Source organism: Streptomyces sp. HSS9-12 (genome assembly GCF_054963655.1).
This window is the reverse complement of sequence record NZ_JBUEGC010000019.1, coordinates 1-56,693: the sequence shown is the minus strand read 5'-3', so window position 1 is coordinate 56,693 and position 56,693 is coordinate 1. Positions and strand designations below refer to the sequence as shown.

Below are 56,693 nucleotides of genomic sequence, written 5' to 3'. Positions count from 1 at the left end.
AGCCACGCCAGCCGGTCGCCGAGCATCGCGCCGATCGCCGCCGCGATGAACACCAGCCACTCACCACCGACCAGCATGCTCGCCGCACCGGCGAGCGCGCCGTCCGCGACGGTCAGAGCCCAGCCGGGGTATGGGTGGCGGTTTCGACGGATCTCGGCGAGCCGCCGGTACGCCTCTTCGAGCGTGACCTCGACATCGTCCGATGTGATGTCGTCCACCAGCCGGAAGACGGCCGACAGCCGGGTGTAGTCGGTGCCCCGACGCCGTACGGTCCGGCTGGCCGTCACCGGATCGTCGACCAGCGACGGTTGGTAGGTCACCGACAGCAGAGTGAAGGTGACGTTCGGCTCGCAGCGCTCGAGCCCGTACGCGTGCGCCACGCCGAACATCGCGGTCTCGACGTCCTCGGCGCCCTCGCCCCCGGCGAGCAGCAGTTCGCCGATACGCAGGGTCAGGTCGAGTACGCGCGGGACAGCGGGACCGGTCTCGTCCTCGTGCCGCTCCGCCCGCTCCGGCAGCGGACGCTCGGCGAGCGGCAGGCGCAGCATCGTGCGCATCCGGTCCTGCCACGGCGCCTCTTTGGCCAGCAGTACCTGCGGGATCCCGTGCGGCGGGGTGAAGGCCGTATAGCTCTGCGGCTGGCCGTTCGGCGGCGCCTGCCCTTTGGGCAGAGTGAAGGCCGAACCCTCCGGTTCCGTCGGCGGCTCGGGCACGACTCCGCTGGGGATGGCGAACTCGGAGGTCGGATGGTCGTCCTCGGGGGGAGGCGGCAGAGGTACGCCCAGCGGCGGTGTGAAGGCGCTGTGCGCCTCGTCCGACTGGGGCTTGCGGTCGTCCGACGGCTCGGTTTCCGGCCCACCGCCGTTCCGCCCCGAGCTACTTCCCCCGGGCGTCACCTGGGAGCGTGCCCCCATTGGGTTCGCGACCACGCTGCTGCGCTCCTCCTCCTGTCTGTCGAGCTCTGCCCGCCCCTTCGTTGTCACCGGGCCACGATGCCGGATGTCCACCCGGCTGCCCACCATGCCCGCCTGCATGCTCCGCGGCCGCCTCCGCGCCGTGCTCAGCGACGGGCGGGCGGCCCACCCGCGAAGGGTGTGCCGCCCGCCCGCACAGCCGGAGGAGAGCCGCAGCTCAGTGCTGGTGGCCGCCCGCGGCCTCAAGCCGCTTGATCGAGGCCTCGACCTCGGCCTCGGCCTCGGCGCGCCCCACCCAGCTGGCACCCTCGACGGACTTGCCGGGCTCCAGGTCCTTGTAGACCTCGAAGAAGTGCTGGATCTCCAGGCGGTCGAACTCCGACACGTGGTGAATGTCGCGCAGGTGCTCCACGCGCGGGTCGGACGCCGGCACACAGAGCAGCTTGTCGTCGCCGCCGGCCTCGTCCGTCATCCGGAACATGCCGATCGCGCGGCACTTGATCAGGCAGCCCGGGAAGGTCGGCTCATCCAGAATGACCAGGGCGTCCAGCGGGTCGCCGTCCTCACCCAGGGTCCCTTCGACGAAGCCGTAGTCGGCCGGGTAGCTGGTCGAAGTGAAGAGACGACGGTCCAGGCGGATACGACCGGTCTCGTGATCCACCTCGTACTTGTTCCGCGAACCCTTCGGGATCTCGATGGTGACGTCGAACTCCACGGGTGGCTCCTCCATGATCAGCACATACTTTGGGTGATTAAGTGTCCCTCACGCACGTGTGTGGTGGCGAAAGGGGCTGGTCCGAGGTGCCCGAGGCCAGATCGTGGCAGTTCAGGATGCCTGTCGAGCAGTGGCGGGCGCGGTCGTCGACGTTCCGGCTGACCGCCGTGTCCGCCCTGGTCGGACTCGCCGTGGCGGCCGTGGCGGTGTCCGCGGCCGGCCCATGGGACTCCGGTCAGCGTACGGCCGAGCGGGCGCTGGCGGCGGCCGAGGACCGCGGGGGTGGCGAGCATCACGACGGGCCTGGCGGCGGGCGCGCCGGGAAGGCCGTCACGCCCGCCGTCAGCGCGCCGGCCGTGCTCGCCGCGCTGGGCACCGTGGGCGGAGCGACGCAGTCCCCTGACCCGGTCCCTCCGCCCACCGGGCCCGGTCTCGCGGACGCCCTCGCGCCGCTGCTGAAGGACCAGCAGCTCGGTCCGCTGCGCACCGCGTCCGTCGTGGACGTCGCCACCGCCCGGCAGGTGTACGGCTCGAAGGCAGACGAGGCGGCCCTGCCGGCCTCGACGATCAAGCTGGCCACCGCCGTGGCCGCGCTGGACGCTCTTGGGCCGGACCACCGCATCGAGACGGCCGCTGTCGCGGGGGATGGCGGCAAGGAGGTCGTCCTGGTCGGCGGCGGAGATCCCACCCTCACCGCACGCGAGAGCAAGAGCGCGGACGGCCCCGCGAGCCTGCGCAAGCTGGCCGACCGTACGGCCCGCGCATTGCAGCACCGCGGCGTGAAGAAGGTCGCCGTGGGGTACGACACGTCGCGCTACGCCGGGCCGGAGCGTCATCCCATCGGCCTCAATCCCAACATCGCCCCGGTCAGCCCGTTGATGGTCGATGAGGGGCGCCTCGACAACAGCGACAGCGGCCCGGCACCCCGGACGGCGGACCCGGCGGGGGACGCGGCGAAGAAGTTCGCCGAGCTGCTCCATGACCGGGGGATCGACACCGACGGCGCGCCGCGCCGTACCACCGCCGATCCCAAGGCCGACCGCCTCGCCTCCGTCAGCTCCGTTCCGCTGTCCGCGCTGGTCGAGCGCATGCTCACCAACAGCGACAACGACATCGCCGAGGCCCTTGCCCGGCAGACCGCGATCGCCGGCGGGCAGCCGGCGAGTTTCGCGGGCGCGGGGCGGGCCGTGACCGCCCGGCTCGGGAAGCTGGACCTGCCGCTGAAGGGCGCGCGCCTGGCGGACGGCAGTGGGCTGAACCGCGACGACAGAGCCTCCGCGGCCCTGCTGGCCCAGCTGCTCGTACGCGCCGCGGACCCGCAGCGTCCCGGCCTCCGGCCGGTGCTCAGCGGGCTGCCGGTGGCCGGCTTCAGCGGGACCCTGCGCAGCCGGTACGCCGACGCCTCGGCCGGTACCGGGATGGTGCGTGCCAAGACCGGCACGCTGACCGGCGTGAACACGCTCGCGGGCACGGTCGTCGACGCGGACGGCAGGCTCCTCGCCTTCGCCTTCATGACGGAGAACGCACCGAATCCCCACGGTGCCCAGGCTGCCCTGGACCGCCTGGCCTCGGCTCTGGCCAACTGCGGCTGCCGCTGACCTGCCGGGCGGCCCCCTCCGCACCGGGCCCGGCCCCCCGCCGGCGGGCCCTTGAGGCCCCGTCCCTGTGCACTCCGACGCGGCTTGCGCCGCCGGAGCGAGCCGGCGGAGGAACCCTGCACCGCAAGGGGGGCGCAGCACGTACGGTGAAGCCATGACGAGCATCGGTGGTGCCGAGATGGTCGACTGGAACCTCGCGGTGGCGACCGCGACCCGGCTCGTGCGACCCGGGCCGGAGGTGACCCGGGACGAGGCGCGAGCCGTCGTTGCCGAACTGCGGCGCCACGCCAAGTCCTCCGAGGAACACGTACGCGCCTTCACCCGGATGGGGGAGCCGGGGGCCGAGGGCCGCGATCGCCAGGACTCCCCGCCGCCGGTGGGCGGACCCCCGGTCCTCGTCGTCGACCGGCCGGGCTGGATCAGGGCCAACGTCGCCGGCTTCCGCGAGATCCTCAAGCCGCTGCTGGGGAAGATGCAGGAGCGCCGCGGCAGCACACCCGGCGGGGCCGTTCTCGGTGCTGTCGGCGGAAAGGTGACCGGCGTCGAGCTCGGGATGCTGCTGTCCTTCCTCGCCTCCCGCGTTCTCGGCCAGTACGAGACCTTCGCGCCCGCCACGTACGACCTTCCGGCCGGAGCCGACGGCTCGGGCCGGCTCCTGCTGGTCGCGCCCAACATCGTCCACGTCGAGCGCGAACTGGACGTCCAGCCGCACGACTTCCGGCTCTGGGTGTGCCTGCACGAGGAGACCCACCGCACCCAGTTCGCCGCCGTGCCCTGGCTGCGCGCCCACCTCGAGGGCGAGATCCAGTCCTTCCTCGGCGAGACCGAGATCGACCCGATGACCCTCCTCGAGCGCTTCCGCGAGGCCGCCCAGTCACTGGCCGGCAGCCGCTCCGAGAGCGGAGAGGACGGCGGCGGCCACAGCATCGTCGAGCTCGTCCAGACCCCCGCCCAGCGGGAGATCCTGGCCCGCCTCACCGCCGTGATGTCCCTGCTGGAGGGGCACGCGGACTTTGTGATGGACGGCGTGGGGCCCGAGGTCGTGCCGTCGGTGACGGAGATCCGCGAGAAGTTCCAAAAGCGCCGGGCCAGCGGCGCGGGCCGCCTCGACCAGGCGCTGCGCAAACTGTTGGGCCTCGACGCCAAGCTGCGGCAGTACCGCGACGGTGAGCGGTTCGTACGAGCCGTGGTCGAGGAAGTCGGCATGGACGGTTTCAACCGGGTCTGGACGTCGCCCAACACGCTCCCCACCAAGGCGGAGATCGCCAAACCGGCGGACTGGATCGCGCGGGTGCACCGAAGGTCCGACGGACCACCGTAGAGCGGGGTCGCGAAAACGGCGCATCCTGAGGCAAAAGGACGCCCCCGTATTCACCCGTCCGAGGGACCGTGAGCCACGGGTAGGCGTGCGATGCTCGGGTAATCGCTCGTCTCTGTCACCATATACATACTCAGAGTGATGAGCGCCAGTGACGGAACGCCGTCCGACGACAAGCCCGTACGGCCCCGGCCCAGAGGAAGTGAACCGGACATGGGTCCCCATCCAGCGGTCGCAGCGATACGCCTGGCGGTCCGCCGCGTACTCCACGACGTCCTGACCGACGCCCTCATCGATCGGGCGGACCGGCCCGATCGCAACGAAGCTTCCGTACCTGCCATCCCCGTGCCCTCGGTGGGTGGCGGCATCCCCGGCCCGCTCGTACTCGTCGCCTGCAGCGGTGGCGCCGATTCCATGGCGCTCGCCTCCGCGCTCGCCTTCGAGGCCCCCAAGCTGGGCATCCGGGCCGGTGGCATCACCGTCGACCACGGTCTTCAGCCCGGCTCCGCCCAGCGTGCGGCCGAGGTTGCCGAACGCCTGCGTGCCATGACGCTCGACCCCGTCGAGACCATCAGCGTTGCCGTGGGCCGGCAGGGTGGCCCCGAGGCGGCCGCCCGCGACGCCCGCTACGCCGCCCTCGACGCGGCGGCCGAGCACCACGGCGCCGCGGCGGTGCTGCTCGGCCACACCAGGGATGACCAGGCCGAAACCGTTCTCCTCGGGCTCGCCCGAGGCTCCGGCACCCGTTCGCTGTCCGGCATGGCGGCGGTCTCCGGCGTACGCGGCCGCTACCGCCGCCCCTTCCTGCACCTCGACCGGCAGACCGCCCGCAAGGCCTGCCTCGTCCAGTCGCTGCCCGTCTGGGACGATCCACACAATGCCGACCCGGCCTTCACCCGCTCCCGGCTCCGGCACGAGGGCCTGCCCGCCCTGGAGAAGTCCCTCGGCAAGGGAGTGATCGAGGCCCTTGCCCGTACGGCCCAGCTCTCCCGCGACGATGCCGACGCACTTGACGCCTGGGCCGCCGACGCCGAGATGTCCGTACGGACCCGCACCGCCGACGGCACCGACGCCCTCGATATCCGGGCGCTGTTCGCGCTGCCTCCCGCGGTCCGCCGCCGTGTGCTGCGCCGCGCGGCCATCGCCGCCGGTTCGCCGCCCGGCTCGCTCTTCGCCAAGCACATCGAGGAGGTGGACCGGCTGATCACGCGCTGGCGCGGCCAGGGGGCCATCAACCTCCCGGGCCGGGTCGAGGTTCGCCGGCGGTGTGGCAGTCTGGAGATTCGGCGAGGCGACGAGGCCGCCGCCGACACTTGAGCCGGATCAACCGAGAGTGACGCGGGTGGACATCAAGGACATGGGTAGCGACCTCCAGTCGGTGCTCGTCACCAAGGAAGAGATCGACGCGAAGCTGGCGGAGCTGGCCGCGAAGATCGATGCGGAGTACGCGGGCAAGGACCTGCTCCTTGTCGGCGTCCTCAAGGGCGCCGTCATGGTGATGGCGGACCTGGCGCGTGCGCTGTCCACCCCTGTCACAATGGACTGGATGGCGGTGTCGTCATACGGCGCCGGTACCAAGTCCTCCGGTGTCGTCCGGATCCTCAAGGACCTTGACACCGACATCAAGGGCAAGGAAGTCCTCATCGTCGAGGACATCATCGACTCCGGTCTGACCCTGTCCTGGCTGCTGTCGAACCTCGGCTCACGCGAGCCTGCCTCACTCAACGTGTGCACGCTGCTGCGCAAGCCGGAGGCGGCCAAGGTCGACATCGATGTGAAGTGGGTCGGCTTCGATATTCCGAACGAGTTCGTGGTCGGCTATGGCCTCGACTATGCGGAGAAGTACCGCAATCTGCCTTTCGTGGGCACCCTGGCCCCGCACGTATACGGCGGCTGACCAGGCCGTACGCCGCTTGCGCCGGGCCGTCCGAGGCGTCGGGAACCGCTCTCGGTTTCCCGGCGTTGCACCGGGGGAAGGCGGATTGGTTAACGGTCCAGGGCAGCGTCGGGTGACAATGCTGGGGTACGGTCCGAAGGTCAGTCCGTAAAGGTCGAGTAATACACCGTACGCACGGACGGCTCCGAGAGCGGGGTCGTCGTGCCTCACTGTGGCAGGAGGGACGGGGCGCCTGCGCCCCGTATGGATGGACGTGAAGCGCTACTTCCGTGGGCCGGTCATGTGGATCGTGCTGGCCGTCCTCGCCGTGGTCGTGTTGATGCAGGTCGTCGGCTCGTCCGGCGGCTACAAGACGGTGGACACCGGCCAGGTCGTCAAGGCGATTGCCGACAACAGGGTCAAGTCCGCCGAGCTGACGACAGGCGACGAAAACAAGATCAAGATCGAGCTCAAGGACGGCGCCAAGCCGGTCGAGGGCAGCAAGAAGCTGCAGGCGAGCTACATCGGCGACCAGGGCGTCCAGCTCGCCCAGGATCTGCAGGCCAAGTACCAGGACAAGCAGATCAAGGACGGGTACACCGTCACGCCGTCGAAGCAGAACCCGTTCGTCGGTGTGCTGCTCTCGCTGCTGCCGTTTGTCCTGATCGTGGTCGTCTTCCTGTTCCTGATGAACCAGATGCAGGGTGGCGGCTCCCGGGTCATGAACTTCGGGAAGTCCAAGGCCAAGCTGATCACCAAGGACACCCCGAAGACGACCTTCTCCGACGTGGCCGGAGCCGATGAGGCGGTCGAGGAGCTCCAGGAGATCAAGGAGTTCCTGCAGGAGCCGGCGAAGTTCCAGGCAGTCGGTGCCAAGATCCCCAAGGGTGTGCTGCTGTACGGTCCGCCCGGCACCGGTAAGACGCTGCTCGCGCGCGCCGTCGCGGGCGAGGCCGGTGTCCCGTTCTACTCGATCTCCGGCTCCGACTTCGTCGAGATGTTCGTCGGTGTCGGTGCCTCCCGTGTCCGCGACCTGTTCGAGCAGGCCAAGGCCAACGCGCCGGCGATCGTCTTCGTCGACGAGATCGACGCCGTCGGCCGGCACCGCGGTGCGGGTCTCGGCGGTGGGCACGACGAGCGCGAGCAGACGCTGAACCAGCTGCTCGTCGAGATGGACGGCTTCGACGTGAAGGGCGGCGTCATCCTGATCGCCGCCACCAACCGGCCCGACATCCTCGACCCGGCGCTGCTGCGCCCGGGCCGCTTCGACCGGCAGATCGCCGTCGACCGCCCGGACATGCAGGGCCGGCTGGAGATCCTCAAGGTCCACCAGAAGGGCAAGCCGGTCGCGCCGGACGTCGACCTGTCGGCCGTCGCCCGCCGCACCCCCGGCTTCACCGGTGCGGACCTGAGCAACGTCCTCAACGAGGCCGCGCTGCTCACCGCCCGCAGCGACAAGAAGCTGATCGACAACCACTTCCTGGACGAGGCGATCGACCGCGTCGTGGCCGGCCCGCAGAAGCGGACCCGGATCATGAGCGACAAGGAGAAGAAGATCACCGCGTACCACGAGGGCGGTCACGCCCTGGTCGCGGCGGCTTCTCCGAACAGCGACCCGGTGCACAAGATCACGATCCTGTCCCGGGGCCGTGCGCTCGGCTACACGATGGTGCTGCCGGACGAGGACAAGTACTCCACCACGCGCAACGAGATGCTCGACCAGCTCGCGTACATGCTCGGCGGCCGTGCGGCCGAGGAGCTCGTCTTCCACGACCCGACCACGGGAGCGGCGAACGACATCGAGAAGGCGACCGCCACGGCGCGTGCCATGGTCACGCAGTACGGCATGACCGAGCGGCTCGGTGCGATCAAGTTCGGCTCCGACAACTCCGAGCCGTTCCTCGGCCGTGAGATGGCTCACCAGCGCGACTACTCGGAAGAGGTCGCCGCGCTGGTCGACGAGGAGGTCAAGAAGCTCATCGAGTCGGCGCACAACGAGGCCTGGGAGATCCTGGTCGAGAACCGGGACGTTCTGGACAACCTGGTGCTGGCGCTCCTGGAGAAGGAGACCCTGGGCAAGGAGGAGATCGCCGAGATCTTCCGCCCGGTCGTCAAGCGCCCGCCGCGGCCGGCGTGGACCGGCTCCTCCCGCCGGACGCCTTCCACCCGCCCGCCGGTGCTCACTCCGAAGGAGCTGACGGTGGCCAACGGCGCCAAGCCCGCGGTCACCACGCCGGGCACCGTTCAGACGGAGAAGGTGGACCTCCCCGAGGAGCCGGGCTCCGAGAGCTGAACAAACCGGGCCGGCCCGCGCCGGCCCCCGGAATGAATGCCGCGTCCTCCCGGGTTCTAACCTGGGAGGACGCGGCATCGCGTTGTGGCACGTAGCAATGAGGATCGAGGCACAGGTAGATGACCGACCCGGTGACGCTGGACGGTGTGGGGACCATCGGCGAGTTCGATGAGAAGCGCGTCGAGAACGCCGTTCGCGAGCTGCTCATCGCTGTCGGCGAGGACCCCGACCGCGAGGGACTTCTCGAGACGCCGGCCAGGGTCGCGCGCGCGTACAAGGAGATCTTCGCGGGCCTCTGGCAGAAGCCGGAGGACGTCCTGACCACGACGTTCGACCTCGGCCACGACGAGATGGTCCTGGTGAAGGACATCGAGGTGTACTCGACCTGCGAGCACCATCTGGTGCCGTTCCACGGGGTGGCGCACGTCGGCTACATCCCGTCCACCGAGGGGAAGATCACCGGCCTTTCCAAGCTCGCCCGCCTGGTGGATGTCTACGCCCGCCGCCCGCAGGTCCAGGAGCGGCTGACCACGCAGATCGCCGACTCCCTGATGCGCATCCTGGAGGCGCGCGGCGTGATCGTCGTCGTCGAGTGCGAGCACATGTGCATGTCGATGCGCGGTATACGCAAGCCCGGCGCGAAGACCACCACCTCGGCCGTCCGCGGCCAGCTCCGTGACGCCGCGACCCGCTCCGAGGCCATGAGCCTGATCATGGCCTGACACAGCCGGACGTCGTCCTTGGGGTGGCCGGCCACGGGTGTGGAAGGCGGGGCCGCTCAGACCTGGGCCGCGCCCGGTGGCTGGTCCTCGTCCTCCGGCAGCTTGCATACCCGCTCCAGGAAGAGCGCCGCCGCCACCACCGCCGCGCCCGCCAGTACCGACAGGCCCGCGTAGACGGCTTGGTCCCGGCGGGGCCCCTGCTCCATGCCTTGCAGCAGCAAGAAGAGGCCCGTCCCGCCGTACACGCCGGCCACCAGCGCCGCCACCAGCGCGCTCGCCTGGCCGAAGACCACCGCGCGGGCCGCCACCAGCGGGTCCACGCCACTGGCCCCGGGCACCCGCTCCCGCTGGGCCTTCAGTCGCGAGCGCAGCGACAGCGCCGTCGCGGCCAGCACGGCCGCGATCACCGCCAGCACGATCGGCGCCGCGACCGGAACCCCCGGCAGACTGCCGAATGTGTCCCACAGCCGCGCACCGGCCCAGGAGAGCACGCCGGCCGCCAGGAACAGTCCGCACAGCACCCTGATCCGAAGTTGCTTCACCGAGCGCTCGCCCCTCAAGTCGGTCACGTGGTCCTACGGCCTGCGAGCCCAACGACTACTCGGGCAGGCGAAGTTCCAGGTCGGCGCGCGGCTCGACGCCCGTACGCCCCAGCGCGGTCAGCAGGTCGGCGACCGTGCCGCGGCCGGGCACCTCGGCCTCGGGGTCGATGTCGTGCCACGGTACGAGCACGAAGGCGCGCTCGTGCGCCCGGGGATGCGGCAGGGTCAGGACCGGGTCGTCGGAGACCACACCCTGGTACGCCACGATGTCGACGTCAAGCGTCCGAGGCCCCCAGCGCTCGTCGCGCACCCGCTCGAACGCTTCCTCGATCGCATGCCCCCGCTCCAGCAGTGCGGACGGCGGCAGGGTGGTCTTGATCAGCACCACGGCGTTGAAATACGCCGGCTGCGAGCCCGGATCCACACCCCATGGCTGCGTCTCGTAGACCGGAGAGACCGCCTTGACCCGCAGCCCCGGGGTGTCCTCCAGGGCGTCGATCGCGCCCTGCAGGGTCTCCAGCCGGTTGCCGAGATTGGAGCCGAGGGAGATCACGGCGAGTTTGGGGTTGCTCAGTGTGGTGTCGGCTGCGTCCACCTGCTCGACCACCGAGGTCGGGACGGGCTGCACAGTCGGATCGGGCGCGGGCCCGGGGGTCGTACCCGGGAAGGGTGCGGAACTGGCGCTCATACTCGGCTCCGGGTGATCGTGACGGTCACGTCGTCGAAGGGCACGGTGATCGGGGCATCCGGCTTGTGCACGACGACCTCGACCTCCCGGACGGCGTCGTGCTTGAGGCACTGGGCGGCGATTCGCTCCGCGAGGGTTTCGATCAGATCGACGGGCTCGCCCTCGACGATGTTCACGACCTCCTCGGCCACGATGCCGTAGTGCACGGTCTTCGCAAGGTCGTCGTCCGCCGCCGCGGGGCGGGTGTCCAGGCCGAGCACCAGATCCACGACGAAGGTCTGGCCCTCCTCGCGCTCCCGGGGGAACACGCCGTGGTGCCCACGGGCCTTGAGCCCGCGCAGCGCGACACGATCCACGCGAATCACTCCTGCTGGTCGTCGTAAAACGGGCACGCGCCTGGCGACGTCGGCCCGCCACTCGCACTCGAATTTACCTGCGAGGGCTGACAGCTCTCGCCCACGGGGGCTATGGACACTTGCCCGGATTACTGCTAAGGGGCTTGAGCCGCGCATACCCGCCGCCCTGTCTCCCACCCCTACCCGACTCCGGCTTGACTCGAACGAGTGGGCTCGTGTGTCGCGCTGACGGCGTGCTCAGGCGCCGGAGACCTCGTCCTCCGGCCCGTTCTCGTCCTCGTCGGTCTCCGCGAGCACCGGCGACCCATGGTGCGACCACACCTTCCAGCCGTCCGGAGTGCGCCGGAACACATTGGTCGCCACGACCAGCTGGCCCACCAGCGGGCCCAGCGCACCCTCCTCCTCGGCGGGCGCGCCGCTGAGGATGTTCTCGGTGCAGGTCACCAGGGCCGTACCTTCCTCGACCGACACCTCGACATCGGTGAGGAAGAACTGGATGTAGTCGGTGTTCGCCATGATCAGGGCGTACGAGCGCAGCACCTCGCCGCGCCCGCGCAGCACCGGCCAGCCCGGGTGTACGCAGCTCACGTTGCCGTTGAGCCACATCCCGGCAAGCGCCTCGAAGTCGCCCTGTTCCAGCGCCTCGTACAGGGCGGTGTTGGCCTGCTCGACCTGCTCGCGGTCCGTACGGGCCGTGCTCACAGCGTCCCCTTGCGATCCCCCAGGGCTTTCGCCCGGGTGGTGCCCCCATCTCCGCACACTCGGCGCACCGGTGCGGCCATCGTGGTCGGGTGCGGGCCGGTGGCCTCGTGTGCGTCGCTCACGGTGTCCCCTCGGCTGCGCTCTCTGCGCCTTCGATGGCTCGCGCCACGCGCACCGCGTCGGCCGTGGGCCGCACCTCGTGCACTCGTACGGCCCAGGCGCCCTCGCGCGCAGCGATCGCGGACACCGCGGCCGTCGCCGCGTCCCGCTCCCGCGCCGGGGGCGGGATGCCCTCGTCACCTGCCAGCACCCGGCCGAGGAACCGCTTGCGTGAGGCAGCCACCAGCAGTGGCCGGCCAAGGGCTCGCAAGTCCCGCAGATGGGCGACCAGCGCGAGGTCGTGCTCGGCCTGCTTGGCGAAGCCCAGGCCCGGGTCGATCACGATCCGCTCCGGGGGGACGCCCCCCTCGACCACGGCCTCCATGCGCTGCCGGAGCTCGGTCAGCACCTCGGCCACCACGTCCCCGTACACGGCCCGGCTGTTCATGTCATGGCTGAATCCGCGCCAGTGCATCACCACGAACGGGACATTCGCCGCGGCCACCATGGGCACCATCGCAGGGTCCGCGAGACCGCCGCTCACATCGTTGACCAGTACCGCTCCGGCGGCCACTGCCTGCTCGGCGACGGAGGCGCGCATGGTGTCCACGGACACCAGCACGCCCTCGGTGGTCAGCCCGCGGACGACCGGGATGACGCGGCGGAGCTCCTCGTCCTCGTCGACCCGGGGTGCCCCCGGCCGCGTCGACTCTCCGCCGACGTCCACCAGGTCGGCCCCGACGGCCACGAGATCCAGACCGCGCTTGATCGCGGCGGCGGTGTCGAACCATTCGCCACCGTCCGAAAACGAATCGGGCGTGACGTTCACCACACCCATCACCGCACAGCGATCCCACTCCGGCAGACCTGCCACCCGACCGCGAAACGTACTCATACCCACAGCCTAGGCCCGCGCGCCGCCCGCTCCGCGCGGGCGTCCCCGTCCTTCGCCCGCGTGCCGCGGGGGACCGCCGCGCGGCTGGGGCGGGCGCAGGCCCGCGCCGCAGCGCGATTGACCACGCCGCGTGCTCCCCTTGCCTCACCCTCCCGCTCCGAGATGCGGGCGGATGGGCCGTAGCCATCTGCTGGCGGACGCCGGATACAGCACCAGTGTCAAGACGCTGAAGAATCGCGAGCTGTACGAGCCCGCCCTACAGAAGGGCCAGATCGACGTCGTACCGGAATACGCCGCTACGCTTGTGGAATTCCTGAACGGAAAGCAGAACGGCCCGAAGGCGAAGCCCCTCGCCTCGAGCGATGTCGATGAGACGGTCCAGGCGCTGAAGAAGCTCGCCAAGCCGCGCGGGGCTGAAGCTCCTTCCCGTCGGCGAGGCGGTCGATCAGAACGCGTTCGCGGTGACAAAGGAATTCGCCACGAAGCACTCGCTGAAATCCCTCTCCGATCTCCGATCTGGGTCGTTCGAAGCTCAAGATCAAGCCGGCCGCGGGCGACGAGTGCGGCATCCGGCCGCTCTGCCGGCCGGGTCTGGGGAAGACGTACCGCATCGACACCACTGCCGCGGACCCCAAGGGCGTCGGCACCACACCCGCCAAGCAGGCGGTCAAGGACGGCACCGACCAGCTGGTGCTGACCACCACCGACGCCACGCCCGACGACTTCGGCCTGGTGCTGCTGAAGGACGAGAAGCAGAACGCCGACAATGTGCTGCCCGTGGTGAACGCGAAGGATGCAGGGAACAAGGCATCGCCGCAGCCCTGAACAAGCTGACGAAGGTCTTGACGACCCACGATCTCATCACGCTGAACCGCAAGGCCGAGGGGGAACGGCAGAAGCCCGCGGATGTCGCCAAGGACTACCTGGAGTCCAAAGGATTGCTGACGAAGTAACCGGCCGAAAACAGATTGGTTGGCAGGTCCCCATACGCCCCACACGCACGGTAAGTTTCTGGCCATGCCACGTGGACGTCACCGCCATTCGCCGCCCCTGCACAGGCTTCTTCCCCCCACGGCGATCGCCGGCGCGTCAATAGCCTGCGCCGCGGGCGCCTGGCTGGTGGGCGATGCCATGGTGCTCCGGACGCTGGCCGCCGCGGCCGCCGCGGCCGCCGTCGCCGGTTCGGTACTGATGCGTTCCTGGGACCGCAGAGCAGGCAGGCGCGTGGCCGAACTGACCCGCGCCCGCGTCCGTGACGAGTGGCGCACCGAGGAGCGGATCGCCGAGGTCGAGGTGGACCTCGAGGAGTCCCGGGAGGTGCGTGCCGCCCTCGAGGCGAGGCTCCGCGCCAAGCGCGCCGAACTCTCCCGGCTGCGCGGCGAGCACGCCGACCTGCTGCGCCGCTACGCCACCGCCGAGACCGAGCGGGCCGGCGCCCTGGAGGGCCGTCGGCTGCTCGCCATCGAGGCAGCGTCGCCGGCCAAGGAGCTGACCTCCGCGTCGAGTGACCGCAACGAGCCCGGTGGCCTGACGCCGAGCGCGTTCGCCAAGGCGGACAAGGCACTCACCGAGCTGGCGCGCAACGCCGCACGGCAGCAGGCGCACCGGACGGTCGAGGCCGCCCGCGCACGGGACCTCGCCGAGAGAGAGGCCGAAGAGCCGGAGGGGAAGCACACGGCGGCCGCCGGGAGCGGCGCCCATGCCCGTACGGCCGCCGCCTCCGCTGACGGCGCCACGGGCCGGGCCAGGTCCGCCCGCGAACGCCGCACCGTGCCGACCGCAGCAGCTGTCGTGCCCTACACGCCCATGCGCCGGCCCACTTCCCGCGTCGAGGGCGGATTCGACTTCTTCGGCACTCAGCCGTCCCACGCCCTGCCCGCGGCCAAGGCCAAGCGCGCCCGGCTGACCGCCGCCGCCCCGGAGGAGGATCTCGCCGACGTCGTCGGCGCCGAGGCCCTCGCCGCGCACGAGCAGCACGAGGCACGCAGGGAGCGGAAGCAGCCGGTCGGCGCGGTCGTCGACCTCACCGAGCACGACGAGACCGAGCAGCTGGACGTACGGGAGCTGCGCGCCCAGTCGTCCTGACGCGGAGTGGGCGGACTGACGCGGAGTGGGCCGGAGCGGCGCCGGGCTGACCGGGCGCCGGTCCGGCCGCCGTGCGGCTACCTGCCGATCACTTGTCGATGTCGCCCACGACGAAGAACATCGAGCCCAGGATCGCCACCATGTCGGCGACGAGGGTGCCCGGCAGCAGCTCCGTCAGCGCCTGGATGTTGTTGTACGACGCGGAGCGCAGCTTCAGCCGGTACGGGGTCTTCTCGCCCTTCGACACGAGGTAGTAGCCGTTGAGGCCGAGCGGGTTCTCGGTCCATGCGTAGGTGTGGCCCTCCGGGGCCTTGAGCACCTTCGGCAGCCGCTGGTTGACCGGCCCCTGCGGCAGCTCCGCCAGCCGGTCCAGGCAGGCGTCCGCCAGCTCCAGCGAGTTGTGCACCTGCTCGAGCAGGCACTCGAAGCGGGCCAGGCAGTCGCCCTCCGTGCGGGTGACCACCTTCAGCACATCCTGCAGCTCCCCGTACGCCAGATACGGCTCGTCCCGGCGCAGGTCGAAGTCCACGCCCGTGGCGCGCGCGATGGGCCCGCTCACACCGTAAGCGTGCACGATCTCAGGGGTCATCACGCCGACGCCCCGCGTCCGCCCCCGGAAGATCTCGTTGCCGAGGACCAGCCGGTCGTAGACGTCCATGCGGGACCGTACGTCAGCCACCGCGTGCCGGGCCCGGCCGAGCCAGCCGGCCGGGAGGTCCTCCTTCAGCCCGCCGACCCGGTTGAACATGTAGTGCATCCGGCCGCCGGAGACCTCCTCCATGACGGCCTGGAGCTCCTCCCGCTCTCGGAAGGCGTAGAAGACGGGGGTGATTCCGCCCAGTTCGAGGGGGTACGAGCCGAGGAACATCAGGTGGTTGAGGACGCGGTTCAGCTCGGCGAGCAGCGTGCGCGTCCACACGGCGCGCTCCGGTACCTCCATGCCGAGCATCCGCTCGACGGCCATCACCACGCCCAGCTCGTTGGAGAACGCCGACAGCCAGTCGTGGCGGTTGGCCAGCACGATGATCTGGCGGTAGTCACGCGCCTCGAACAGCTTCTCCGCGCCTCGGTGCATATAGCCGATCACCGGCTCGGCGGTGCTGATCCGCTCGCCGTTGAGCACGAGCCGCAGCCGCAGCACTCCGTGCGTGGACGGGTGCTGCGGGCCGATGTTGAGCACCATGTCCGTGCTCTCCGCCGCGCCGCCGATCCCGACTGTCGTCTCCGTCATAAAGAACAGTCTCGCAGCTTCCGTACGCGCTTAGGCTGGGGGCATGCATACGGGGTCGGGGGCTGAGACAGGGCTGAGCGAGCGGGATGCCCGGGCGCTGCGCGCGGAGCTGCTGGCCCGCGCGGCGGGCATCGCCCCTGAGGCGGCGCCGGCCGTCGGTGAGGCGCCCGTACGGCAGTTGGTGCGGGTCGATCCGCGGACGCTGGCACTGTCGCTGCTGTTGATGCCCGGTGCGTGGGCAGCCCTGGTCGCTGCTGTGGTCGGCCCGGTGCTGGTCTGGTCGCTGAGCGAGAACCCATGGGCGGCCGTCGCCACCGGGCTGCCGTTCCTCGGCGGGGTGTGGGCGAGCAGCGCGGGGCGCTACGTCAAGGAGTACGACTGGACGGTCGGCGAGTCCCCGGACGGGCTGCGGCTGGACCACGGGCTGCTCGATCGCGAGCACGAGACCGTTCCGCCGGGCCGGGTGCAGACCGTACGGCTCGTCGAGCCGCTGCTGTGGCGGCGGCGCGGCTGGGTCCGCGTCGAACTCGAGATCGCCGGGGCGGCGGGCGGCGTGCTGCTGCCGGTCGCCGAGCGGGCCGTCGCGGAGGCGGTCGTCGGGCGGGTCCTGCCCGGTGTTGACCTGCGGGCTGTGGCGGCGACGGCGGTGCCGTCCCCGCGGCGGGCACGGTGGTGCGTGCCGGTGTGGTGGCGGGGGTACGGCTTTGTGGCGGACGGCGTGGTGTTCGCCGCCCGGCACGGGCTGCTGAAACGCACGCTGGATGTCGTCCCGCACGCGAAGGTGCAGAGCGTACGGCGTACGCAGGGGCCATGGGAGCGCCGCCTCGGGCTGGCCGACGTGCACGTCGACACAGGGGCGAACAAGACGGTGACCGTGCGCCTTCGCGACGCCGGCGAGGCGACGGCGATCACCTGGTCCCAGGCGGACCGCTCCCGCACGGGCCGCCGCGACGCCTTGCCCGACCGCTGGCTGACGACCGCCGACGGGGGCGGCTCCGGGCCGAAGCCGGCCTGACGTTGCGATGTCCCGGTGCCGGCCGCTGCGCCGGCTCTCGCGGGGCCTCGCGCCGCGCGGGATCAGGAGCTGCCTGTCCGGTGGCGAACTCAGGCGTTCAGGCCGATCGCAGCCAGGGCGTCGGCCGGCAGGGCTACCGGCTGGAGGAGCCAGCCGAAGGCGCCCAGGCCCGAAGGGTCGGTCAGTTCGGCTGCCTCGCCCGCCGAGGACAGGGCCCGTACGTATGCGGCAGGGTCGGTCGAGGCGAGCGAGAGCGGCGGGCGTCGCCCGGTGACGCCGAGAGCCTGCAGCGCGGCGCGCTGCGTCAGCAGCGCAGGGGCGCCCCCAGCGCTCGCGCCCGCCGAGGCGCAGGCGTCGAGGGCGACATGGGCCGTGATGTCGCACGATCCGTCCGGCACCGGCCGGACCTCACGGCCGTCGCGATAGCCGGTCAGGGTGCCGAACGGCGGGCGGCTCGCGCGGTCGTGCGCGTAGTCGACGGCGACCGCGAGGCCGCGGTGCAGCGACCGCACCGCCCGCGCCCACGCCGCGTCCCGCGGGTGGCCGATCTCCGCGCGCAGCCCCGGTTCGGCCCCCAGCGGCCACCACTGGGCCAGCCACTTGGCGTCCTGCGCCGACAGCGCCGCCCCGCTCAGCCTCTCCTCGCCGTCGGCCCGTACGGTCACGAACCGGGGCGAGCCGTCAGGGGCCACCTCCATGACGTCCACCGGTACGTTGTCCAGCCACTCGTTCGCGAAGAGCAGCCCGGTCACCGACTCCGGCTCCGGCAACTCGGCGCGCCACTCGATGCGCTCGTCGAGGTGTTCGGGCCGGGGCGCGCGCTCCACGGCGCACGGCAGCAGCCGCGCGCCCAGCTCCCGCGGCACGGACGCCAGCACTCGCGTCAGCAGCTCACCGCCGCCCGCGCCGATGTCCACCAGCGCCAGCCGGTCCGGCCGCCCCAGCGCCTCGTCCAGCCGGGTCAGGAGTTCGGCGACGGCGGAGGCGAAGAGCGGGGAGGCGTGCACGGAGGTACGGAAGTGAGCCGCGGGCCGCTCCCGCAGGAAGAAGCCGTCCGGCCCGTACAGCGCCCGCTCGGCCGCCTCGCGCCACCCCTGCTGCCAGTCGCTCTCATCGCTCAGCACGCCCCCACCGTACGGGCGGCGGCGCAGCGCCGGCGGAGGGCGACCGTCCACCTTGGGGAGTAGTTGCAGCAGGCAGGGATCGGCCCTCCGGTTGACCCCGGCATGTAGTTGGCGTCCCTACGCTGTGTTACGTGCAGCGCCTCTATGACTTCCTCCGCAGGCACCCGACCGGGGTCGACAGCTTCTGGGCTGTCCTCCTGCTGGGGGTCGCGGGCCTGTGGATCGTCTCGGACGACCTCAGCCCCGGCGGCCGGGTCGCCGCGGTCCCGATCACCGTCGCGCTGTGCACGGTGATCGCCCTGCGCCGCCGGCTGACGGAGAAGATGCTGCTGCTGGCGGCCGGGGCGGGCGTCGCGCAGCTCGTCGTCGAGGTGCGGGAGAACCCGGCCGACTTCGCCATGCTGGTGATCATCTACACCGCGGCCGCGACCGGCGCCCGCTGGGCCTCCCGGTTCGCGCTGGTCGGCGGCCTCTGCGCGCCCACGATCGCCGCCGTCCGCTGGCCGAATGAGTACGGGCCCTGGTGGACCGACGTCGTCGGCGCCGTCTTCTCCACCGTCCCGTTCGCCCTGGCCTGGGTGCTCGGCGACTCGCTCCGCACTCGCCGCGCGTACTACGCCCAACTCGAGGAGCGCGCCGCCCGCCTGGAGAAGGAGCGCGAGGCACAGGCCAAGGTGGCCGTCGCCGCCGAGCGGGCCCGGATAGCGCGCGAGCTGCACGACGTGGTGGCACACAACGTGTCGGTGATGGTGGTGCAGGCCGACGGGGCGGCGTATGTCCTCGACACCGACCCGGGCCAGGCCAGGCAGGCCCTGGAGACGATCTCCGGCACCGGCCGGCAGGCGCTCGCCGAGATGCGGCGGCTGCTCGGCGTGCTGCGCACCGCAGAGCCGGGCGAGGAGCGCGAGTACCTCCCGCAGCCGGACGTCGGCCAGCTCGACGACCTCATCGAGCAGGTGCGCGGTGCCGGCCTCCCTGTGGACTTCAAGGTCCAGGGCCGCCCCCGGCCGCTGCCCAGTGGCGTGGAGCTGACCGCATACCGCATCGTGCAGGAGGCCCTGACCAACACCCGCAAGCACGGCGGCCCGGAGGCGGGCGCGATCGTCCGCCTCACTTACGGCGACGCCGAACTGGACCTGCTGGTCGAGGACGACGGACGGGGCGCGCAGCGGGAGCTGTACGAGACGGGCGGCGCGGACGGCCTCGGCCACGGGCTGATCGGGATGCGCGAGCGTGTCGGTATGGTCGGCGGTCGCCTGGATGCCGGGCCGCGGCCGGGCGGCGGCTTCCGCGTCAGCGCCGTGCTGCCGCTGAAGCCGGCCCGCTGACGAATGCGCCCCACCAACTTTGCCGCCGCGCACCTTTCACACCACGCATCTTTGCCGCCACGAAAGGGGACCACCCCAGATGCCGATCCGCGTGATGCTCGTCGACGACCAGGCGCTGCTGCGCACCGGCTTCCGCATGGTGCTGCAGGCGCAACCGGACATGGAGGTGGTGGCCGAGGCCGGGGACGGCGCGGAAGCCCTGGAGGTGCTCGGCACCACGACGGTGGACGTCGTGCTGATGGATGTGCGGATGCCCCGGATTGACGGAGTCGAGGCGACCCGCCGCGTCTGCGCCGGCGAGAACCCGCCCAAGGTGCTGATCCTGACCACCTTCGACCTCGACGAATACGCCTTCTCCGCGCTGAAGGCAGGCGCGAGCGGCTTCATGCTCAAGGACGTGCCGCCGGGCGAGCTGCTGGCCGCGATCCGCGCCGTGCACAGCGGTGACGCGGTCGTGGCGCCGAGCACTACCCGGCGCCTTCTGGACCGCTTCGCCCCCATGCTGCCGAGCGCGGTCAGCCGGCCGGCTCAGGCCGGGCTGAAGAGGCTGACGGACCGCGAGCGGGAAGTGCTGCTGCTGGTCGCGCAGGGCCTGTCCAACGGCGAGATCGCGGCGCGGCTCGTGCTGTCGGAGGCCACGGTCAAGACGCACGTGGGCCGCATTCTCACCAAGCTCGAGCTGCGGGACCGGGTGCAGGTGGTGGTACTGGCGTACGAGACGGGGCTCGTCCGGGCCGGGGGAGGCATCGGGGGCGCGCGCTGATCGCCGCACGCCGCCCCTCCGAGCCGGGCGCAGCCTTCTCAGCCCGTCGCTCCCAAGCCTGCAATCGGACGCGTTCCAGGCCGCCAGCCTGCGGACGCGAGCCTGTTCCTCTCGTGTACCGCTGTCCTCGCCACCGGCGTCGCTGGTGCCGTCCTCACTGCTGTCCGTCATGGGGGGTGATGATGGCCGACGGGCGGCAGCCCGCGCCCTGGGTTTTCCGGGCTTACCGGCCGGTGGACGCCCTGGGGGCGCCCTGAAACACTCGCGTAGCATTGCGACGGACGTCCGGTACCGACCGTGGACTGGAACGGAAGGCCGCAGCCGCGTGAACGCACCCCATCACCCAGAGCCCCAGGACCGCCCTGCCCGGCTCACTGTCGGCGTTGTCGGCGCGGGCCGTGTGGGCCCGGCGCTCGCCGCGTCGCTCCAACTCGCCGGGCACCGCCCGGTCGCCGTCTCCGGCGTCTCCGACGCCTCCGTTCGGCGGGCCGCCGCGCTCCTGCCCGACGTGCCGATCGTGCCGCCCGAGCAGGTCCTGGCGCGCGCCGAGCTGGTCCTGCTCACCGTGCCCGACGACGTACTGCCCGGCCTCGTCGCGGGTCTGGCGGACACCGGCGCCGTACGGCCCGGCCAGCTGCTGATCCACACCTCAGGCCGCTACGGGACGGCCGTCCTCGACCCGGCCCGCCGCGCCGGGGCCCTGCCGCTCGCCCTGCACCCGGCCATGACGTTCACCGGCACCTCCGTCGATGTCCAGCGGCTGGCAGGCTGCTCCTTCGGGGTCACCGCGCCGGAGGAGCTGCGGCTGGCCGCCGAGGCCCTGGTCATCGAGATGGGCGGCGAGCCGGAGTGGATCGAGGAGGAGGCGCGCCCGCTCTACCACGCGGCGCTCGCGCTCGGCGCCAACCACCTGGTGACGCTGGTCGCCCAGGCCATGGAGCTGCTACGCACGGCGGGTGTCAGCACCCCGCACCGGATGCTCGGCCCGCTGCTCGGCGCGGCCCTCGACAACGCCCTGCGCTCCGGCGACGCGGCGCTCACCGGCCCGGTCGCGCGGGGCGACGCGGGCACCGTCGCCGCCCATGTCGCCGAGCTGCGCAAGCACGCGCCCGGCGCTGTCGCCAGTTACCTGGCGATGGCCCGCGCGACCGCCGACCGGGCACTCGCGCACGGGCTGCTCGAGCCGGAACTGGCCGAGGACCTGCTCGAAGTCCTCGCGGACGGAGGTCGTTGATGGGCGCTCGGCTGACGCATACGGCGGACGAACTGCGCGGGCTGCCGCGCCAGGGCCGCCGCGCCGTGGTGATGACGATGGGGGCCCTGCACGAGGGGCACGCGGCCTTGATCCGCGCTGCCCGCGACCGGGTCGGCGCGGAGGGCCAGGTCGTGGTCACGGTCTTCGTCAATCCGCTGCAGTTCGGTCCGGGCGAGGATCTGGACCGCTATCCGCGCACCCTGGACGCGGACCTCGTGGTCGCCGACAAGGCAGGCGCGGACACGGTCTTCGCCCCGTCGGTGGACGAGGTCTACCCGGGCGGCGAGCCGCAGGTGAGGATCACCGCCGGGCCGATGGGGGAGCGCCTGGAGGGCGCGTCCCGCCCGGGCCACTTCGACGGCGTTCTGACCGTGGTGTCCAAGCTGCTGCACCTTACGCAGCCAGACATCGCTTTCTACGGCCAGAAGGACGCCCAGCAGCTCGCGGTGATCACCCGCATGGTGCGGGATCTCAACTTCCCCGTCGAGATCGTCGGCGTGCCGACGGTCCGGGAGACCGACGGCCTTGCGCTCTCGAGCCGCAACCAGTACCTCTCGCCGGAGGAGCGGCGTACGGCGCTCGCGCTCTCGCGCGCGCTCTTTGCCGGCCAAGACGCGGGCCGGCTCGCTGCCGGGGCTGCTCCCGCACCGGGTAGTGCGAGGGGCGCAGAGGCCGCGCCGGGCGCCCTTTCCGGCGCCGACCGCCCCCAGAGTGCCCTCGGGCCCGTGGGGGACGCGAGTGAGCCGAAGGGCGCTCCCCCAGAGCTTCGCCTGGGCGGTGCCCCCATGCCGAAAGCGAGAGCGCGCGGAGGGCCCGAGGAAAGAGGGCCCGAGCACGGTCGACCGTCGGCAGCGGGTCTGGGGGTACCCCTAGCGATAGCTGGGGGAGCCCGGAGGCGGACCGAGCGCCAAGACGAGGGTGCCTCCGCGAGCGTGACCGTTGCCGATCCAGCGGCCGTACGCGCTGCCGCGTACGCCGTCCTTGACCAGGCCGCCCGCGCGGAGCCCCCGCTCGTCCTCGACTACCTGGCCCTCGTCGACCCCACCGACTTCACCGAGGTGGAGCCGGATTTCGACGGTGAAGCCGTGCTCGCCGTCGCCGCCAGGGTCGGCACGACGCGTCTGATCGACAACGTCCGCCTGCAGTTCGGAGCCGCCCAGTGAACGCACCCACCCGCCGCCGTCCGGCCGCGGCGGCGTCCGGCGCGGCCCTGCTCACGGCAGGCCCGGCCCTCGGGAGCCACCGATGACCGCACCCCACATAGCCACCGGGACCAGGGGCGCCGCGCCGCAGGCACCGGCGCATCCGCATGCGCTGTGCGCCCCCCGGCCCGGCTGGGTCCTCGAGGCCGATGTGGTCGTCGTGGGCTCCGGCGTCGCCGGGCTCACAGCCGCGCTGCGCTGTGCCGCCGCTGGACAGAAGACCGTCGTCGTCACCAAGGCGCTGCTCGATGACGGCTCCACCCGCTGGGCGCAGGGCGGTATCGCCGCCGCGCTCGGCGAGGGCGACTCCCCCGGGCAGCACCTCGAGGACACCCTGGTCGCGGGCGCCGGCCTCTGCGACGAGCAGGCCGTACGCACCCTCGTCACCGAGGGCCCCGATGCCGTGCTCCGCCTGATCGGCTCCGGCGCCCAGTTCGACACCTCTTCAGAGACCGGCGAGATCCTGCTGACCCGCGAGGGCGGCCACCACCGCCGCCGCATTGCACACGCCGGCGGCGACGCGACCGGCGCTGAGATCTCGCGGGCGCTGGTCGAGGCCGTTCGAGAGCTTGGCATCGAGACCGTCGAGCACGCCCTCGTCCTCGACCTGCTGACCGACACCGAGGGCCACGCGGCCGGTGTCACCCTGCATGTGATGGGCGAGGGGCAGCGCGACGGCGTGGGCGCCGTGCACGCCCCGGCCGTGGTGCTGGCGACCGGCGGCATGGGCCAGGTGTTCTCCGCGACGACCAACCCCGCCGTCTCCACCGGCGACGGCGTGGCGCTCGCGCTGCGCGCCGGGGCAGAGGTCAGCGATCTCGAATTCGTGCAGTTCCACCCCACGGTGCTCTACCTGGGGGCGGGAGCCGAGGGCCAGCAGCCGCTGGTCTCCGAGGCCGTACGCGGCGAGGGCGCGTACCTCGTCGACGCCGACGGGCACCGCTTCATGGTCGGGCAGCACGAGCTGGCCGAGCTGGCCCCGCGCGACATCGTCGCCAAGGGCATCATGCGCCGGATGCAGGAGCAGGGTGCCGAGCACATGTACCTCGACGCCCGCCATTTTGGCGCCGAGATGTGGGAGAACCGCTTCCCCACCATCCTGGCCGCCTGCCGTGCGCACGGCATCGACCCGGTGACCGAGGCGATCCCCGTCGCGCCGGCCGCGCACTACGCGAGCGGCGGCGTACGCACCGACCTGTACGGCCGTACGACCGTGCCCGGCCTGTACGCGTGCGGGGAGGTCGCCTGCACCGGCGTCCACGGCGCGAACCGGCTGGCCTCCAACTCCCTCCTCGAGGGACTGGTCTTCGCCGAGCGCATCGCCGCGGACATCGCCCACAGCATCGCCGCGGATGTCGCGGAGGCGCGTTCCGCACGCAAGAGGGCGCGCGACTACACCGCGCGCGCCGGCACCGGCCCGCTGCTGGCCCCGGAGTCCCGCTCCGCGATCCAGCGGATCATGACGGCCGGCGCCGGCGTCCTGCGCAGCGCCGAGAGCCTCGACGCCGCGGCTCGTGCCCTGGAGACGCTGCACACCGACGCCGCCACCGCCCTCGAGCGGGAGGGCAAGACCGCCGAGCCCTGCGTGGAGACCTGGGAGGCGGCCAACCTCCTGCTCGTCTCCCGAGTCCTGGTCGCCGTCGCCCGCGAGCGCCGGGAGACCCGCGGCTGTCACTGGCGCGAGGACTGCCCCGACCGCGACGACGCGCACTGGCGCCGGCACCTCATAGCGCGCCTCGCCGCCGACGGCTCGCTGGAGATCCGCCCCACGGACTCGGCTGCCTTCCCGCCCGTCGGCTCCGTAGGCCTCGTAGGCCGCGTGAGCCACCGAACCCCAACCGTCCCGCCCGCTCCCGAGGAGAGCTCGTGAACACCTCCGACGACCGTCCACAGCCTGTGGACCTTCCCCTGCTGCAGATCGGTGGTCCGGCCGCCGGTTTCGATGCCGCGGGTGGCTGCGGTGACGCCTGCGGCTGCGGGGGCGATGACGACGACGAGGCGTTCGGCCTCGACCCAATGGAGTGCGGCCTGGACCCGGACCTCGCCGATCTGCTCGCCGACGCGGGGCTGGACCCCGTCCAGGTCGAGGACATCGCCCATATGGCGATCGAGGAGGACCTCGACCACGGTGTGGACGTGACGACCGTCGCGACCATCCCCGAGGACGCCATCGCCACCGGCGACTTCACCGCCCGCGAGGCCGGCACCGTCGCGGGTCTGCGCATCGCCGAGGCGATCCTGTCGGTCGTCTGCACCGATGAGTTCGAGGTCGAGCGGCACGTCGAGGACGGCGACCGCGTCGGGCCCGGCCAGAAGCTGCTGTCCGTGCGCACCCGCACCCGCGACCTGCTCACCGGCGAGCGCAGCGCCCTCAACATGCTGTGCCGGCTGTCCGGGATCGCGACGGCCACGCGCGCGTGGGCCGATGTCCTGGAGGGCACCGGCGCCAAGGTGCGCGACACCCGCAAGACCACCCCCGGACTGCGGTCCCTGGAGAAGTACGCGGTGCGCTGCGGCGGTGGCGTCAACCACCGCATGTCGCTGTCCGACGCGGCCCTCATCAAGGACAACCACGTTGTGGCGGCGGGCGGCGTCGCGGCCGCCTTCAAGGCCGTGCGGACCGAGTTCCCGGGCCTGCCCGTAGAGGTCGAGGTCGACCGTCTGGACCAGATCGAGCCGGTGCTGGCCGAGGGCGCGGACCTGATCCTGCTGGACAACTTCACGCCCGAACAGACCCGCGAGGCGGTGCGGCTGGTGGGCGGCCGCGCGCGCCTGGAGTCCTCCGGGCGCCTCACTCTCGACAACGCGCGCGCGTACGCCGAGACGGGCGTCGACTACCTCGCCGTGGGCGCGCTCACCCACTCCTCCCCGATCCTCGACATCGGCCTGGACCTGCGCGAGGAGCCTCGGGAGGCGCAGGGCTGATGCTGCTCACCATCGACGTCGGCAACACGCACACCGTCCTCGGCCTGTTCGACGGCGAGGACATCGTCGAGCACTGGCGCATCTCCACCGACGCCCGCCGCACCGCCGACGAGCTCGCCGTCCTCCTCCAGGGCCTCATGGGCATGCACCCGCTCCTCGGCGAAGAGCTCGGCGACGGCATCGACGGCATCGCCATCTGCTCGACCGTGCCGTCAGTGCTGCACGAGCTGCGCGAGGTCACCCGTCGCTACTTCGGCGACGTCCCCGCGGTGCTCGTCGAGCCGGGCATCAAGACCGGGGTCCCCATCCTGACGGACAACCCCAAGGAGGTCGGCGCCGACCGGATCATCAACGCCCTGGCGGCGGCCGAGCTCTACGGGGGCCCGTGCGTCGTCGTCGACTTCGGCACGGCGACGACCTTCGACGCCGTCTCGGCGCGCGGCGAGTACCTGGGCGGTGTGATCGCCCCGGGCATCGAGATCTCCGTCGACGCCCTCGGCGTACGCGGCGCGCAGCTGCGCAAGATCGAGGTGGCCCGTCCGCGCAGCGTCATCGGCAAGAACACCGTCGAGGCCATGCAGTCCGGCATCCTCTACGGCTTCGCGGGCCAGGTCGACGGCGTGGTGGAGCGGATGGCGCGCGAGCTGGCCGACGACCCGGACGACGTCACAGTCATCGCCACGGGCGGTCTGGCGCCGATGGTGCTCGGCGAGTCCTCCGTGATCGACGAGCACGAGCCCTGGCTCACGCTGATCGGCCTCCGCCTCGTCTACGAGCGCAACGTCTCCCGGACCTGATGGGAGCTGACCGGGCCTAACCGGACCTGAGCCCGTCCGGCCGTACGACACCCCCACGGAGCGTAGCGAAAAGCGAAAATTGTCCGCTTAGCACTTAAAGTCGGGCCATGCCCACGCCATACGGTTCCCGCGGCGCCATGGCGTTCAGCGCCGATGAGCTGCGCGTCCTGCGCCGCGCCCTTGCCATCGCCCTTCAGCCCGCCTATGTGCCTGCCCCCGACCGGACGGAGGAGCTCCAAGAGCTGCTCCGCCTCGCGGACGCGGTCGACGAAGTGATCCGCGAAGGGGGCAGGCTGCGCGCCTTTCTCCTCGCCGACCTCGCCCGCTACCGCGCCGCCCTCCCCGGCGCCGCCGTCGGCTATCTGGAGCGGCTTGAGGAGGTGCTCTCAGCCGGCTGTGTCCCCGGGGCCGACGACCTCGCCGCCCTCCGTGCGCTCTGCGCGGGCCCGGCCGGCTCAGCCGAGGCCGGCCGCCGCGGCGCCCTGCTGCACCGCTGCGAGGCGCTCGCCGAGCAGTCCCTGCGGCAGCGGCTCGCGAAGCGCGCGGGGGCGGCGGCTAAGGCCGGCGCTGCCCCGGCGCGCCTGATCGCCCTGCCCGGCGGCCGTGGGGCCGCTGATGACGCTGACGAGGCCGACTCCGAAGCCGCCGAGGAGCCGGCGAAGAAGCCGGAGCCGCAGCGGAAGCCGGGGCCGGCTCCCGCTCCGTCGCGCGAGCCGCAGCGGCCCCCGTCCGAGCGGCGCGGCCGTCCCGTGCCCACCCCGGCCGAGGTCTTCCCGCCGCGCCGCCGGACGCCCGGCCGGCCGACCCGGCCCGAGGAGCGGGTCGCGGGATAGCTGCGGATACTCTGGACGGCATGGACTACGTCTCCGCACTGCTGCCTCCCGTGGTGATGGCCATCGCCTTCACCGCACTCGTCGTGACGATGGTGAAGAGCCAGGGCGGTGCCAACAAGGCCAAGGAGGACGCCGCGGTCGACGCGGCGCTTTCCACCGCCGAGACGGCGCGCCAGGCCGTGGGCGAGACCCCGGGAAGCGGCGACGCCCGAGCCTGAGTCCGCGGCCTGAGGCCGCACCGCGCGTCCGAGTATCGAGAAGGCGTACGACCGGGACCACTCGTCCCGGTCGTACGCCTTTTTTCGACAGAGAAATCAACGGGCATTCAGGACATCTGGCACTAATATTTGGGCGTGGTCAGACGATTGGGTGAGCTCGAAGACGCCGTGATGACGCGGGTATGGCAGTGGAACCGCCCGGTCACGGTTCGAGAAGTGCTCGAAGACCTTCAGTTGGAACGCTCCATCGCCTACACGACGGTCATGACCGTATTGGACAACTTGCATCAGAAGGGCTGGGTGCGCAGGGAAGCCGAAGGCCGCGCCTATCGATATGAGGCCGTCTCCACCCGTGCCGTGTACTCCGCCGCACTCATGAACGACGCATGGTCCACCAGCGACAACCCCGCCGCCGCTCTTGTCGCCTTCTTCGGCATGATGTCCCCGGAACAGCGGGAAGCTCTGCGCGACGCCTTGCGCGTCGTACAACTCGACGATCCCGATGAGGGCACCGGGAGTGCAGGGCGATAGCGTCCGCACATGCCATCCGTATCAAAAGAAGTCACCGTCCGGCGGGCCCGGACCAGTGATGTGCCCGCGGTGCGCCGACTCATCGACGCATATGCAACGGACGGGATCCTGCTCGACAAAGCGCCTGTCACGCTTTACGAGGACATCCAGGAGTTCTGGGTCGCGGAGCGCGACGAGGACGCCCGTGTCGTCGGCTGCGGAGCGCTGCATGTCATGTGGGAAGACCTTGCGGAGGTACGCACTCTCGCCGTGGACCCAATGCTGAAGGGCACCGGAGTCGGCCACCGGGTGCTGACCAAGCTGCTGGAGACCGCACGCTGGCTCGGAGTCCGGCGTATTTTCTGCCTGACCTTCGAAGTCGACTTCTTCGCCAAGCACGGCTTCGTGGAGATCGGCGAGACGCCGGTGGACGGTGATGTGTACAGCGAGCTGCTCCGTTCCTATGACGAGGGTGTCGCCGAGTTCCTTGGTCTCGAACGAGTGAAGCCGAACACCTTGGGGAACAGCCGGATGCTTCTGCACCTGTGAGCGGAGTGCGAACCGGAGAGCCAACGAGAGATCCCTATGTCCGAAACGCGTACCTTTCCCGTAGTCAAGTGCAGCTGAACCCGACCGAGGGTTTGTGTTTTTCGGAGAAAGGCGGTTTCCTTTCCGTCGTACTGAATTTTTCGAAGAAAGGGATTCCGGTGGCACAGAAGGTTCAGGTCCTTCTTGTCGATGACCTCGACGGTGGCGAGGCGGACGAGACCGTGACGTTCGCGCTGGACGGCAAGACCTACGAGATCGACCTCACCACCGCCAACGCTGACAAGCTCCGCAGCCTGCTTGAGCCGTACACCAAGAGTGGTCGCCGCACCGGCGGCCGGGCCGCGGCCAGCCGCGGCAAGGCGCGTGCCGCGGCAGGCGGCAGCCAGGACACCGCGAAGATCCGCGCGTGGGCGAAGGAGAACGGCTACGAGGTCAATGACCGCGGCCGTGTTCCCGCCACCGTGCGCGAGGCCTACGAGAAGGCCAACGCCTGAGCGGACGTCGCACGCAGCAAGCGGGTCCGGTGGCACTCCGTCGCCACCGCGCCCACGAGCCGTACGAGATCGGGGGCGCAGTCACTGTCGCCCCCGCCGCGGTAGCCGCCCCGCACGGTCGTCGCGGGAAGTGTCGGCTCCACTTCGCACCCCGGCTCGGGAGGCCGTAGCCATACCGGCTGCGTCCGGCCGTCAGCGGCCTCCCGTGGGCTCGCAAGCCGCTGCTCGAACGGTCCGTAGCGCCCGTGCGCTGACGCCGAGGAGCCGTACGCCGAGTCCGGCGGCCACGGCCAGGGCGCGCGCATCCGGCCTCCAGGACCGAGCGCGGTCAGGTCGAGGGCGACACCGCCCCACTCCAGCCAGTCGAGCAGTCCGGGCAGCTCGTCCGCTGCCCCCGCGGCCACCAGCAGCCACATCCGCCCGCTGCCCACCGCCACCGGACCCGTCCGGGGAAAGCGCCGCAGCACGGCGCCGCCGGCCTGTGCCGGCAGCTCCAGGACGTCGAACCGCAGCCCGGTGAGCAACTGCAACTCCACAGGGTCCCCGGGTGCGCCTGGTGCCGTCGCCCAACCGAGCTCGCGCTCGTACCACTGGCGTACGCCGCTGTCCTCGATCGGCGAGCCGGGGCGCGGGAGTACCGAAGCCGTCATGTCCGTTGCAACTGCCGGACCTCGGCTGAGTTACGCACAGTTGAGCACCGGGTACTTACAGTGATAGCGGCGGGGGCGCACGGAAGCAATGCGGGAGCGCAAGGTTGTTCGCCCGTAGCGGAGGGAACCGGCCGGCGCCGCATGGAGTGTCAGTACCTGCGGGTACGTAATACCTAGTGGGAGGGGCGACGCGCGGGTCAGGTCGCGATGGCGTTCGCCATCGGCGTAGTGGTATCGAGGATATCCGCCTGGCCTGCGGGAACATCGTCTCGCACCATCGGGTTGGAGCTGTTGTCGGCTGTTCGGGGCAGGAGGCCAAGAACGGTGTCGGCAGTTGGAATGAGCTGTCCCCGGTAGCGGGACTAGCATGCGGAAGGACAGGGAGGGGATCGTCCCCGATCTTTCTGACCGCTCTGAGGAGCGATTAACGATGTTCGAGAGGTTCACCGACCGTGCGCGGCGGGTTGTCGTCCTGGCTCAGGAAGAAGCCCGGATGCTCAACCACAACTACATCGGCACCGAGCACATCCTCCTGGGCCTGATCCACGAGGGTGAGGGTGTCGCCGCTAAGGCCCTGGAGAGCCTCGGGATTTCGCTCGAGGCGGTCCGCCAGCAGGTGGAGGAGATCATCGGACAGGGCCAGCAGGCCCCGTCCGGGCACATTCCCTTCACCCCTCGTGCCAAGAAGGTCCTGGAGCTGTCGCTCCGCGAGGCCCTTCAGCTCGGCCACAACTACATCGGTACGGAGCACATCCTGCTCGGCCTGATCCGCGAGGGCGAGGGCGTCGCCGCCCAGGTCCTGGTGAAGCTGGGCGCCGACCTGAACCGGGTGCGGCAGCAGGTCATCCAGCTGCTCTCCGGCTACCAGGGCAAGGAGGCCGCCACGGCCGGCGGGCCCGCCGAGGGCACGCCGTCGACCTCGCTTGTCCTGGACCAGTTCGGCCGCAACCTCACCCAGGCCGCCCGCGAATCCAAGCTCGACCCGGTCATCGGGCGCGAGAAGGAGATCGAGCGGGTCATGCAGGTGCTGTCGCGCCGGACCAAGAACAACCCGGTCCTCATCGGCGAGCCCGGCGTCGGCAAGACGGCGGTCGTCGAGGGCCTGGCCCAGGCCATCGTCAAGGGCGAGGTGCCCGAGACCCTGAAGGACAAGCACCTCTACACCCTCGACCTGGGCGCCCTGGTCGCCGGCTCTCGCTACCGCGGTGACTTCGAGGAGCGCCTGAAGAAGGTGCTCAAGGAGATCCGCACCCGCGGCGACATCATCCTGTTCATCGACGAGCTCCACACCCTGGTGGGTGCGGGCGCCGCCGAGGGCGCGATCGACGCCGCCAGCATCCTCAAGCCGATGCTGGCCCGCGGTGAGCTGCAGACCATCGGTGCCACGACGCTCGACGAGTACCGCAAGCACCTGGAGAAGGACGCGGCCCTGGAGCGCCGCTTCCAGCCCATCCAGGTCGCCGAGCCGTCGCTGCCGCACACCATCGAGATCCTCAAGGGCCTGCGCGACCGGTACGAGGCGCACCACCGCGTCTCGATCACCGACTCCGCGCTGGTCGCGGCCGCCACCCTGGCCGACCGCTACATCTCCGACCGCTTCCTGCCGGACAAGGCGATCGACCTGATCGACGAGGCCGGCTCCCGGATGCGGATCCGCCGGATGACCGCTCCGCCGGACCTGCGCGAGTTCGACGAGAAGATCGCCGACGTGCGCCGGGAGAAGGAGTCCGCGATCGACTCGCAGGACTTCGAGAAGGCCGCCTCGCTGCGCGACAAGGAGAAGCAGCTCCTCGCCGCGAAGACCAAGCGGGAGAAGGAGTGGAAGGCCGGCGACATGGATGTCGTCGCCGAGGTGGACGAGGAGCTGATCGCCGAGGTCCTGGCCACGGCCACCGGCATTCCGGTCTTCAAGCTCACCGAGGAGGAGTCCTCGCGGCTGCTGCGCATGGAGGACGAGCTCCACAAGCGCGTCATCGGCCAGAAGGACGCCATCAAGGCCCTGTCGCAGGCGATCCGCCGTACCCGCGCCGGTCTGAAGGACCCCAAGCGCCCGGGTGGCTCGTTCATCTTCGCCGGCCCGTCCGGTGTCGGTAAGACCGAGCTGTCCAAGACGCTGGCGGAGTTCCTCTTCGGCGACGAGGACGCGCTGATCCAGCTCGACATGTCGGAGTTCAGCGAGAAGCACACCGTCTCGCGGCTCTTCGGCTCGCCTCCCGGCTACGTGGGCTACGAGGAGGGCGGCCAGCTCACCGAGAAGGTGCGCCGTAAGCCGTTCTCGGTCGTGCTCTTCGACGAGGTCGAGAAGGCCCACCCGGACATCTTCAACTCGCTGCTGCAGATCCTGGAGGACGGTCGCCTGACCGACTCCCAGGGCCGGGTCGTGGACTTCAAGAACACGGTCATCATCATGACCACCAACCTCGGAACCCGGGACATCTCCAAGGGCTTCAACCTCGGCTTCGCGGCCGGGGGAGACCTCCGGACCGGCTACGAGCGCATGAAGGCCAAGGTCAACGACGAGCTGAAGCAGCACTTCCGGCCGGAGTTCCTCAACCGTGTCGATGACACGGTGGTCTTCCACCAGCTGTCGCAGGACGACATCATTCAGATCGTCGACCTGATGCTGGCCAAGGTGGACGAGCGGCTCAAGGACCGTGACATGGGCATCGAGCTGAGCACGGACGCCAAGAAGCTGCTCGCGAAGAAGGGCTACGACCCGATCCTGGGCGCCCGGCCGCTGCGCCGGACCATCCAGCGGGAGGTCGAGGACGTGCTCTCGGAGAAGATCCTCTTCGGCGAGCTGCGGCCCGGCCACATCGTGGTCGTCGACACCGAGGGCGAGGGTGAGGAGCAGAAGTTCACCTTCCGCGGCGAGGAGAAGTCGGCGCTGCCGGACGTCCCGCCGATCGAGTCCGCCACCGGCGGCTCGGGCCCGAACCTGAGCAAGGACGCGTAGGCGCGCCCCGCGCTGAGCGTCACAGGCGCTGAAAGGGGTCGGCCCCGGAACCGTACGTACGGTTCCGGGGCCGACCCCTTTCAGGGTTACGGGGTCCCGGTCAGCCGGCGGCGCGGTAGGCGGTCCAGTTCTCGTTCATGCGGGTCACCTGGCCCGGGGTGAACTGGGTCATGCAGGAGTCGTATGTGTAGTCCATGAAGTTGTGGATCGGGTCTGCGCCCGGCTGGCGGGTGCACGTATCGCGGCCCTCGGGGCACTGGAACGCGGCGCTCTTCTCGGCCGGAGTGTCGCTGACGTAGTCGCCCTGGCCGTTACAGCCGCCCTGGAAGGTGTGGTACAGCCCCATCCAGTGGCCCACCTCGTGCGTGGCGGTGTCGCCCTCGTTGTAGTTCACCGCCGAGCCGCCCGGCAACGAGGTGTCGAGGATGACGACGCCGTCGTCGCTCGGGTTCGACTTGTACGAGCTCGGGAAGGTGGCCCAGCCGAGCAGGCTCTGGCCCAGGTTCGCGGTGTAGAGGTTGAGCGCGTTGGCCCCGCCCTGCCGGAGCGTGCTCTTCATCTGCTTCTCCGCCGCCGAGCCGGGGGTGAGGCTGTTGTACCAGGAGGCGTTGTCGGTGTACGTCGTGCCGGCGAGCGAGAACTGGTACGGCGTGGCGGTGTTGCCCGCGCCCTGTCCGCCGTACGCCGCGTTGAGGACGGCCATCTGCTTCGATACGTCCGTCGAGGTGAGCTTGCCGGTCGCGCCGTCGTGGATGACGTGGAAGTACACCGGGATCGTGGTCGCGGCGACGGTCGCGGAGGGCGACACCCGCCTGTCCCCGGCGGCCCGGAGCTGGTCGAGTCTGCGCTGCAAGGCGTCATTCATGGCCTTCGCCTGCGTCTGGCTGACGGCGTTCGGCTCGTGCGCCTCGCCCGCGTGCCCGCTCGGCCGGGCCATCCGGGCGGCGGCACCCTGCGCGGAATCGTCCACGCACCGCTCGGCGGCGGCCGCCTTGGCCGAGGTCTCACTGCCCGCGGCACCGGCAGGCGACGACAGCGGTGTGAGGGCAAGAGAACCGGCCAACAGAGCGGTAGCGGCCATGCGGGTTCGAAGACGCGGAGATATTCGGGCGATCTGGCGCATGTGGACTCCTCGCTGACGCAGTGGGGGAGGAACTTCCTCGCCGCCGCGGGGAGATTACGCGGACATGCCAGATCTCAATGAGGATTGAACAAGCCCAATCAATTGACGGAACAATTCGGACTTCGGGCGGAATTGCTTCACTCGGTTCCGGACTTTGAGATCTGCCGGTAACGAGAGAGATGTGCGGTGGTGGCGATGTGTCCACATACGGGCTCGACGCCGGCCGCGCCGACAGAGGGCGGCGTGACGTGGCGTTGACAGGCCGGGTGTGGCTAAAAATCGCCGCTCAGGCCGGCCCTTCGCCACTCCCGGTAGAGGAGCCCGGGCCGTTGGCCCCGAAAGGAATGCCCGTATGACCTTGTCGGCCCGAGTTTGGATCTTATGTGCAGGTGACATGCAGCACATGACCTGGCTCACGTACGAAGCAGGGTAGGAGAAACGCCTCCTGTCCGCTTCGGGACTTTCGGCCCGGGGACGCCCGGACCTTTGTCCGGACGGACTGTGGCCTTGGAATTCGTCAGGCAAAGCGCGTCATGCCTGAGCAGGGGCGTTGTGGCGGCGCCTGCCCTTTCGGTTTTCCGAGGTCGACGCCCCCGCAGGGCGCCGCATCGCTCACGCGTTCCGGTGTCCGGCTACTACGGCATGCCCTAGTAGAAAGGCCGTTTGGCGCGGCAAAAAGTGTGGGTTACCAAGGGATGAGCTGTTCCGGGCTGTGTGCCCGATTTCGTTCATTTATTGGAGGAAACCCATATGACGACGCACGTCCAGGCCGGCATCCCGCGCAAGTCCGTCCTGCGTCGCCGCGCCGCCGTCATGGCCGCGGGCATGGGCGTCTCGCTCGCGCTGGGGGCCGGGGCGGCGTTCGCCGCCACTGGGGCCTCCGCTCCTCAGGCCGCCGAGTCCGCGAAGGCCGCGACCGCCTCGGCCCCCAAGGCCGCGAAGGCGACACAGGCGTCCTGGGTGAAGCCGGTCGACAAGTACGTCCTCGGCGCCAAGTTCGGGCGCGCCGGCAACCTGTGGTCGCACAAGCACAGCGGTCAGGACTTCGTCGTGCCGACCGGCACCCCCGTCAAGGCTGTTCACTCCGGCACCGTGGTCACGGCCGGCTGGGGCGGTGCGTACGGCAACAACATCGTGATCAAGCACGGTCCGGGTACGTACACGCAGTACGGCCACCTGTCGAAGCTCAATGTGCGCGTCGGCCAGGTCGTGAACACCGGCCAGGTGATAGGCAAGTCGGGCAGCACCGGCAACTCGACCGGTCCGCACCTGCACTTCGAGGCGCGTACCGCGCCGGTGTACGGCTACGCGGTCGAGCCGCTGCAGTTCCTGCGGTCGCACGGCGTCTCTGTGTGAGACCCCGCGATGTCGCCGCCGTGAGGCCTGCGGGCGTCCGTCCGGCGAGCGACTACTCGCCGCGCCGCTGCGTGTGAGCCGAGGTCACCAGATCCAGGGCGACCTCGAGGACAGCCTTCTGCTTGTCCTCGGGGTCGCCTTCGATGTCCCGCAGCGCGAACATCCCGGCGTGGATGGCGAACAGGGCGCTGATGCAGCGGACCTGGTCCGTCAGCGCCGCATCCGGCTCCTTGAGCAGGTCGAACAGCGCGAACATCCGCTTCTTGAAGGTCTCGCCGATGCTCAGTTCCCGGATCGTCGCCTGGTTCTCCTGGAGGAAGCGGAAGAGCGCGGCGGAATCGTTGAGCGCCGCGCTGTAGCGGCGTACGAGTTCCTGCTTGGTCTCCAGGGTCTGCGGCTGCTGCCGACCCCAGGCGATCAGCTCATCGACAGCTTTGGCTCCGTCCTCGAAGCAGCTGATGATGATGTCTTCCTTGGTCTTGAAGTGGTAGTACAGCGCGGCCTTCGTGACCTCGAGCCGTTCGGCGATCTCCCGCAGCGAGGTCTTCTCATAGCCCTGCTCGGCGAAGAGGGCGAGGGCGACGTCCTGGATGCGCTGGCGGGTGTCTCCCCGGCGTCCCTGTGTTGTGCCCACGGTGCTGCTCCCCTGCGTTCGTCCTAGGTCCAGGGGACCACGGAAACTTACTTGACGCCCGGCTAGTAAACCTCTAATTTCCTCAGTGTACTCAGCTAACCGGGCGGCAAGTAAGTTTGCCGCCCCTCGCTTTCCTTCACCACCACGGGGAGTCAGAGGTCATGTCCCAGGCCGTCGAAGGCAACCAACCAGCGCCGCCGGCACAGCCGCGCAGCATGCGAGTGGTCCTGCTCGCGCTGATGATCGCGATGCTGCTCGCCATGCTCGACAACATGATCATCGGCACGGCGATGCCGACGATCGTCGGCGAACTCGGCGGCCTGAGCCATCTCGCCTGGGTGGTCACCGCCTATACGCTCGCGACCGCCGCCTCCACCCCCATCTGGGGAAAGCTCGGCGACATGTACGGCCGCAAGGGCATCTTTCTGAGCTCGATCGTGATCTTCCTGATCGGCTCGGCGCTGTCGGGGATGTCCCAGAGCATGGGGCAGCTGATCGCCTTCCGGGCGGTCCAGGGCCTGGGCGCGGGCGGCCTGATGGTCGGCGCTTTCGCGATCATGGGTGAGCTGATTCCGCCCCGCGAACGCGGCAAGTACCAGGGCATGATGGCCGGCGTGATGGCCATCGCCATGGTCGGCGGACCGCTCGCCGGCGGCACCATCACCGACCACCTGGGCTGGCGCTGGAGCTTCTACATCAACCTGCCGCTCGGCGCGGTCGCGCTCGCCATGGTCACGGCCGTCCTGCACCTGCCGAAGAAGCGCGCGCAGGCCCGTATCGACTACCTCGGTGCGGTGCTGCTGACCATCGGCATCACCGCTCTGGTGCTGGTGACCACCTGGGGCGGTACGGAGTACGCCTGGGGCTCGCGCCAGATCATCGGTCTGACCGTCCTCTCGATCGCCGCCGTCATCGCCTTCCTGTTCGTCGAGCGGCGGGCCGCGGAGCCCGTGCTGCCGCCGCACATCTTCCGCAACGGCAACTTCTCGCTGATCACCCTGATCGGCTTCCTCGTCGGCTTCGTGATGTTCGGCTCGATCACCTTCCTGCCGCTGTTCCAGCAGACCGTGCAGGGCGCCTCCGCGACCAACTCCGGACTTCTGCTGCTGCCGATGATGCTCGCGGTCATGGTCGTCTCGCTGATCGCCGGGCGGGTCACCACCCAGACCGGCAAGTACAAGCTCTTCCCGATCGTCGGCGGCGCGCTGATCACCCTGGGTCTCTTCCTGCTGGCGCAGATGGACATCGGCACCTCGCGCTTCACCTCCGGCGCCTACATGGCGGTGACCGGTGCGGGCATGGGCTTCCTGATGCAGATCACCCTGCTCATCGCGCAGAACAGCGTCGAGCTCAAGGACATGGGCGTCGCCAGCTCGTCCGCCACGCTCTTCCGGACCATCGGCGGTTCCTTCGGTGTCGCGATCTTCGGCGCGATCTTCAACCACCAGGTGCAGAACACCATGAGCGCGCGGGTCGGCGCGCAGGGAGCGGATGCCATCAGCAGCGGCGCTCAGATGGACCCGAAGAGCCTCGCCCACCTGCCGACGGCCATCAAGGACGCGTATTTTCACGCGGTCGCGAACGGCACCCACCACGTCTTCCTGTGGGGTGCGGCCATCAGCGTCATCGGCTTCGTCGCCGCCTGGTTCATCAAGGAGGTGCCGCTGCGCGGAGCGGGGGGCGGCAAGCCGGGCGGCGACTCGGAGAGCGGGGGGACCTCGGAGGGCAAGGTCGCGGTGGCGGAGTCCGTCTGACCCTTCCACCCGGCCTTCCCGGGGACACCTGTGACACTGAGGACGGCCTCCGGCGGCGCGCGCGCCGGGGGCCGTTGTCATGTGGACCTCGACCAGGACTGGGGTGATTGCGCGGACGGGGCGAAGACGGAGGGCGAGAGCCAGGGCTGGGCACCCTGCGGCGGGTTTGTCTCGCCGCCCCGGGTGGGTCCTATTCCGGGCACGTGATCACGGGGATGCTGCCGGTGTCCGTTGGTGCGGATTCGGGGAGCCACAGCACGGCCACCGCGCCGCCGCTGCGCAGCCCGTCCGCGGATTCGGACTCGGCGGCGTTGCGGAACGTCAGGCGTGCGCCGAGCACGCGGGCCTGACCGGTGGCGATCGTCAGGCCCAGGCCGTGGCCGTGCCCGGAGCGGTCGCTGCTGCCCGTACGGAACCGGCTCGGCCCGTCTTCCAGCAGTTCCGCCGGGAAGCCCGGCCCGTGGTCCCGTATCCGCAGCACCCGGCCGTCGACGGTGATCTCCACCGGGGGCTTGCCGTGCCGGGCGGCGTTGGCGAGCAGGTTGCCCAGGATGCGCTCGAGCCGCCGCGGGTCGGTGTGCACCTGGGCGTCCTGCACGATCTGTACGGCGGCCTCCGGCGCCAGCACCCTGATCCGCCGTGCCACGAACTCGCCCAGCGCGATCGCCTGCAACTCCGCCCGCTCAGCGGCGCTGTCGAGCCGGGCCACCTCCAGCACGTCCTCGACAAGCGTGCGCATCGCCCGCGCCCGGTCCCGTACGAGTTCGGTGGGGCGGCCCGGCGGCAGCAGTTCGGCGGCGGTGAGCAGCCCGGTCACCGGGGTGCGCAGCTCGTGCGCGATATCGGCGGTGACTCGCCGCTCGGCCTCCAGGCGCTGCTGCAGGGCGTCCGCCATGCCGTCCACGGCGCGCGCGAGCTCGTCGGCCTCGTCCCGTACGCGGCCGCCGATCGCGTCCCGTACGCGTACGCCCGTATCGCCCTCGGTGATCTTCCCGGCCGCGGCGGCCGCCTTCCGCAGCCGCCGGGACAGCTGACCGCCAATCAGCACGCCCAGCGCGCAGCCGCCGAGCACGACCGAGGCCGAGCCGAAGACCAGCACCCGGTCGAGATCGGTGAGGACGGCGTAGCGGTCGTCGAAGCGGGTGCGGACGGACAGCACCTTGCCGTTGCTCAGCGGGACCGCCGCCCACACCTCCGGCGCGCCGTCGCCCAGGTCGCGCAGATACGTGGCCCGGTGCCCGGTCAGCACGGCCTCCTTGAGCTTCCGCGGCAGCGCCGGGTCGTCGGTCTTCGAGTCGAACGGCAGCCGGTGCGTCGACTCGTAGATGCGCTGCGCGAACCGGACGCGTTCGTCCTGGACGTCCCGGCTGTTGTCGAGCATCGAGACCCGTGCCGCGTTGTGGACGACCAGACTGAGCACGATGGCGACGAAGGTGCTCACGGCGGCGATGGCGACGCTCAGCTTCCAGCGCAACCCCGTGCGCAGGACGGGCCTTCGCATCGGAGGTCAGCCCTTCAACTTGTAGCCGAAGCCGCGGACCGTCTCGATCCGGTCCTGACCGATCTTGCCCCGCAGCCGCTGCACATGGACGTCCACGACCCGGGTGTCGCCGCCCCAGCCGTAGTCCCAGACCCGCTCCAGCAGCCGGTCGCGGGACAGTACGGTGCCGGGCGCGGCCGAGAACTCCAGCAGCAGCCGCATCTCGGTCGGCGTCAGGGAGACCGGTTCGCCGCCCTTGCGGACCTCCATGCCCTCGGTGTCGACCTCCAGGTCGCCGAAGCGCAGCACATCGGTGTCCGGTTGTGCGCCACGTCGTCCGACGGCGTGGGCGGGCGCCGGGCCGCCGGCCGGGCCGCTGGCGTGCCCGAAGCGGCGCAGGACGGCCCGGATACGGGCCACCAGCACCGCCCCGTCGAACGGCTTGGTCACATAGTCGTCGGCCCCGGCCTCCAGGCCGAGCACCACATCGATGGAGTCGGCACGGGCCGACAGCATGATCACCGGGACGGTCGACTCGTCGCGGATCCGGCGGCACAGGCTCACCCCGTCCAGCCCCGGCACCATGACGTCCAGCAGTGCGATGTCCGGCTGCTCGGCGCGGAACTTCTCCAGGCCCGTCAGCCCGTCCGGCACGGCCGTGACGACGAACCCGTCGCGCTCCAGCGCGAGCTGGGTCGCCTCACGGATGACGTCGTCGTCTTCGACGAAGAGCACATGGGTATCGGCCATCCGCTGCTGTCAGCCCTCCGGGTCCGCGGTCGGCTGGGCGCCGTTGACCGCCTTGCTGTAGTCGCTGTGGGTCCGCGCGTGCTCGACGAACTTGTCTCCGGCCCAGCGGTAGGTGATCACGTCCTCGCCCGACGGGTAGGTGACCGAGTCACCGGGGCCGTAGACCTGCCTGGTGACGACCAGGTCGCCCCGGTCTATCTCGGCGTAGACGGGCGGCTGTTCGTTGGCGAAGACGTCCGTGTAGTGGCCGCCGCCCTCCCGCCGGTACACGTACGTGCCGACGCCGACCGCATCGGCGCAGGTGAGTACGTTGACGACGACATCGGGCGCGGAGTTCCCGGTGAGGTTCCCGTAGGAGATGTCGACCGGGTACTCGCGGCCGGCGCCGCACGGCTTGAGGTCCTTGCGGATCTCGACGCTGACCCTGGGGTCCTGCTTCAGGAGCGCGACCGCGTCGACCTTGGTGGGAGACGGAGAGGAACCGGTGCCGGGGGCCAGCGACTTCGCCGTCGACTCGGTCCGTGCGGGCCCTTCGATGCGGACGCCTTCGACGTCCGTACCGCAGCCGGCGAGCAACAGGCCGACGGCGGCCACACCCGCGGCCGCCGCTCCGGTCGACTTGCTCAGCCCTCCCGCCAGGCCTCTCGGCCGGTCCTTGCTCAGCCCTCCCGCCAGGCCTCTGGTCCAGTCCCTGTACGGGCCCCTGGTCAGGCCGCGCACCGTTGCCGCCCCCGTTCCGAACGTTCCCACTGCTGCGCGTCCACCTCGCGTCGCTCCAGCTCCTCGCGGAGCCGGGCCAGCGCCCGGTGCAGCGTGCTCTTCACCGTGCCGGCCGACATGCCCAGAGCCGCCGCCGTCTCCTCGGTGCTCATCTGCTCCCAGTGTCGCAGCACAACCACGCTGCGCTGTTTGGGGGCCAGACAGGACAGAACCTCCATCAGCAGGGCGCGGTCCGCGCGCTGTTCGGTGCCGTCGTCGACACTCGCGTCCGGCAGCTGCTCGGTGGGGACCTCATCCAGCTTGCGGGCGCGCCACCACTCGGTGCGGGTGTTGATCATCACGCGGCGGAGGTAGGCGTCGGCGAGGGACTTGTCGGCGATGCCGTCCCAGCGGCCGTAGGTGCGGACCAGGGCGGTCTGCAGCAGATCCTGGGCGTCCAGCGGATCCGGGACCAGCCGCCGGGCGCTCCGGAGCAGGGCCTCCTGGCGGGTCCGTACGTACTCCTCGAAGCCCAGCACCGCGCCGACCTCACTGTTCGCCATCCTCGACCGCCTCCGTTCCGCTGTTCCAGCCCCGTGCTCCGCCGGGCTCTCCGGCACGGGCACGAAGGTACGGAGGCGCTGTAACGGAGCCGTGCGCTCCGGCACTCAGGAGACGCACGGCTATCCGTCGGTTGTGTAACGGCGGGGAGAAAAGGGATGTGTGGGACGGAGGACGGTGACGGAGGGTGAAGGGACGTCAGCTGAGGGGTAGTCGGAAGTGGCCGTTGGCGAGCGGCTCTACGAGTCCGTCCGCGACAAGCCCGTCCAGCGCCCGGGCTCGCTGCACCGGCTCGTCCCACACCGCGTCGAGGGCGGCCTTCGGCACCGGCTCGACGGCCTCGCGCAGTACGGCCAGCAGCTTGCCGCGCACCTGGCGGTCCGTACCGGCGTAGGTCTGGCCGCGCCGCGGCGGCCCGTCGTGCGCGGGTGCGCCCGCGAGCCGCCAGGCGCACTGGGCCGCGATCGGGCAGCGGTGGCACTCGGGGCTGCGGGCCGTACAGACCAGGGCGCCCAGCTCCATGGTCGCGGCCGCCCACGCGGCGGCGGTCCGCTCCTCGTCGGGCAGCAGGCGGCGGGCGAGATGGCGTTCGGCGGCGGTGGTCGCGGTAGGCGGGTACTGCGTACCGGTCACCGCGCGGGCGAAGACCCGGCGGACGTTGGTGTCCAGGACCGCGTGCCGCTGGCCGTACGCGAAGGAGGCCACGGCTGCCGCGGTGTACTCGCCCACACCCGGCAGGGCGAGCAGCTTGGCGTGGTCGCGCGGGACGTCGCCGCCGTGACGCTCCGTTATCGCGGAGGCGGCGGCGTGCAGGCGGAGGGCACGTCGGGGGTAGCCCAGCCGTCCCCACGCCCGGACGGCCTCGCCCGACGGATCGGCGGCGAGGTCGGCGGGGCGGGGCCAGCGGGCGAGCCACTGTTCGTAGACGGGGAGCACGCGGCTGACCGGGGTCTGCTGAAGCATGAACTCGCTGACCATCACGCCCCAGGCGCCGGCCTCGGGGCGGCGCCAGGGGAGGTCGCGGGCGTGGGCCTCGAACCAGTCGATGACCCGGGCGTGCAGGGTGCTGGCCTCGGGGGCGTCCGTTTTGGGGGTGCTGCTGGCGGTGGCGTCGGTGGTCGTAGTCATGGCAGAACCGATCCTGACACGGGTCCGCTCGTGACGGGGCCTTCCACGCGGGGCGGGGCTCCGTGCCTAGCCCACAGGTGGGTCCGAGGGCCGATTCGGCGGGTGGTTCGAGGGGCGGGCCGCGGCTCCTCCGGGGAAGGGCCCTCGGCCCTGTCACGCGGCAGCACGACGGGCGGCAGCCGGTCCTCGCGGCGGCCGCCGATGCCCGGAAAGTGATGGCTGGTCAGCTCTGCGGCGCCGGTCGAGCTGATGATGTGAAAAAGTTGCTCCGGATGGCGGCGGGTACCGGCCTGTCCAGGGGGCGATCTCTCGTACAGTTTGCGCGTGGGATCTCTGCGCAATCCGGTCGGGCCGCTTCCCTCCTCCATCTACTGGCGACGGAGGGCAGTTTTGCTGTCCGTGATCGGGATGCTCGCCCTGCTGATCGCCTGGGCTGTCAGCACTGTCGGTTCGGGCGGCGGCGACGACCGGGCGAACGGACAGCACGGCAGTGGTCCCGTGTCCTCCATCACGCCGGGCCCCTCCTCCACCGGGCCGGCCATCAGCGAACGCCCGGGCGGGCGTGAGGAGTCGGGAAGCGAAGGAGCCGGCGGCGTGGACGGCGGCGGTACCGGGGACAGCGGTACGGGCGGCGGCGGTACCGGCAATGGAGGCGCAGGGGGCGGTAGTTCCTCAGCAGCGGCCGGTGCCGGTGGCAACAGCGGCGGCGCCGGGGTCCCGGCCGGGTCGAGCCTGCCGGACTGCACCAAGAGCGCTGTGGAGTTGACGGTCCATAGCGTCAAGAACTCCTACTCTCCCGGGCAGAGGCCTCGCTTCGAACTCGTCGCCAAGAACAGCTCGGACAACACCTGCAAGCTGGACTTCGGTCCACGCGCCGCCGTGCTGACCATCACCTTCGCCGAGGACGACGACCAGGTGTGGGCCTCGGACGACTGCCCGAAGGACGGCGGCTCGGTCCTGCTGCAGGTCCCGGCCGGCGGCGAGGTCACGCATACGGTGGTATGGGATCGCAAGCCGAGCGAGCCGAAGTGCGCGACGCCGTCCGCGGGCTCCGCCAAGCCGGGGACCTACCTGGTCGAGGTCAAGGCGGCGGGCCTGCCGACGGCGCGTGTGTCGTTCTCCCTGGCCAAAGACTGACCGGGCGCGCGGCTGACGCGGCTGGTGGCGCCGGCTAGACGTAACGCTCGAGGATCGAGGACTCGGCGAGACGGGAGAGGCCTTCCCGTACGGAGCGGGCCCGGGCCTCGCCCACGCCATCCACCGTCTGCAGGTCGTCCACGCTCGCGGCCAGCAGCTTCTGCAGTCCGCCGAAGTGCTCCACCAGGCGCTCGATGACGGCGTTCGGAAGCCGCGGCACCTTGGCCAGGAGGCGGTAACCGCGTGGCGAGACCGCGGAGTCGAGGGTCTCGGGGGAGCCGCTGTAGCCCAGTGCCCGCGCGACGGTGGGGAGTTCCAGCAGCTCGGCGTGTGAGAGCGAGTCCAACTCGCTGAGTGCGTCCGCGACCGTACGGGCGCGCTTCGCGGTGGGCTCCGGGACGTAGTCGCGCGCCACCAGCTCCCGCTCCGGCTCGACTCCCGCGATCAGCTCGTCCAGCTGGAGGGAGAGCAGCCGGCCGTCGGTGCCGAGCTCGATGACGTACTCGGCGATCTCGGCGGCGATACGGCGGACCATCTCCAGGCGCTGGGCCACGGCCGAGACGTCCCGGACCGTCACCAGGTCCTCGATCTCCAGGGCGGAGAGGGTGCCGGCGACCTCGTCGAGGCGGAGCTTGTAGCGCTCCAGGGTCGCCAGGGCCTGGTTGGCGCGGGAGAGGATGGCCGCGGAGTCCTCCAGGACGCGCCGCTGACCGTCCACATAGAGGGCGATCAGGCGCATCGACTGGCTGACGGAGACCACCGGGAAGCCCGCCTGGATGCTGACGCGCTGGGCGGTGCGGTGGCGGGTGCCGGTCTCCTCGGTCGGGATCGACGCGTCGGGGACGAGCTGGACGCCCGCCCGTACGATCTTGGTGATGTCCTTGTCGAGGATCAGGGCGCCGTCCAGCTTGCACAGTTCCCGCAGCCGGGTGGCAGTGAACTCGACATCGAGGACAAAGCCGCCCGTACACATCGATTCGACCATTTTGTCCATGCCGAGGACAATGAGTCCGCCGGTGTTGCCGCGCAGGACGCGCTCAAGCCCGTCGCGCAGTGCCGTGCCCGGCGCGACCGCGCTCAGTGAGGCGCGCATCAGGCTGTCGGCACCGGAGCTCCCGCCCGACTTTCCGGGAGCTGCCGCCCGGTCGTTGGCTGCCACTGCACTCCTCCGGTCGCAGGTTTGGGGGCCCGGGTGCGTACGTACGGGCGAGACCAGGGCAAAGTCTACCGGCGGCCGGAGCACTTATGCGGGGGTCTCCCCAGGGGCTGCTGCCCGCCGGGCGGCTGGGGCGGCGGCGAGCCGACTCCGTGGCGGCTCGGAAGGGGGCCAGGGCGCGGCTACGAGGCGGCCGGTTCCGCGAGAGGTTCGCCGGCGTGACGGGGATCACCTGGCTCGCGCGGCTCGCCGGCATCGCGGCGCGGGCGGCGGGGGAGTACGCGCAGGGCATCGCCCACGTCGGCCACCTCGGTGACCTTCATGCCGGCCGGGATCTTGCCCGGGTCGGCGGGTACGAGGGCATGAGTGAAGCCGAGCCGGGCGGCCTCGGCCAGCCGCCGCTGCACGCCCGTGACCCGCCGGACTTCGCCCGCCAGCCCCACCTCGCCGATCGCGACGAGGTTTTTGGGCAGCGGGGTGTCGCTCGCGGCGCTGGCCAGGGCGAGGGCGACGGCCAGATCGGCCGCCGGCTCGGAGAGCTTCACACCGCCGACGGTGGCGCTGTAGATGTCCCGCTTCCCGAGCTGCGAGATCTTTCCGCGCTGCTCGAGCACGGCCAGCATCATCGACACACGGGAGGTCTCCAGGCCGGAGGTGGTGCGGCGGGGCGAGGGAATCTGCGAATCGACGGTCAGGGCCTGGACCTCGGCGACGAGCGGGCGGCGGCCCTCCAGGGTGACGGTCAGGCAGGTGCCCGGGACGGGCTCGTCGCGCCGGGTGAGGAAGAGGCCGGACGGGTCGGCAAGGCCGGTGATGCCCTCGTCGTGCAGCTCGAAGCAGCCGACCTCGTCGGTGGCGCCGTAGCGGTTCTTCACACCGCGGACCAGGCGGAGGCGGGCGTGCCGGTCGCCCTCGAAGTGCAGGACGACGTCCACCAGGTGCTCCAGGAGGCGGGGGCCGGCGATGGCGCCGTCCTTGGTGACGTGGCCCACGAGCAGGGTGGACATCCCGCGTTCCTTGGAGGCGCGGATGAGGGCCCCGGCGACCTCGCGGACCTGGGCCATGCCGCCGGGGGCGCCGTCGATCTCCGGCGAGGCGACGGTCTGTACGGAGTCAAGGATGAGGAGTGACGGCTTGACGGAGTCGAGGTGGCCGAGAACGGCCGAGAGGTCGGTCTCGGCTGCGAGGTAGAGGTGGTCGGAGAGCGCGCCGATCCGGTCGGCGCGCAGACGGACCTGGCTCGCGGACTCCTCGCCCGTGACGTACAGGGTGCGCTCCTGCGCGGTGGCGGCCTTGGCCGCGACGTCGAGAAGCAGCGTGGACTTGCCGACGCCGGGTTCACCGGCGAGCAGCACGACGGCACCGGGTACGAGCCCGCCGCCGAGCACGCGGTCCAACTCGGGCACGGCCGTGCTGCGGGCGGTGGCCTGCCGGCCGTCCACCTGACCGATGGGCAGGGCGGCGCTGGTGACCCTGCCGGGCGCGGTCGTACGGACCGCGGGTGCGCCGCCGAACTCCTCGACCGTGCCCCACGCCTGGCACTCGGGACACCGGCCGAGCCACTTGACGGTGGTCCAGCCGCACTCGGTGCAGCGGTAGGACGGGCGGTCCTTGGCGGACGAGCGAGACGAACGGGCAGCCATGGCCGTCACGGTATCGGTGGCGTCTGACAAATTCCTGTCCCCCTTTGGGGAGGATCATCACCCGTAAGGGTTAAACCTGCCGAAGTGGCGCGAGAGACCCCGCATCATCCGCCTACCGTCCGAGTGATGAGCAGCAGGCGCGAGCACCGTACGCACACCACCGGCGCACACCGGGCGCACCGCCGTGCGCAGGGCCCAGGACCGGGCTCAGCACCGCAGCGGCCGCGGCGGCCCCCCGCACGCTACGAGCCCTACCTCGACGGGCTGTTCACCTACTGCCTCTCCGTCCTGTGCGAGCACGAGGCCGCGACCGACGTCCTCGGCGAGGTGCTGGCGGTAGCCGAGCGGCAGCACGGCCGCCGGCCCGCCGGCGAGCAGTGCAGGGCCTGGCTCTACGCCCTCGCCCGCTGGGCCTGCCTGCAACATCTCGCGGAGAAGGGGCGGTCGCGTGGCGGGCCGTCCGCCGGCGGCGGTTCGGCGACCTCCGAGGCCGCTGCCGACCGGCAGCGCCGCGAACTCGCCGCGCTGGCCTGGCCGGAGGCCGCCGGTATCACCCCAGAGCAGCGCGAGGCGCTCGAACTCGCCGTACGCCACCAGCTGTCCCCGCAGGAAGTCGCCGCCGTTCTCGGCCTGGAGCGCGAAGAGGCCCGCGCCCTCCTCTCCAGCGCCGCCTGCGAGGTCGAGCGGACCCGCGCCGCGCTCGTCGTCGTCGAACGCGGCAACTGTCCGGTCGTGGCCCGGCTGACGGGCGACAACCAGGTGCTCCTGGGTACCGCGCTGCGCCGCGAGCTCGTACGGCACGTGGACGAGTGCGCCGACTGCCGGCGCACCGCGGAGCGGGCGGCGGCCGGCGGACCGTGGCCGGGCAGCACGGCGCCGCCTGGCAGGCTGCCCATACTGGAGGCCCCGCGCCCCTCGGCGCACGCCGCGATGGTGCGCGCCCTGCGTGACCGCCCTGCCGCCGGTGCGCGCGGCGGCCCGCGGTTCAACCGGAACGGCTTCCCCATGGACCCGAGGGACCGGGCAGCGCGCCGCCGCCGGCTCCGCAGCCGCATGGTGACCACGACCGTGGTCGCGACGGTGGTGGCGGCGCCGGTGCTGGCCCTCTGGGCGGCGTACCGGGGTGCGCCGCTGACCGGCGAGGCGCAGGACGCGGGCTCGGTGTCCGCCTCGGACTCCGGTGTCGACGGGATCGACGGGATCGACGGCCACCCGTACCAGAAGGCGGGCAACGCCGAGATCGACCCCGAGGGCGACTTCACGGCGGGCAGGCGGTCCCCCGATGTGTCGGTGGAGGTCATCGACGGCGGCGACGGGCGGCGGGCGCACGGCAGCAGCCGGGCGCCGTCCGCGAGCTCCACGGGCGCCGCGGGCTCCACGGCGCCGGGGCGACCCGGCCGGCCAAGCGTCAGCCATGGCCCGGGCCGGCTGACGGTCGAGGCACAGCCGAGCGGCGAGGTGACCCTTGTCACGCTGACGGCGTCCGGCGGATCCCCGGTGCGGTGGTCGGCGTACGCGGACGCGTCGTGGCTGCAGCTGGACCGGACCTCCGGTGTGCTGCGGCCGGGGGAGTCGGTCACGATCACGGTGTCCGTGGACCATGCGCGGGAGCCCGCGGGACCGTGGCGCGCGCGGATCTCGGTCGACCCGGCGGGGGCTGTGGTCTCGGTCGAGGGGCGTGGGGCCAGTCCGGAGCCGACGCCCACGCCGAGTGATCCGGAGCCGACGCCGAGTACGACGCCGTCGGACAGCTCCCCGCCGCCGAGCGACAGCCAGTCCCCCAGCCCCACGGGCTGACGGCGTACGAGGTGCGCCGTCGCCCAGGCCCTCGGGGCGCCCGCAGCGGCCTGCCCGGCGCGGGCTTGCCTATGCCGGGTCCGCCGGGTGGGGAGCGATCGGGAGCTGCGCGGCCAGGCGCTGCTCGCACAGCTCGACCAGGCGGTCGTACGCCGCCTTGCCCATCATCTCCGTGAGCTCCGCCCGGTACGAGACATACAGCGGCTCTCCGGCCCCGTGCGCCGACGTCGCCGACGTGCACCACCAGTGCAGGTCGTGACCGCCGGGGCCCCAGCCCCGCCGGTCGTACTCACTGATCGAGATCACCAGCACCCGGGTGTCGTCCGGCCGGTCCACCCACTCGTAGGTCCGCCGGATCGGCAGCTGCCAGCAGACATCCGGCTTCGTCTCCAGCGGCTCCCGCCCCTCCCGGAGCGCCAGGATGTGCAGCGAGCAGCCGGCGCCGGCAGGGAAGCCCGGCCGGTTGAGAAAGATGCAGGCGCCCTTGTGGCGGCGGGTCTGCCGCTCGCCGTCGTCGTCCAGCTCCACCCAGCCGGTCTCGGTGCCCTCGTCGTGGAACTGCCAGAGCTCCGGGGTGAGCCGGGCCACGTGGTCGGCGACCCGCTTCTCGTCGTCCTCGTCGGTGAAGTGCGCGCCGAGCGTGCAGCAGCCGTCATCCGCGCGGCCCGCCTGGATGCCCTGGCAGCCCTGGCCGAAGATGCAGGTCCAGCGGGAGGTCAGCCAGGTCAGGTCGCAGCGGTAGATCTGCTCGTCGTCGGCGGGGTCGGGGAACTCGACCCAGGCGCGCGGAAAGTCCAGCCCGACCTCATCGGCGGGAGGGGCTGCGGCAGCCGGGGACGGCGTCTTGGTGGCTTTGTCCTGCTTGGCCTTTTTCGTCTTGGGCACCCCTCCAGCGTAAGGGGCACCCACTCGTATATGGCTGTTCACCGAGCGCAGTAGCGTGCACGTATGAGACTCGGTGTCCTCGATGTGGGTTCGAACACAGTGCATCTGCTGGTCGTGGATGCGCACCCGGGCGCGCGCCCGCTGCCCGCCCACTCCCACAAGGCGGAGCTGCGGCTGGCCGAACTCCTCGACGGCGACGGTGCCATCGACGACGAGGGCGTCGACAAGGTCATCGCCACCGTCCTGGACGCTCTCCAGGCGGCCGAGGACAAGGGCGTCGAGGAGGTGCTCCCCTTCGCGACCTCGGCCGTGCGTGAGGCGTCCAACGCCGATGCGGTCCTGGCCCGGGTCGCCGAGGAGACCGGGGTCAACCTGACCGTGCTCACCGGCGAGGAGGAGGCGCGGCTCACCTTCCTCGCCGCCCGCCGCTGGTACGGCTGGTCGGCGGGGCGGCTGCTGGTCCTCGACATCGGCGGCGGCTCGCTGGAGATCGCGTACGGGCTCGACGAGGAGCCGGACAAGGCCGTGTCGCTGCCGCTCGGCGCCGGCCGGCTCACCAGCGCCTGGCTGCCCGGCGATCCGCCCAGTACGGAGGACGTCAGGGCGCTGCGGCGGCACGTGCGGGCCGAGATCGCGCGGAATGTCGGCGAGTTCATCCGGCTGGGCAAGCCCGACCATGTGGTCGCGACCTCGAAGACCTTCAAGCAGTTGGCGCGGATCGGCGGTGCGGCCCGCTCGACGGAGGGTCTGTACGCTCAGCGGGCACTGAGTCGTAAATCACTGGAGGAGTGGGTGCCGCGGCTCGCGGCCATGACCGCGGCCGAGCGCTCCCAGCTGCCCGGGGTCTCCGAGGGACGGGCTCCGCAACTGGTCGCCGGGGCACTGGTCGGAGAGGCCGCGATGGACCTGTTCGGGGTGGATGAGCTGGAGATTTGCCCGTGGGCGCTGCGCGAGGGGGTCATCCTGCGCCGCCTCGACCACCTGCCGAACTCATGACCTGAACGCGGCCCGTCATGGGGCCTGCCGGTGACCTCGCGACGGGGCGTGTGCACGGGCTCCGGGCGCCCCCGGCACGTGCGGCGACCTGCTGGGCGCACGGGGACACGCCGTACGCTGTTTCCCGTGGCTCATCCAGCGGTGCGTATCCCGGAGGCGAAGGTCGCCCTGTCCACGGCCTCCGTGTACCCGGAGACGACGGCGACGGCCTTCGAGGTCGCCAGTCGCCTGGGCTACGACGGGGTGGAGATCATGGTCTGGACCGACCCGGTCAGCCAGGACATCAACGCGCTGCGCCGGCTCTCCGACTACCACCAGGTGCCGATCCTCGCCGTCCACGCGCCCTGCCTGCTGATCACGCAGCGGGTGTGGTCCACCGACCCCTGGGTGAAGCTCCAGCGGGCGCGCGCCGCGGCCGAGAGGCTGGGCGCGTCAACGGTCGTCGTCCACCCGCCCTTCCGCTGGCAGCGCACGTACGCCCGCGACTTCGTGAACGGCATCTGGCGGATGGCGGACGAGAGCGACGTCCGCTTCGCCGTCGAGAACATGTACCCCTGGCGCTACCGCGACCGCGAGATGCTCGCCTACGCCCCCGACTGGGACGTCACCAAGGACGACTACCGGCACTTCACCATCGACCTGTCGCACACGGCCACGGCCCGTACGGACGCGCTGGAGATGATCGACCGGATGGGCGACCGGCTCGCCCACCTCCACCTCGCGGACGGCAACGGCTCCAACAAGGACGAGCACCTGGTGCCGGGGCGGGGGGCGCAGCCGTGTGCCGAGGTGCTGGAGCGGCTTGCGATCAGCGGCTTCACCGGTCATGTGGTGGTCGAAGTGAACACCCGGCGGGCGATGTCCGCTGCCGAGCGCGAGGCCGACCTGGCTGAGGCTCTGGCCTTCACCCGGCTGCATCTGGCGTCGCGTGCGGCTTCCGGCGGCACGCCGGCAGGCCGTGAGCGGCGTCGCGGCCGCCGTTCGTCCAGCTGACCGCCCCTCGCTGAGGCGGGTTCGGCACCACCTCTGGGGCGACTGCTCGAACACCGGCCTCTGGGGCGACTGCTCGAACACCGGCCCCCTTTCATCCCGGTATCCGGACAAGCTGTCCAGATCGTGGAGTGAGGCGTAGGCTCGATCGCAGCCGCTTCCGTCGGCGCCACCACGGATGAACCCTGAGGGAGTGACCCACGTGCCCGAGCTGAGGTCCCGCACCGTCACCCATGGCCGCAACATGGCGGGCGCCCGCGCCCTGATGCGCGCCTCCGGGGTACCCGGTGCGGACATCGGGCGGAAGCCGATCATCGCCGTCGCCAACTCGTTCACGGAGTTCGTGCCGGGCCACACCCACCTCCAGCCGGTCGGCCGGATCGTGAGCGAGGCCGTCAGGGAGGCCGGGGGCATCCCGCGCGAGTTCAACACGATCGCGGTCGACGACGGTATCGCGATGGGCCACGGCGGCATGCTGTACAGCCTCCCCTCCCGCGACCTGATCGCGGACAGCGTCGAGTACATGGTCGAGGCCCACTGCGCCGACGCCCTGATCTGCATCTCGAACTGCGACAAGATCACCCCGGGCATGCTGATGGCGGCCCTGCGGCTGAACATCCCGACGGTCTTCGTCTCCGGTGGCCCGATGGAGGCCGGCCGCGCCACCCTGGTCGACGGCACGGTCCGCACGCTCGACCTGGTCGACGCGATCTCCGACGCTGTGAACGACAAGGTCTCGGACGAGGACATCCTCCGCATCGAGGAGAACGCCTGTCCGACCTGCGGCAGCTGCTCCGGCATGTTCACGGCCAACTCGATGAACTGCCTGACCGAGGCCATCGGCCTCTCCCTCCCCGGCAACGGCTCGGTGCTGGCCACACACACGGCCCGCAAGGCGCTGTACGAGAACGCCGCGCGTACGGTCCTCGACCTCACCAGGCGCTACTACGAGCAGGACGACGAGACGGTCCTGCCCCGCAGCATCGCCACCTTCGCCGCCTTCGAGAACGCCATGGCGCTCGACATCGCCATGGGCGGCTCCACCAACACGATCCTGCATCTGCTGGCCGCCGCCCAGGAGGCGGGCGTTCCGTTCGGCCTGGAGGAGATCGACGCGGTGTCGCGCCGTGTGCCCTGCCTGGCGAAGGTCGCGCCGAACGTCGCGAAGAACCGTACGTACTACATGGAGGACGTGCACCGCGCCGGCGGCATCCCCGCGCTGCTGGGCGAGCTGCACCGCGCGGGCCTGCTCAACGAGGACGTGCACGCCGTCCACAGCCCGTCCCTGGCGGACTGGCTGAAGACCTGGGACGTCCGCGGCGGCTCCCCCTCCCCGGAGGCCGTGGAACTGTGGCACGCCGCCCCGGGCTGCGTGCGCTCCGCCGAGGCCTTCTCCCAGTCGGAGCGCTGGGAGGCCCTGGACGAGGATGCCGAGAACGGCTGCATCCGCTCGGTCGAGCACGCGTACTCCAAGGACGGCGGTCTGGCAGTCCTCAAGGGCAACCTCTCGGCCGACGGCTGCGTGGTGAAGACGGCGGGCGTCGATGAGTCCATCTGGAGGTTCGAGGGCCCGGCGGTCGTCTGCGAGTCGCAGGAAGAGGCCGTCGAGAAGATCCTCACCAAGCGGATCAAGGAAGGCGACGTGGTCGTCATCCGCTACGAGGGTCCCAAGGGCGGCCCCGGTATGCAGGAGATGCTCTACCCGACGTCGTACCTGAAGGGCCGCGGCCTCGGTAAGGCCTGCGCGCTGATCACCGACGGCCGCTTCTCCGGCGGCACGTCCGGCCTGTCCATCGGGCACGCCTCGCCCGAGGCGGCCTCCGGCGGCACGATCGCGCTGGTCGAGGACGGTGACATCATCCGTATCGACATCCCGAACCGGACGATCGAGCTCAAGGTCGACGACGCCACGCTCGAGGCACGCCGCACCGCCCTGCTCGAGCGCCTCGGCGGCTACCGCCCCGCGAACCGCGACCGCAAGGTCTCGCAGGCGCTGCGTGCGTACGCCGCGATGGCGCTGAGCGCCGACAAGGGCGCGGTGCGGGACGTCTCCAAGCTGGGCTGACGCCCAGTCCGCAATCGGGCCGACGCCCCATCATTCCCGCGCGGATACGGGAATGGTGGGGCGTACGCACAACCGGCGCGCGCTCGCCAGCGCAACGTTTTGCGGGCGTCCACGCCGAAGATGTGGCGGTGACCGGGGTGCGCGAACCCTGACCGTTGACGGGGCCGGCGTAGACCGTCACCGATCGGGGCCTGTGGAGCGTCCCCCGGCCTGGCCGGCCGGGAGGCGCCATGGGCGGCGGCCGTTCAGGAGGACTTCACGGCCGCGATCCGCACAGGCCCGACACCCTCCTCGTTGTGCCGGTCCGCCCACCCCGTCAGCGCCGTACGGCAGGCGTGGTCCAGGTGCCGCAACCCGGTCAGATCCAGCTCGATCACCCGGTCGCGCGGCAGCGCCTCCAGCTCGTCGAGAAGCTTCGGCAGCCGCAGAAAGGTCGCGTTGCCCAGCACCCGCACCCGTATGGGCCCGGGCGCGCCCTCGTTGTCGTCGCCGGCTTCGGAGTCGGGCTCGGTGACCTCCAGATGGACATGTGAGGTCTCCCACGCCGACTTCGCGACCGCCATCAGCAGCCCGAGGACAACGCCCTCGAACATGTTCGTCACCACGATCGCGACGGCCGTGACCCCCAGCACCACCGCTTCGCCGCGGTGCTCGCGCCACAGCGGCGCCAGCGACGTCACCGGCATCAGCTTCCAGCCCGCGTGGATCAGCACACCCGCCAGCGCCGCCACCGGAATCACCGCGAGGGCCGCCGGAAACACCGCGGCGAAGATCAGCAGCCACACACCGTGCAGCACCCGGGACGCCTTGGTTCGCGCGCCCGCGTGCACATTGGCCGCGCTCCGGACGATCACCGCGGTCATCGGCAGGGCGCCCAGCGCCCCGCACACCGCGTTGCCCGCACCCTGCGCCATGAGCTCCTTGTTGTAGCTCGTGCGCGGCCCGTCGTGCAGCCGGTCCACCGCGGCCGCGCTGAACAGGCTCTCCGCCGACGCGATCAGAGTGAACGCGATCAGGGTGCCGATCATGCCGACCTCCGCGAGCCGGGCGAAGTCCGCGCCACCCGGGGGCCGTACGGAGTCCAGCAGTCCACGCACCTCCACCCGCGCCACCGGCGGATCCAGGACCACGGTCGCGGCCGTGGCCAGCGCCACCGCCACCAGGGGCCCGGGCAGTAGCCGCGCCACCGCCGGGATACGCGGCCACAGCACCAGCACCACGACCGTCCCGGCTCCGATGGCCAGCGCGGCCAGGGCGGGCCCCGAGCCGGCCGTATCGCCGACCAGCCCCGGCAGCGCGCCGATCTTCGCCAGCCCGCTCGACGGGGCCTTCGCGTCGACCAGCGCGTACAGCTGTCCGGCGATCAGCAGCAGGCCGATGCCCGCGAGCATGCCCTGCACCACCGCGACGGTGATGGCCCGGAACCAGCGCCCCAACCGCAGGGCGCCCATCGTCAGCTGCAGAAGTCCCGCCCCGAGCACGAGCACGCCGAGCGACCCGAGCCCGTATTCCTGCACGGCCTCGTAGACGAGCACGGTCAGCCCGGCCGCGGGACCGCTGACCTGCAGGCTGCTGCCGGGCAGCAGGCCCGTGACCAGCCCGCCGACGATGCCGGTGACGAGCCCGAGCTCGGCCGGGACGCCGGAGGCGACAGCCACGCCCACGCACAGCGGGACGGCCACCAGGAAGACGACGAGCGAAGCGGTGACGTCGGCGCGCAGATGCCGCGATGGACGCAGGTGCCCCTGCTTGACGGCCCTCACGACGGCGCTCCCAGCGGAGGGAAGGCGTCGACGGACGGCTGGCGAGCGAGCACCAGCCTCGTGTCCACGGTGTGGAACCAGCAGCCGTGCGGCGGCGGCTGCCCGGCCGTCAGCCACCCGGATCGCTCGCGCGCCGGGCGCTGAGCGGCTATTCGTTTCCCGAGGGAGCGGGCATGGCCGATGAAACTGTGCATGATGGATGCCTCCAGGAGAGGTGGCTGAGCCGATACGTACGGGCCCGTAAGGGACCGGTACGCATCAGTGCGGGTACGGATCGGTACGGGCTGGTTTGGGGCGTAAGGCTCCGCTCAGCAGCGGAGGACCTGGAGGCAGATGGCGAGTTCGCCGGATCTCGACGGCGCGAGGCAGTGCGCGTCGGCTGGCACGGCGGCTTGCGGCCTGGCCGCGGCGGGGCAGCGGAGGACACAGTCGGTTCGGCCGGCGTACGAGGGCCCGCCGGAGTGGGCCCGGTCAGCTCTACGGAGTTGGCAGTGCGGGAAGTGCGCGGCGATGTGCTGGGCGCACCTGGGCATCGCGGCGAGCGTCGGTTCGGAGTCAGAGCCGGCGACGACGGCAGTGCGGTCGGCGGAGGCCGGCCGGGCGGTGGCGGTCTCGGCGGCGAGCGCGAGCGAAAGCAGCGCGAACAGCGAGAGAAGCAGCACTTTGACGGCTGCCACCGCCCGCGTCATGACCCACCCCCCCCATCACCACGACCGCGAACTCCATTGTGTTCAAAGGCCAATAGCCGACCGCAACTTCACATTTTACGAAGACGTTAAATTTCTACCGACAGGCACGAAGTGAAGGAAGAGCGACAAGGTGAGCTGAAGGGGGAGCTAGGTGCAGGGCTCGGCCGTGGCCGCGCGCCTGGGTCGTACGGTGCGCTACGGAATGCGCCTGCGGTGCGTGCGGCGCGCTGGCGAGGTACTCCTACGGTCGGCAGGGGATGCCCGGCGACGCCCGTACCGCCAGGCGGACACACCCGCCGCCACCTGCCCCTCGGTGCGAGGATGGCCCCGCAGGAGATGCACGCAAGGCGCACGACACCGCATCGGATGGGGTGAGCGACACCATGACGCAGAAGGTCGCCGTTCTCGGCACCGGCAAAATCGGCGAGGCCCTGCTCAGCGGCATGATCCGCGGCGGCTGGTCGCCCGCCGACCTGCTGGTCACCGCCCGCCGCGCGGAGCGCGCCCAGGAGCTGCGCGCCCGCTACGGCGTCGAGGCCGTCTCCAACCCCGAGGCCGCCAAGATGGCCGACACCCTCATCCTCACGGTCAAACCGCAGGACATGGGCGCGCTGCTCGCCGAGCTCGCCCCGCACGTCCCCTCCGACCGTCTGGTCATCAGCGGCGCGGCCGGCATCCCCACGGCGTACTTCGAAGAGAAGCTGGCCCCCAACACGCCCGTCGTCCGCGTCATGACGAACACGCCGGCCCTCGTCGACGAGGCCATGTCCGTCATCTCCGCGGGCCGCCATGCCACTGAGGAGCACCTCGCCCACGCCGAGGAGATCTTCGGCGGCGTCGGGAAGACCCTGCGGGTGCCGGAGGCCCAGCAGGACGCGGCCACCGCTCTGTCCGGCTCCGGTCCGGCGTACTTCTACTTCCTGGTCGAGGCGATGACCGACGCCGGCATCCTGCTCGGCCTGCCTCGCGACAAGGCGCACGACCTGATCGTGCAGGCAGCCATCGGTGCCGCCGTCATGCTTCGGGACAGCGGCGAGCACCCGGTCAAGCTGCGCGAGGCGGTGACTTCCCCGGCCGGCACCACCATCAACGCCATCCGCGAGCTGGAGCGGCACAGCGTACGAGCGGCGCTGATCGCCGCCCTCGAGGCCGCCCGCGACCGCAGCCGTGAGCTCGCCTCCGGCAACGGGTGACGCCCAGGCCTCTCCGGTAGCGCCCGGTTAGCGCGGCCGGGGCGTACTGCCCTGTGTCTACCGGAAGTTGGGCGCGCGCCAATGGGCATGGGGCGCCGTCGGGACACCCCAATGCGCCCCCGGGCTGCGGGTTTGAAACAGCGCAGGAGGGTCGTGTAATCTCCCTTGAGTTGTCACGCGGTTCACCGGACCGACGACAGCCCCTCGTGCCGCACTGGCGGCAAACCTCTACTGCAAGCAG

At 71.1% G+C, this 56,693-nt stretch carries 52 protein-coding genes and 2 pseudogenes (1 of these 54 running past the window's edge); 30 read left to right on the top strand and 24 right to left on the bottom strand.

The annotated features are described in order from the left end of the window. Together ACY34J_RS12725 and ACY34J_RS12720 are read right to left on the bottom strand one after the other, a co-directional pair. Positions 1–914: the 5' portion of a threonine/serine exporter family protein gene (locus ACY34J_RS12725; RefSeq protein WP_462726571.1), read on the bottom strand. It extends 811 nt beyond the left edge of the window; the window shows 914 of its 1,725 coding nt (coding positions 1–914); its start codon is at positions 912–914; the stop codon falls past the left edge of the window. 217 nt (positions 915–1,131) lie between these two features. Continuing rightward, entirely contained in the window at positions 1,132–1,629 is a 498-nt protein-coding gene (locus ACY34J_RS12720; RefSeq protein ID WP_462726525.1) for an inorganic diphosphatase, read from the bottom strand. Positions 1,630–1,745: 116 nt separating this feature from the next. Between ACY34J_RS12720 and dacB the strand changes: the two genes are divergently transcribed. From dacB to folE, 6 genes are all read left to right on the top strand, one after another. Next, entirely contained in the window at positions 1,746–3,227 is a 1,482-nt protein-coding gene (dacB, locus tag ACY34J_RS12715) for a D-alanyl-D-alanine carboxypeptidase/D-alanyl-D-alanine endopeptidase (RefSeq protein WP_462726570.1), read from the top strand. Between the two features lie 154 nt (positions 3,228–3,381). Further along, positions 3,382–4,548, top strand: coding sequence for a zinc-dependent metalloprotease (locus tag ACY34J_RS12710; protein WP_462726524.1), 1,167 nt, complete (start codon positions 3,382–3,384; stop codon positions 4,546–4,548). A gap of 210 nt (positions 4,549–4,758) precedes the next feature. Beyond that, a complete protein-coding gene (gene tilS, locus ACY34J_RS12705; protein ID WP_462726523.1) occupies positions 4,759–5,862 on the top strand; it encodes a tRNA lysidine(34) synthetase TilS in 1,104 nt (367 codons plus the stop codon). Positions 5,863–5,902: 40 nt separating this feature from the next. Further along, the gene (gene hpt, locus ACY34J_RS12700) at positions 5,903–6,442 is read left to right on the top strand and encodes a hypoxanthine phosphoribosyltransferase (protein ID WP_462726569.1); all 540 of its coding nucleotides are present in this window, start codon (positions 5,903–5,905) and stop codon (positions 6,440–6,442) included. Between the two features lie 247 nt (positions 6,443–6,689). After that, on the top strand, positions 6,690–8,714 hold the full coding sequence (ftsH, locus tag ACY34J_RS12695; RefSeq protein WP_462726568.1) for an ATP-dependent zinc metalloprotease FtsH: 2,025 nt from the start codon (positions 6,690–6,692) through the stop codon (positions 8,712–8,714). A 119-nt stretch (positions 8,715–8,833) separates the two neighbouring features. Beyond that, positions 8,834–9,436, top strand: a complete 603-nt coding sequence (folE, locus tag ACY34J_RS12690; protein WP_462726522.1) for a GTP cyclohydrolase I FolE — start codon at positions 8,834–8,836, stop codon at positions 9,434–9,436. 56 nt (positions 9,437–9,492) lie between these two features. On the opposite strand, the gene ACY34J_RS12685 is transcribed toward folE, so the two are convergent. The 6 genes from ACY34J_RS12685 to folP all read right to left on the bottom strand — a co-directional run bounded on the left by ACY34J_RS12685 (position 9,493) and on the right by folP (position 12,718). Further along, on the bottom strand, positions 9,493–9,978 hold the full coding sequence (locus ACY34J_RS12685) for a DUF3180 domain-containing protein (RefSeq protein ID WP_462726567.1): 486 nt from the start codon (positions 9,976–9,978) through the stop codon (positions 9,493–9,495). 55 nt (positions 9,979–10,033) lie between these two features. Next, a complete protein-coding gene (gene folK / locus ACY34J_RS12680; RefSeq protein WP_462726521.1) occupies positions 10,034–10,666 on the bottom strand; it encodes a 2-amino-4-hydroxy-6-hydroxymethyldihydropteridine diphosphokinase in 633 nt (210 codons plus the stop codon). Then, positions 10,663–11,022: a dihydroneopterin aldolase gene (gene folB / locus ACY34J_RS12675; protein WP_462726520.1), complete on the bottom strand. Its 360-nt coding sequence runs from the start codon at positions 11,020–11,022 to the stop codon at positions 10,663–10,665. Before folB ends, folK begins: the two co-directional genes overlap by 4 nt. A 237-nt stretch (positions 11,023–11,259) precedes the next feature. Continuing rightward, positions 11,260–11,724, bottom strand: coding sequence for a nuclear transport factor 2 family protein (locus tag ACY34J_RS12670; protein WP_462726519.1), 465 nt, complete (start codon positions 11,722–11,724; stop codon positions 11,260–11,262). Next, positions 11,721–11,846 (bottom strand): hypothetical protein, encoded by a 126-nt coding sequence (locus ACY34J_RS12665; protein WP_462726518.1) that lies wholly within the window; start codon positions 11,844–11,846, stop codon positions 11,721–11,723. Before ACY34J_RS12665 ends, ACY34J_RS12670 begins: the two co-directional genes overlap by 4 nt. After that, positions 11,843–12,718 carry a dihydropteroate synthase gene (gene folP, locus ACY34J_RS12660; protein WP_462726517.1) on the bottom strand — a complete coding sequence of 292 codons (876 nt, stop codon included), beginning with the start codon at positions 12,716–12,718 and terminating at the stop codon, positions 11,843–11,845. Before folP ends, ACY34J_RS12665 begins: the two co-directional genes overlap by 4 nt. Before the next feature lie 181 nt (positions 12,719–12,899). Between folP and ACY34J_RS12655 the strand changes: the two are divergent. Then, positions 12,900–13,671, top strand: a pseudogene (locus ACY34J_RS12655) (ABC transporter substrate-binding protein); the annotation flags it as partial. 64 nt (positions 13,672–13,735) lie between these two features. Beyond that, positions 13,736–14,803 carry a hypothetical protein gene (locus ACY34J_RS12650; RefSeq protein WP_462726516.1) on the top strand — a complete coding sequence of 356 codons (1,068 nt, stop codon included), beginning with the start codon at positions 13,736–13,738 and terminating at the stop codon, positions 14,801–14,803. 88 nt (positions 14,804–14,891) lie between these two features. Here the strand turns inward: ACY34J_RS12650 and ACY34J_RS12645 are convergent, their stop codons facing one another. Next, on the bottom strand, positions 14,892–16,034 hold the full coding sequence (locus ACY34J_RS12645) for an NADH-quinone oxidoreductase subunit D (RefSeq protein WP_462726515.1): 1,143 nt from the start codon (positions 16,032–16,034) through the stop codon (positions 14,892–14,894). Between the two features lie 73 nt (positions 16,035–16,107). Between ACY34J_RS12645 and ACY34J_RS12640 the strand changes: the two are divergent. Further along, positions 16,108–17,049, top strand: a pseudogene (locus tag ACY34J_RS12640) (PH domain-containing protein); the annotation flags it as partial. Positions 17,050–17,138: 89 nt separating this feature from the next. On the opposite strand, the gene ACY34J_RS12635 reads toward ACY34J_RS12640, so the two are convergent. Next, positions 17,139–18,170, bottom strand: a complete 1,032-nt coding sequence (locus ACY34J_RS12635; RefSeq protein ID WP_462726566.1) for an SAM-dependent methyltransferase — start codon at positions 18,168–18,170, stop codon at positions 17,139–17,141. A 134-nt stretch (positions 18,171–18,304) separates the two neighbouring features. Between ACY34J_RS12635 and ACY34J_RS12630 the strand changes: the two genes are divergently transcribed. The 12 genes from ACY34J_RS12630 (at position 18,305) to ACY34J_RS12575 (ending at position 29,047) form a co-directional block, all read left to right on the top strand. Next, positions 18,305–19,501, top strand: a complete 1,197-nt coding sequence (locus ACY34J_RS12630; protein ID WP_462726514.1) for a sensor histidine kinase — start codon at positions 18,305–18,307, stop codon at positions 19,499–19,501. A 79-nt stretch (positions 19,502–19,580) separates the two neighbouring features. Further along, on the top strand, positions 19,581–20,264 hold the full coding sequence (locus tag ACY34J_RS12625) for a response regulator (protein ID WP_462726513.1): 684 nt from the start codon (positions 19,581–19,583) through the stop codon (positions 20,262–20,264). Positions 20,265–20,589: 325 nt separating this feature from the next. Continuing rightward, complete coding sequence (locus ACY34J_RS12620; protein WP_462726512.1) at positions 20,590–21,498, top strand: Rossmann-like and DUF2520 domain-containing protein; 909 nt, start codon at positions 20,590–20,592, stop codon at positions 21,496–21,498. Continuing rightward, positions 21,498–22,682, top strand: a complete 1,185-nt coding sequence (gene panC / locus ACY34J_RS12615) for a pantoate--beta-alanine ligase (protein WP_462726511.1) — start codon at positions 21,498–21,500, stop codon at positions 22,680–22,682. The genes ACY34J_RS12620 and panC overlap by 1 nt, the downstream gene beginning before the upstream one ends. Before the next feature lie 82 nt (positions 22,683–22,764). Next, positions 22,765–24,591, top strand: a complete 1,827-nt coding sequence (locus ACY34J_RS12610) for an L-aspartate oxidase (protein ID WP_462726510.1) — start codon at positions 22,765–22,767, stop codon at positions 24,589–24,591. After that, positions 24,588–25,646, top strand: coding sequence for a carboxylating nicotinate-nucleotide diphosphorylase (gene nadC / locus ACY34J_RS12605; protein ID WP_462726509.1), 1,059 nt, complete (start codon positions 24,588–24,590; stop codon positions 25,644–25,646). The genes ACY34J_RS12610 and nadC overlap by 4 nt, the downstream gene beginning before the upstream one ends. After that, the gene (locus ACY34J_RS12600; protein WP_462726508.1) at positions 25,646–26,443 is read left to right on the top strand and encodes a type III pantothenate kinase; all 798 of its coding nucleotides are present in this window, start codon (positions 25,646–25,648) and stop codon (positions 26,441–26,443) included. Before nadC ends, ACY34J_RS12600 begins: the two co-directional genes overlap by 1 nt. A gap of 107 nt (positions 26,444–26,550) precedes the next feature. Beyond that, complete coding sequence (locus ACY34J_RS12595) at positions 26,551–27,276, top strand: hypothetical protein (protein ID WP_462761957.1); 726 nt, start codon at positions 26,551–26,553, stop codon at positions 27,274–27,276. 20 nt (positions 27,277–27,296) lie between these two features. Next, on the top strand, positions 27,297–27,494 hold the full coding sequence (locus tag ACY34J_RS12590; protein WP_462726506.1) for a hypothetical protein: 198 nt from the start codon (positions 27,297–27,299) through the stop codon (positions 27,492–27,494). 135 nt (positions 27,495–27,629) lie between these two features. Further along, positions 27,630–28,025: a BlaI/MecI/CopY family transcriptional regulator gene (locus ACY34J_RS12585; RefSeq protein WP_462726505.1), complete on the top strand. Its 396-nt coding sequence runs from the start codon at positions 27,630–27,632 to the stop codon at positions 28,023–28,025. 9 nt (positions 28,026–28,034) lie between these two features. Continuing rightward, positions 28,035–28,553 (top strand): amino-acid N-acetyltransferase, encoded by a 519-nt coding sequence (locus ACY34J_RS12580; protein ID WP_462726504.1) that lies wholly within the window; start codon positions 28,035–28,037, stop codon positions 28,551–28,553. Between the two features lie 158 nt (positions 28,554–28,711). Further along, positions 28,712–29,047, top strand: coding sequence for a histone-like nucleoid-structuring protein Lsr2 (locus ACY34J_RS12575; protein ID WP_462726565.1), 336 nt, complete (start codon positions 28,712–28,714; stop codon positions 29,045–29,047). On the opposite strand, the gene ACY34J_RS12570 is transcribed toward ACY34J_RS12575, so the two are convergent. Continuing rightward, positions 29,026–29,697 carry an SCO3374 family protein gene (locus ACY34J_RS12570; RefSeq protein WP_462726503.1) on the bottom strand — a complete coding sequence of 224 codons (672 nt, stop codon included), beginning with the start codon at positions 29,695–29,697 and terminating at the stop codon, positions 29,026–29,028. The genes ACY34J_RS12575 and ACY34J_RS12570 overlap by 22 nt on opposite strands. A 430-nt stretch (positions 29,698–30,127) precedes the next feature. Here ACY34J_RS12570 and ACY34J_RS12565 point away from each other — a divergent pair, with 430 nt between their 5' ends. Further along, complete coding sequence (locus ACY34J_RS12565) at positions 30,128–32,653, top strand: ATP-dependent Clp protease ATP-binding subunit (protein ID WP_462726502.1); 2,526 nt, start codon at positions 30,128–30,130, stop codon at positions 32,651–32,653. A gap of 100 nt (positions 32,654–32,753) precedes the next feature. Here the strand turns inward: ACY34J_RS12565 and ACY34J_RS12560 are convergent, their stop codons facing one another. After that, positions 32,754–33,734, bottom strand: coding sequence for a zinc metalloprotease (locus tag ACY34J_RS12560; protein WP_462726501.1), 981 nt, complete (start codon positions 33,732–33,734; stop codon positions 32,754–32,756). A gap of 792 nt (positions 33,735–34,526) precedes the next feature. On the opposite strand from ACY34J_RS12560, the gene ACY34J_RS12555 reads away from it, so the two are divergent. After that, positions 34,527–35,132, top strand: coding sequence for a M23 family metallopeptidase (locus ACY34J_RS12555; RefSeq protein WP_462726500.1), 606 nt, complete (start codon positions 34,527–34,529; stop codon positions 35,130–35,132). Positions 35,133–35,184: 52 nt separating this feature from the next. On the opposite strand, the gene ACY34J_RS12550 is transcribed toward ACY34J_RS12555, so the two are convergent. Beyond that, on the bottom strand, positions 35,185–35,766 hold the full coding sequence (locus ACY34J_RS12550; RefSeq protein WP_462726499.1) for a TetR/AcrR family transcriptional regulator: 582 nt from the start codon (positions 35,764–35,766) through the stop codon (positions 35,185–35,187). A gap of 161 nt (positions 35,767–35,927) precedes the next feature. Between ACY34J_RS12550 and ACY34J_RS12545 the strand changes: the two genes are divergently transcribed. Further along, positions 35,928–37,520 (top strand): MDR family MFS transporter, encoded by a 1,593-nt coding sequence (locus tag ACY34J_RS12545; RefSeq protein WP_462726498.1) that lies wholly within the window; start codon positions 35,928–35,930, stop codon positions 37,518–37,520. Between the two features lie 190 nt (positions 37,521–37,710). Here the strand turns inward: ACY34J_RS12545 and cseC are convergent, their stop codons facing one another. The 5 genes from cseC to ACY34J_RS12520 all read right to left on the bottom strand — a co-directional run bounded on the left by cseC (position 37,711) and on the right by ACY34J_RS12520 (position 42,138). Next, on the bottom strand, positions 37,711–39,021 hold the full coding sequence (gene cseC / locus ACY34J_RS12540; RefSeq protein ID WP_462726497.1) for a two-component system sensor histidine kinase CseC: 1,311 nt from the start codon (positions 39,019–39,021) through the stop codon (positions 37,711–37,713). A 6-nt stretch (positions 39,022–39,027) separates the two neighbouring features. Next, positions 39,028–39,750 carry a two-component system response regulator CseB gene (gene cseB / locus ACY34J_RS12535; RefSeq protein WP_462726496.1) on the bottom strand — a complete coding sequence of 241 codons (723 nt, stop codon included), beginning with the start codon at positions 39,748–39,750 and terminating at the stop codon, positions 39,028–39,030. Between the two features lie 9 nt (positions 39,751–39,759). Continuing rightward, the gene (locus ACY34J_RS12530; protein WP_462726564.1) at positions 39,760–40,377 is read right to left on the bottom strand and encodes a hypothetical protein; all 618 of its coding nucleotides are present in this window, start codon (positions 40,375–40,377) and stop codon (positions 39,760–39,762) included. An 80-nt stretch (positions 40,378–40,457) separates the two neighbouring features. Next, positions 40,458–41,012, bottom strand: a complete 555-nt coding sequence (locus ACY34J_RS12525; protein WP_462726495.1) for a SigE family RNA polymerase sigma factor — start codon at positions 41,010–41,012, stop codon at positions 40,458–40,460. Positions 41,013–41,208: 196 nt separating this feature from the next. Then, positions 41,209–42,138, bottom strand: coding sequence for an HhH-GPD family protein (locus ACY34J_RS12520; RefSeq protein ID WP_462726494.1), 930 nt, complete (start codon positions 42,136–42,138; stop codon positions 41,209–41,211). Between the two features lie 324 nt (positions 42,139–42,462). Here ACY34J_RS12520 and ACY34J_RS12515 point away from each other — a divergent pair, with 324 nt between their 5' ends. Beyond that, positions 42,463–43,275, top strand: a complete 813-nt coding sequence (locus ACY34J_RS12515; RefSeq protein WP_462726493.1) for a hypothetical protein — start codon at positions 42,463–42,465, stop codon at positions 43,273–43,275. 34 nt (positions 43,276–43,309) lie between these two features. Here ACY34J_RS12515 and disA read toward each other — a convergent pair whose 3' ends face one another. Then, positions 43,310–44,434: a DNA integrity scanning diadenylate cyclase DisA gene (gene disA / locus ACY34J_RS12510; protein WP_462726492.1), complete on the bottom strand. Its 1,125-nt coding sequence runs from the start codon at positions 44,432–44,434 to the stop codon at positions 43,310–43,312. 179 nt (positions 44,435–44,613) lie between these two features. Then, entirely contained in the window at positions 44,614–46,074 is a 1,461-nt protein-coding gene (radA, locus tag ACY34J_RS12505; RefSeq protein WP_462726491.1) for a DNA repair protein RadA, read from the bottom strand. A 126-nt stretch (positions 46,075–46,200) separates the two neighbouring features. Here radA and ACY34J_RS12500 point away from each other — a divergent pair, with 126 nt between their 5' ends. Beyond that, on the top strand, positions 46,201–47,871 hold the full coding sequence (locus ACY34J_RS12500) for a BACON domain-containing protein (RefSeq protein WP_462726490.1): 1,671 nt from the start codon (positions 46,201–46,203) through the stop codon (positions 47,869–47,871). Positions 47,872–47,940: 69 nt separating this feature from the next. Here ACY34J_RS12500 and ACY34J_RS12495 read toward each other — a convergent pair whose 3' ends face one another. Further along, positions 47,941–48,756, bottom strand: a complete 816-nt coding sequence (locus ACY34J_RS12495) for a hypothetical protein (protein WP_462726489.1) — start codon at positions 48,754–48,756, stop codon at positions 47,941–47,943. 63 nt (positions 48,757–48,819) lie between these two features. Here ACY34J_RS12495 and ACY34J_RS12490 point away from each other — a divergent pair, with 63 nt between their 5' ends. The 3 genes from ACY34J_RS12490 (at position 48,820) to ilvD (ending at position 52,807) form a co-directional block, all read left to right on the top strand. Continuing rightward, positions 48,820–49,752, top strand: a complete 933-nt coding sequence (locus ACY34J_RS12490) for a Ppx/GppA family phosphatase (protein ID WP_462726488.1) — start codon at positions 48,820–48,822, stop codon at positions 49,750–49,752. Between the two features lie 126 nt (positions 49,753–49,878). Beyond that, positions 49,879–50,745, top strand: coding sequence for a sugar phosphate isomerase/epimerase family protein (locus tag ACY34J_RS12485; RefSeq protein ID WP_462726487.1), 867 nt, complete (start codon positions 49,879–49,881; stop codon positions 50,743–50,745). A gap of 199 nt (positions 50,746–50,944) precedes the next feature. Beyond that, entirely contained in the window at positions 50,945–52,807 is a 1,863-nt protein-coding gene (gene ilvD, locus ACY34J_RS12480) for a dihydroxy-acid dehydratase (protein ID WP_462726486.1), read from the top strand. A 245-nt stretch (positions 52,808–53,052) separates the two neighbouring features. Here the strand turns inward: ilvD and ACY34J_RS12475 are convergent, their stop codons facing one another. The 3 genes from ACY34J_RS12475 to ACY34J_RS12465 form a co-directional block, all read right to left on the bottom strand. Continuing rightward, a complete protein-coding gene (locus ACY34J_RS12475) occupies positions 53,053–54,570 on the bottom strand; it encodes a SulP family inorganic anion transporter (protein ID WP_462726485.1) in 1,518 nt (505 codons plus the stop codon). Further along, positions 54,567–54,764: a hypothetical protein gene (locus ACY34J_RS12470; protein ID WP_462726484.1), complete on the bottom strand. Its 198-nt coding sequence runs from the start codon at positions 54,762–54,764 to the stop codon at positions 54,567–54,569. The genes ACY34J_RS12475 and ACY34J_RS12470 overlap by 4 nt, the downstream gene beginning before the upstream one ends. A gap of 114 nt (positions 54,765–54,878) precedes the next feature. Then, positions 54,879–55,247: a hypothetical protein gene (locus ACY34J_RS12465; RefSeq protein ID WP_462726483.1), complete on the bottom strand. Its 369-nt coding sequence runs from the start codon at positions 55,245–55,247 to the stop codon at positions 54,879–54,881. Positions 55,248–55,642: 395 nt separating this feature from the next. Between ACY34J_RS12465 and proC the strand changes: the two genes are divergently transcribed. Then, entirely contained in the window at positions 55,643–56,452 is an 810-nt protein-coding gene (gene proC / locus ACY34J_RS12460; RefSeq protein WP_462726482.1) for a pyrroline-5-carboxylate reductase, read from the top strand. The last annotated feature ends 241 nt before the right edge of the window (positions 56,453–56,693 follow it).

What these genes read in the sequence shown, in the direction of transcription:
- dacB (WP_462726570.1), top strand. Translation starts at nt 1,746, where the DNA reads ATGCCTGTCGAGCAGTGGCGGGCGCGGTCGTCGACGTTCCGGCTGACC.
- ACY34J_RS12710 (WP_462726524.1), top strand. Translation starts at nt 3,382, where the DNA reads ATGACGAGCATCGGTGGTGCCGAGATGGTCGACTGGAACCTCGCGGTG.
- tilS (WP_462726523.1), top strand. Translation starts at nt 4,759, where the DNA reads ATGGGTCCCCATCCAGCGGTCGCAGCGATACGCCTGGCGGTCCGCCGC.
- hpt (WP_462726569.1), top strand. Translation starts at nt 5,903, where the DNA reads ATGGGTAGCGACCTCCAGTCGGTGCTCGTCACCAAGGAAGAGATCGAC.
- ftsH (WP_462726568.1), top strand. Translation starts at nt 6,690, where the DNA reads ATGGACGTGAAGCGCTACTTCCGTGGGCCGGTCATGTGGATCGTGCTG.
- folE (WP_462726522.1), top strand. Translation starts at nt 8,834, where the DNA reads ATGACCGACCCGGTGACGCTGGACGGTGTGGGGACCATCGGCGAGTTC.
- folK (WP_462726521.1), bottom strand. Translation starts at nt 10,666, where the DNA reads ATGAGCGCCAGTTCCGCACCCTTCCCGGGTACGACCCCCGGGCCCGCG.
- folP (WP_462726517.1), bottom strand. Translation starts at nt 12,718, where the DNA reads ATGAGTACGTTTCGCGGTCGGGTGGCAGGTCTGCCGGAGTGGGATCGC.
- ACY34J_RS12650 (WP_462726516.1), top strand. Translation starts at nt 13,736, where the DNA reads ATGCCACGTGGACGTCACCGCCATTCGCCGCCCCTGCACAGGCTTCTT.
- ACY34J_RS12645 (WP_462726515.1), bottom strand. Translation starts at nt 16,034, where the DNA reads ATGACGGAGACGACAGTCGGGATCGGCGGCGCGGCGGAGAGCACGGAC.
- ACY34J_RS12625 (WP_462726513.1), top strand. Translation starts at nt 19,581, where the DNA reads ATGCCGATCCGCGTGATGCTCGTCGACGACCAGGCGCTGCTGCGCACC.
- panC (WP_462726511.1), top strand. Translation starts at nt 21,498, where the DNA reads ATGGGCGCTCGGCTGACGCATACGGCGGACGAACTGCGCGGGCTGCCG.
- ACY34J_RS12610 (WP_462726510.1), top strand. Translation starts at nt 22,765, where the DNA reads ATGACCGCACCCCACATAGCCACCGGGACCAGGGGCGCCGCGCCGCAG.
- ACY34J_RS12600 (WP_462726508.1), top strand. Translation starts at nt 25,646, where the DNA reads ATGCTGCTCACCATCGACGTCGGCAACACGCACACCGTCCTCGGCCTG.
- ACY34J_RS12595 (WP_462761957.1), top strand. Translation starts at nt 26,551, where the DNA reads ATGCCCACGCCATACGGTTCCCGCGGCGCCATGGCGTTCAGCGCCGAT.
- ACY34J_RS12590 (WP_462726506.1), top strand. Translation starts at nt 27,297, where the DNA reads ATGGACTACGTCTCCGCACTGCTGCCTCCCGTGGTGATGGCCATCGCC.
- ACY34J_RS12580 (WP_462726504.1), top strand. Translation starts at nt 28,035, where the DNA reads ATGCCATCCGTATCAAAAGAAGTCACCGTCCGGCGGGCCCGGACCAGT.
- ACY34J_RS12570 (WP_462726503.1), bottom strand. Translation starts at nt 29,697, where the DNA reads ATGACGGCTTCGGTACTCCCGCGCCCCGGCTCGCCGATCGAGGACAGC.
- ACY34J_RS12565 (WP_462726502.1), top strand. Translation starts at nt 30,128, where the DNA reads ATGTTCGAGAGGTTCACCGACCGTGCGCGGCGGGTTGTCGTCCTGGCT.
- ACY34J_RS12560 (WP_462726501.1), bottom strand. Translation starts at nt 33,734, where the DNA reads ATGGCCGCTACCGCTCTGTTGGCCGGTTCTCTTGCCCTCACACCGCTG.
- ACY34J_RS12555 (WP_462726500.1), top strand. Translation starts at nt 34,527, where the DNA reads ATGACGACGCACGTCCAGGCCGGCATCCCGCGCAAGTCCGTCCTGCGT.
- ACY34J_RS12545 (WP_462726498.1), top strand. Translation starts at nt 35,928, where the DNA reads ATGTCCCAGGCCGTCGAAGGCAACCAACCAGCGCCGCCGGCACAGCCG.
- cseC (WP_462726497.1), bottom strand. Translation starts at nt 39,021, where the DNA reads ATGCGAAGGCCCGTCCTGCGCACGGGGTTGCGCTGGAAGCTGAGCGTC.
- cseB (WP_462726496.1), bottom strand. Translation starts at nt 39,750, where the DNA reads ATGGCCGATACCCATGTGCTCTTCGTCGAAGACGACGACGTCATCCGT.
- ACY34J_RS12525 (WP_462726495.1), bottom strand. Translation starts at nt 41,012, where the DNA reads ATGGCGAACAGTGAGGTCGGCGCGGTGCTGGGCTTCGAGGAGTACGTA.
- ACY34J_RS12520 (WP_462726494.1), bottom strand. Translation starts at nt 42,138, where the DNA reads ATGACTACGACCACCGACGCCACCGCCAGCAGCACCCCCAAAACGGAC.
- radA (WP_462726491.1), bottom strand. Translation starts at nt 46,074, where the DNA reads ATGGCTGCCCGTTCGTCTCGCTCGTCCGCCAAGGACCGCCCGTCCTAC.
- ACY34J_RS12500 (WP_462726490.1), top strand. Translation starts at nt 46,201, where the DNA reads ATGAGCAGCAGGCGCGAGCACCGTACGCACACCACCGGCGCACACCGG.
- ACY34J_RS12490 (WP_462726488.1), top strand. Translation starts at nt 48,820, where the DNA reads ATGAGACTCGGTGTCCTCGATGTGGGTTCGAACACAGTGCATCTGCTG.
- ACY34J_RS12470 (WP_462726484.1), bottom strand. Translation starts at nt 54,764, where the DNA reads ATGCACAGTTTCATCGGCCATGCCCGCTCCCTCGGGAAACGAATAGCC.
- proC (WP_462726482.1), top strand. Translation starts at nt 55,643, where the DNA reads ATGACGCAGAAGGTCGCCGTTCTCGGCACCGGCAAAATCGGCGAGGCC.